The sequence below is a fragment of the uncultured Kordia sp. genome, assembly GCF_947489565.1.
Classification (GTDB): Bacteria; Bacteroidota; Bacteroidia; order Flavobacteriales; family Flavobacteriaceae; genus Kordia.
This window is the reverse complement of sequence record NZ_CANLEA010000030.1, coordinates 1-57671: the sequence shown is the minus strand read 5'-3', so window position 1 is coordinate 57671 and position 57671 is coordinate 1. Positions and strand designations below refer to the sequence as shown.

The 57671-nt window shown below is 34.1% G+C and carries 58 protein-coding genes (1 of these 58 running past the window's edge); 36 read left to right on the top strand and 22 right to left on the bottom strand.

The features are described from left to right. The 3 genes from Q0845_RS25855 to Q0845_RS25845 all read left to right on the top strand — a co-directional run. On the top strand, nt 1–869 hold the 3' portion of the coding sequence (locus tag Q0845_RS25855) for a peptidylprolyl isomerase (protein WP_298520342.1). It extends 352 nt beyond the left edge of the window; 869 of the gene's 1221 nt are visible here — the last part of the coding sequence; its start codon lies off the left edge, out of view; it ends in the stop codon at nt 867–869. Between the two features lie 173 nt (nt 870–1042). Continuing rightward, the gene (locus Q0845_RS25850) at nt 1043–1285 is read left to right on the top strand and encodes a class I lanthipeptide (RefSeq protein ID WP_298520340.1); all 243 of its coding nucleotides are present in this window, start codon (nt 1043–1045) and stop codon (nt 1283–1285) included. Between the two features lie 149 nt (nt 1286–1434). Further along, nucleotides 1435–1656, top strand: coding sequence for a hypothetical protein (locus tag Q0845_RS25845; protein WP_298520338.1), 222 nt, complete (start codon nt 1435–1437; stop codon nt 1654–1656). A gap of 86 nt (nt 1657–1742) precedes the next feature. On the opposite strand, the gene Q0845_RS25840 is transcribed toward Q0845_RS25845, so the two are convergent. Next, a complete protein-coding gene (locus Q0845_RS25840; RefSeq protein ID WP_298520335.1) occupies nt 1743–3206 on the bottom strand; it encodes an aminoacyl-histidine dipeptidase in 1464 nt (487 codons plus the stop codon). Nucleotides 3207–3400: 194 nt separating this feature from the next. Between Q0845_RS25840 and Q0845_RS25835 the strand changes: the two genes are divergently transcribed. The 5 genes from Q0845_RS25835 to Q0845_RS25815 all read left to right on the top strand — a co-directional run bounded on the left by Q0845_RS25835 (nt 3401) and on the right by Q0845_RS25815 (nt 10437). Further along, nucleotides 3401–4477: a DUF3810 domain-containing protein gene (locus Q0845_RS25835; protein ID WP_298520333.1), complete on the top strand. Its 1077-nt coding sequence runs from the start codon at nt 3401–3403 to the stop codon at nt 4475–4477. 273 nt (nt 4478–4750) lie between these two features. Continuing rightward, entirely contained in the window at nt 4751–5542 is a 792-nt protein-coding gene (locus Q0845_RS25830; RefSeq protein ID WP_298520330.1) for a hypothetical protein, read from the top strand. Nucleotides 5543–5689: 147 nt separating this feature from the next. Next, nucleotides 5690–8665: an amidohydrolase family protein gene (locus Q0845_RS25825; RefSeq protein WP_298520327.1), complete on the top strand. Its 2976-nt coding sequence runs from the start codon at nt 5690–5692 to the stop codon at nt 8663–8665. Nucleotides 8666–8677: 12 nt separating this feature from the next. Then, entirely contained in the window at nt 8678–9973 is a 1296-nt protein-coding gene (locus Q0845_RS25820; protein ID WP_298520324.1) for an amidohydrolase family protein, read from the top strand. Between the two features lie 50 nt (nt 9974–10023). Then, on the top strand, nt 10024–10437 hold the full coding sequence (locus Q0845_RS25815; RefSeq protein WP_298520321.1) for a hypothetical protein: 414 nt from the start codon (nt 10024–10026) through the stop codon (nt 10435–10437). 98 nt (nt 10438–10535) lie between these two features. Here the strand turns inward: Q0845_RS25815 and Q0845_RS25810 are convergent, their stop codons facing one another. Together Q0845_RS25810 and Q0845_RS25805 are read right to left on the bottom strand one after the other, a co-directional pair. Beyond that, nucleotides 10536–11342, bottom strand: a complete 807-nt coding sequence (locus Q0845_RS25810) for a DUF6503 family protein (protein WP_298520319.1) — start codon at nt 11340–11342, stop codon at nt 10536–10538. 100 nt (nt 11343–11442) lie between these two features. Beyond that, nucleotides 11443–11943, bottom strand: a complete 501-nt coding sequence (locus Q0845_RS25805) for a hypothetical protein (RefSeq protein ID WP_298520316.1) — start codon at nt 11941–11943, stop codon at nt 11443–11445. A 109-nt stretch (nt 11944–12052) separates the two neighbouring features. On the opposite strand from Q0845_RS25805, the gene Q0845_RS25800 reads away from it, so the two are divergent. Beyond that, nucleotides 12053–12859, top strand: coding sequence for an RNA methyltransferase (locus Q0845_RS25800; RefSeq protein WP_298520314.1), 807 nt, complete (start codon nt 12053–12055; stop codon nt 12857–12859). A gap of 98 nt (nt 12860–12957) precedes the next feature. Beyond that, the gene (locus tag Q0845_RS25795; protein WP_298520311.1) at nt 12958–15174 is read left to right on the top strand and encodes a RelA/SpoT family protein; all 2217 of its coding nucleotides are present in this window, start codon (nt 12958–12960) and stop codon (nt 15172–15174) included. 120 nt (nt 15175–15294) lie between these two features. On the opposite strand, the gene Q0845_RS25790 is transcribed toward Q0845_RS25795, so the two are convergent. Next, on the bottom strand, nt 15295–15513 hold the full coding sequence (locus tag Q0845_RS25790) for a hypothetical protein (RefSeq protein WP_298520308.1): 219 nt from the start codon (nt 15511–15513) through the stop codon (nt 15295–15297). 37 nt (nt 15514–15550) lie between these two features. After that, the gene (locus tag Q0845_RS25785; protein ID WP_298520305.1) at nt 15551–15790 is read right to left on the bottom strand and encodes a class I lanthipeptide; all 240 of its coding nucleotides are present in this window, start codon (nt 15788–15790) and stop codon (nt 15551–15553) included. 405 nt (nt 15791–16195) lie between these two features. On the opposite strand from Q0845_RS25785, the gene Q0845_RS25780 reads away from it, so the two are divergent. The 9 genes from Q0845_RS25780 (at nt 16196) to Q0845_RS25740 (ending at nt 23910) form a co-directional block, all read left to right on the top strand. After that, nucleotides 16196–16648: a Fur family transcriptional regulator gene (locus Q0845_RS25780; RefSeq protein ID WP_298520302.1), complete on the top strand. Its 453-nt coding sequence runs from the start codon at nt 16196–16198 to the stop codon at nt 16646–16648. Between the two features lie 34 nt (nt 16649–16682). Beyond that, nucleotides 16683–17954: an adenylosuccinate synthase gene (locus tag Q0845_RS25775; RefSeq protein WP_298520300.1), complete on the top strand. Its 1272-nt coding sequence runs from the start codon at nt 16683–16685 to the stop codon at nt 17952–17954. A 125-nt stretch (nt 17955–18079) separates the two neighbouring features. After that, nucleotides 18080–18379, top strand: a complete 300-nt coding sequence (locus tag Q0845_RS25770; RefSeq protein WP_298520297.1) for a hypothetical protein — start codon at nt 18080–18082, stop codon at nt 18377–18379. 3 nt (nt 18380–18382) lie between these two features. Beyond that, nucleotides 18383–20245, top strand: a complete 1863-nt coding sequence (mutL, locus tag Q0845_RS25765) for a DNA mismatch repair endonuclease MutL (protein ID WP_298520294.1) — start codon at nt 18383–18385, stop codon at nt 20243–20245. 3 nt (nt 20246–20248) lie between these two features. Then, nucleotides 20249–21040 carry a rhomboid family intramembrane serine protease gene (locus Q0845_RS25760; protein WP_298520292.1) on the top strand — a complete coding sequence of 264 codons (792 nt, stop codon included), beginning with the start codon at nt 20249–20251 and terminating at the stop codon, nt 21038–21040. Beyond that, nucleotides 21040–21936 carry a rhomboid family intramembrane serine protease gene (locus Q0845_RS25755; protein WP_298520289.1) on the top strand — a complete coding sequence of 299 codons (897 nt, stop codon included), beginning with the start codon at nt 21040–21042 and terminating at the stop codon, nt 21934–21936. The genes Q0845_RS25760 and Q0845_RS25755 overlap by 1 nt, the downstream gene beginning before the upstream one ends. Nucleotides 21937–21939: 3 nt before the next feature. Then, nucleotides 21940–22977, top strand: coding sequence for an endonuclease/exonuclease/phosphatase family protein (locus Q0845_RS25750; RefSeq protein ID WP_298520286.1), 1038 nt, complete (start codon nt 21940–21942; stop codon nt 22975–22977). 211 nt (nt 22978–23188) lie between these two features. Beyond that, a complete protein-coding gene (locus tag Q0845_RS25745; protein ID WP_298520283.1) occupies nt 23189–23404 on the top strand; it encodes a hypothetical protein in 216 nt (71 codons plus the stop codon). A 299-nt stretch (nt 23405–23703) separates the two neighbouring features. Further along, a complete protein-coding gene (locus tag Q0845_RS25740) occupies nt 23704–23910 on the top strand; it encodes a hypothetical protein (protein WP_298520280.1) in 207 nt (68 codons plus the stop codon). Between the two features lie 27 nt (nt 23911–23937). Here the strand turns inward: Q0845_RS25740 and Q0845_RS25735 are convergent, their stop codons facing one another. The 9 genes from Q0845_RS25735 to Q0845_RS25695 all read right to left on the bottom strand — a co-directional run bounded on the left by Q0845_RS25735 (nt 23938) and on the right by Q0845_RS25695 (nt 33256). Beyond that, entirely contained in the window at nt 23938–24258 is a 321-nt protein-coding gene (locus Q0845_RS25735; RefSeq protein WP_298520277.1) for a DUF6122 family protein, read from the bottom strand. Then, nucleotides 24258–24878 (bottom strand): WbqC family protein, encoded by a 621-nt coding sequence (locus Q0845_RS25730; RefSeq protein WP_298520274.1) that lies wholly within the window; start codon nt 24876–24878, stop codon nt 24258–24260. The genes Q0845_RS25735 and Q0845_RS25730 overlap by 1 nt, the downstream gene beginning before the upstream one ends. A gap of 117 nt (nt 24879–24995) precedes the next feature. After that, nucleotides 24996–25364, bottom strand: a complete 369-nt coding sequence (locus tag Q0845_RS25725) for a four helix bundle protein (protein WP_298520270.1) — start codon at nt 25362–25364, stop codon at nt 24996–24998. A gap of 167 nt (nt 25365–25531) precedes the next feature. Beyond that, on the bottom strand, nt 25532–27112 hold the full coding sequence (gene lepB, locus Q0845_RS25720; RefSeq protein ID WP_298520267.1) for a signal peptidase I: 1581 nt from the start codon (nt 27110–27112) through the stop codon (nt 25532–25534). Between the two features lie 89 nt (nt 27113–27201). Next, the gene (gene dapB, locus Q0845_RS25715; protein ID WP_298520264.1) at nt 27202–27903 is read right to left on the bottom strand and encodes a 4-hydroxy-tetrahydrodipicolinate reductase; all 702 of its coding nucleotides are present in this window, start codon (nt 27901–27903) and stop codon (nt 27202–27204) included. Between the two features lie 29 nt (nt 27904–27932). Next, entirely contained in the window at nt 27933–28574 is a 642-nt protein-coding gene (locus tag Q0845_RS25710) for a DUF5683 domain-containing protein (protein ID WP_298520261.1), read from the bottom strand. After that, nucleotides 28564–29469 (bottom strand): ParB/RepB/Spo0J family partition protein, encoded by a 906-nt coding sequence (locus Q0845_RS25705; RefSeq protein ID WP_298520258.1) that lies wholly within the window; start codon nt 29467–29469, stop codon nt 28564–28566. The genes Q0845_RS25710 and Q0845_RS25705 overlap by 11 nt, the downstream gene beginning before the upstream one ends. Nucleotides 29470–29474: 5 nt before the next feature. After that, nucleotides 29475–30245 carry an AAA family ATPase gene (locus tag Q0845_RS25700; RefSeq protein WP_298520255.1) on the bottom strand — a complete coding sequence of 257 codons (771 nt, stop codon included), beginning with the start codon at nt 30243–30245 and terminating at the stop codon, nt 29475–29477. A 161-nt stretch (nt 30246–30406) separates the two neighbouring features. Further along, nucleotides 30407–33256 carry a pitrilysin family protein gene (locus Q0845_RS25695; protein ID WP_298520252.1) on the bottom strand — a complete coding sequence of 950 codons (2850 nt, stop codon included), beginning with the start codon at nt 33254–33256 and terminating at the stop codon, nt 30407–30409. Between the two features lie 276 nt (nt 33257–33532). On the opposite strand from Q0845_RS25695, the gene Q0845_RS25690 reads away from it, so the two are divergent. From Q0845_RS25690 to Q0845_RS25650, 9 genes are all read left to right on the top strand, one after another. After that, the gene (locus Q0845_RS25690; protein ID WP_298520249.1) at nt 33533–35287 is read left to right on the top strand and encodes an OstA-like protein; all 1755 of its coding nucleotides are present in this window, start codon (nt 33533–33535) and stop codon (nt 35285–35287) included. Between the two features lie 97 nt (nt 35288–35384). After that, nucleotides 35385–35912: an STM3941 family protein gene (locus tag Q0845_RS25685; RefSeq protein WP_298520246.1), complete on the top strand. Its 528-nt coding sequence runs from the start codon at nt 35385–35387 to the stop codon at nt 35910–35912. 68 nt (nt 35913–35980) lie between these two features. After that, nucleotides 35981–36790, top strand: a complete 810-nt coding sequence (locus tag Q0845_RS25680; RefSeq protein ID WP_298520243.1) for a hypothetical protein — start codon at nt 35981–35983, stop codon at nt 36788–36790. A gap of 201 nt (nt 36791–36991) precedes the next feature. Continuing rightward, nucleotides 36992–38173 carry an aspartate aminotransferase family protein gene (locus Q0845_RS25675; protein ID WP_298520240.1) on the top strand — a complete coding sequence of 394 codons (1182 nt, stop codon included), beginning with the start codon at nt 36992–36994 and terminating at the stop codon, nt 38171–38173. A 199-nt stretch (nt 38174–38372) separates the two neighbouring features. Next, complete coding sequence (locus Q0845_RS25670; RefSeq protein ID WP_298520238.1) at nt 38373–39773, top strand: tetratricopeptide repeat protein; 1401 nt, start codon at nt 38373–38375, stop codon at nt 39771–39773. Nucleotides 39774–39852: 79 nt separating this feature from the next. Further along, nucleotides 39853–40800 carry a DUF368 domain-containing protein gene (locus Q0845_RS25665; RefSeq protein WP_298520235.1) on the top strand — a complete coding sequence of 316 codons (948 nt, stop codon included), beginning with the start codon at nt 39853–39855 and terminating at the stop codon, nt 40798–40800. A gap of 16 nt (nt 40801–40816) precedes the next feature. After that, complete coding sequence (locus Q0845_RS25660) at nt 40817–41833, top strand: DUF368 domain-containing protein (RefSeq protein ID WP_298520233.1); 1017 nt, start codon at nt 40817–40819, stop codon at nt 41831–41833. Continuing rightward, nucleotides 41808–42569 (top strand): shikimate dehydrogenase, encoded by a 762-nt coding sequence (locus tag Q0845_RS25655; protein ID WP_298520229.1) that lies wholly within the window; start codon nt 41808–41810, stop codon nt 42567–42569. Before Q0845_RS25660 ends, Q0845_RS25655 begins: the two co-directional genes overlap by 26 nt. A 120-nt stretch (nt 42570–42689) precedes the next feature. After that, complete coding sequence (locus Q0845_RS25650) at nt 42690–44807, top strand: DUF349 domain-containing protein (RefSeq protein WP_298520226.1); 2118 nt, start codon at nt 42690–42692, stop codon at nt 44805–44807. A gap of 255 nt (nt 44808–45062) precedes the next feature. Here the strand turns inward: Q0845_RS25650 and mazG are convergent, their stop codons facing one another. Further along, a complete protein-coding gene (mazG, locus tag Q0845_RS25645) occupies nt 45063–45836 on the bottom strand; it encodes a nucleoside triphosphate pyrophosphohydrolase (protein WP_298520223.1) in 774 nt (257 codons plus the stop codon). 113 nt (nt 45837–45949) lie between these two features. On the opposite strand from mazG, the gene Q0845_RS25640 reads away from it, so the two are divergent. Beyond that, nucleotides 45950–46393, top strand: coding sequence for a DUF1572 family protein (locus Q0845_RS25640; RefSeq protein WP_298520220.1), 444 nt, complete (start codon nt 45950–45952; stop codon nt 46391–46393). A gap of 165 nt (nt 46394–46558) precedes the next feature. Next, complete coding sequence (locus Q0845_RS25635; protein WP_298520217.1) at nt 46559–47047, top strand: hypothetical protein; 489 nt, start codon at nt 46559–46561, stop codon at nt 47045–47047. 75 nt (nt 47048–47122) lie between these two features. Here the strand turns inward: Q0845_RS25635 and Q0845_RS25630 are convergent, their stop codons facing one another. The 4 genes from Q0845_RS25630 to Q0845_RS25615 form a co-directional block, all read right to left on the bottom strand. Next, nucleotides 47123–47536 carry a DUF5606 domain-containing protein gene (locus Q0845_RS25630; protein WP_298520214.1) on the bottom strand — a complete coding sequence of 138 codons (414 nt, stop codon included), beginning with the start codon at nt 47534–47536 and terminating at the stop codon, nt 47123–47125. Nucleotides 47537–47667: 131 nt separating this feature from the next. Next, complete coding sequence (gene def / locus Q0845_RS25625; protein ID WP_298520211.1) at nt 47668–48258, bottom strand: peptide deformylase; 591 nt, start codon at nt 48256–48258, stop codon at nt 47668–47670. Nucleotides 48259–48265: 7 nt separating this feature from the next. Beyond that, nucleotides 48266–48673, bottom strand: coding sequence for a Holliday junction resolvase RuvX (gene ruvX / locus Q0845_RS25620; protein ID WP_298520208.1), 408 nt, complete (start codon nt 48671–48673; stop codon nt 48266–48268). Between the two features lie 200 nt (nt 48674–48873). Further along, a complete protein-coding gene (locus tag Q0845_RS25615; RefSeq protein WP_298520205.1) occupies nt 48874–49077 on the bottom strand; it encodes a hypothetical protein in 204 nt (67 codons plus the stop codon). A gap of 288 nt (nt 49078–49365) precedes the next feature. Here Q0845_RS25615 and Q0845_RS25610 point away from each other — a divergent pair, with 288 nt between their 5' ends. From Q0845_RS25610 to Q0845_RS25600, 3 genes are all read left to right on the top strand, one after another. Next, on the top strand, nt 49366–50532 hold the full coding sequence (locus Q0845_RS25610; protein WP_298520202.1) for an acyltransferase family protein: 1167 nt from the start codon (nt 49366–49368) through the stop codon (nt 50530–50532). A gap of 77 nt (nt 50533–50609) precedes the next feature. After that, nucleotides 50610–51131: a TetR/AcrR family transcriptional regulator gene (locus Q0845_RS25605; RefSeq protein WP_298520199.1), complete on the top strand. Its 522-nt coding sequence runs from the start codon at nt 50610–50612 to the stop codon at nt 51129–51131. Nucleotides 51132–51183: 52 nt separating this feature from the next. Then, complete coding sequence (locus Q0845_RS25600; RefSeq protein WP_298520196.1) at nt 51184–51963, top strand: SDR family oxidoreductase; 780 nt, start codon at nt 51184–51186, stop codon at nt 51961–51963. Between the two features lie 133 nt (nt 51964–52096). On the opposite strand, the gene Q0845_RS25595 is transcribed toward Q0845_RS25600, so the two are convergent. Next, on the bottom strand, nt 52097–52291 hold the full coding sequence (locus Q0845_RS25595; protein ID WP_298520194.1) for a class I lanthipeptide: 195 nt from the start codon (nt 52289–52291) through the stop codon (nt 52097–52099). Between the two features lie 418 nt (nt 52292–52709). Here Q0845_RS25595 and Q0845_RS25590 point away from each other — a divergent pair, with 418 nt between their 5' ends. Continuing rightward, nucleotides 52710–53525 carry a 2,3,4,5-tetrahydropyridine-2,6-dicarboxylate N-succinyltransferase gene (locus tag Q0845_RS25590; RefSeq protein WP_298520191.1) on the top strand — a complete coding sequence of 272 codons (816 nt, stop codon included), beginning with the start codon at nt 52710–52712 and terminating at the stop codon, nt 53523–53525. A gap of 275 nt (nt 53526–53800) precedes the next feature. Here the strand turns inward: Q0845_RS25590 and Q0845_RS25585 are convergent, their stop codons facing one another. Together Q0845_RS25585 and Q0845_RS25580 are read right to left on the bottom strand one after the other, a co-directional pair. Continuing rightward, entirely contained in the window at nt 53801–53986 is a 186-nt protein-coding gene (locus Q0845_RS25585; protein ID WP_298520188.1) for a hypothetical protein, read from the bottom strand. A gap of 119 nt (nt 53987–54105) precedes the next feature. Then, nucleotides 54106–54867, bottom strand: coding sequence for a lipopolysaccharide kinase InaA family protein (locus Q0845_RS25580; RefSeq protein WP_298520186.1), 762 nt, complete (start codon nt 54865–54867; stop codon nt 54106–54108). Nucleotides 54868–55022: 155 nt separating this feature from the next. Between Q0845_RS25580 and Q0845_RS25575 the strand changes: the two genes are divergently transcribed. Together Q0845_RS25575 and Q0845_RS25570 are read left to right on the top strand one after the other, a co-directional pair. After that, a complete protein-coding gene (locus Q0845_RS25575; RefSeq protein ID WP_298520184.1) occupies nt 55023–56087 on the top strand; it encodes a glycosyltransferase family 9 protein in 1065 nt (354 codons plus the stop codon). Between the two features lies 1 nt (nt 56088). Next, complete coding sequence (locus Q0845_RS25570) at nt 56089–56658, top strand: trans-aconitate 2-methyltransferase (RefSeq protein ID WP_298520182.1); 570 nt, start codon at nt 56089–56091, stop codon at nt 56656–56658. Nucleotides 56659–57671: the final 1013 nt, after the last annotated feature.

Sequence of the window (57671 nt, the reverse complement as noted above, 5' to 3'; positions counted from 1 at the left end):
ATAAAGATTTAAAACATGACAAGCCAGGAGTTTTATCGATGGCAAATTCTGGTGGAACTGGTACTAATGGAAGTCAGTTTTTCATTACAGAAGTTCCTTATCCAAGTTTAGATCCAGTAGATCTTAATGGAGGTCCAAAGCCATGTAACAGACCACGTGTAAGCTGTCATTCTGTTTTTGGTCAACTCATAAAAGGAATCGAAGTTCAAGATAGTATTTCAAATGTTGCGGTTGATCCAAATAGCAAAAAACCTTATGAAGATGTTATCATGAACGAAGTAAATATTATTCGTGTAGGTGCAGATGCAAAAGCATTTGACGCTGTAAAAATATTTACAGAAGATGAGTCAAAACTTCCTGCAAAGTATCAGCAGTTTGCAAAAGATACGCAAGATGCATACGAAGCAAAGGCAAAAGCTCAAGCGCAAGGAGCCATTGCAAAGTTTAAAGAAGAGAATAAAGATTTAGGAGAATTGTATGAATCACCTACAGGAATGGTAATGGTAACAACTGAACCAAGTGCCTCTGGTGTAAAACCAACTTCTTCAGATACCGTAATGATCAACTGTGCTGGTTATTTAGAAAATGGTAAATTATTTTATACAAATATTAAAAGTGTTGCTGAAACTGGAGGAATTTTCAGTGAAGCTGCTGAAGCACAAGGCGCTTATAATCCTTTTCCTAGTATCTATAATACAAGTGCGCGATTGGTTCCTGCTTTTAGAGAAGCTGTATTGCGTATGAAAGTTGGAGAAAAGGCAAAAGTATTGGTTCCTTCTTATTTAGGATATGGATCAAGAGCTAATGGACCAATTCCTGCAAATTCAAACTTAATTTTTGATGTAGAAATTGTAGAAATTCAGAAATAAATAAACAAAACATATACATTAGAAAGCTCTTCTCTTTGGGAAGAGCTTTTTTTATACTCTTATTCCAAACCGTACTAATTTTCAGGAAAAACACGGTATCAATTACGTATTTCAACGCTACTCTATACTCTTGTTTATTGTGATATTTGGGCAAAACCAAAAAACCATATATCATGAAAAAACAACATTTTTCTTTAAAACTTCGCAAACAGAAAATCGCGAAACTTTCTGATGAGCAATTACACGGAGGACTTATCCGCTTTACATTAGTTCACACGAATTGCTTAACAATACAGATAAACTGTAAATCCTTATTAATTGCCTGCGATCCTTTACCAACACTACCTTCAGGATGCGGACCCTGTCCAACAACACACACACAAACAACAAATCAACCTACATTTATAACTTGCTAAACAGATGTTCACATGTTGATTAAAGCCTCTTTTCATTGAAAAGGGGCTTTTTCACAGGGAAAAACACGGGTCTTATTTTATTTATTTTCCTGTTTTGAGAATTCGTGACCTGAAAGATATTTGCAATGAAACAAAAAATTATATTTCAGATGAAAAAACAGATCAAAACACTACAATTACAAAAACAAACTATCTCTGCTTTAAGAGCTAATCTATTACATGGTGGCGCTCCAACAACAATGAGTGTAAACACCTTTGCTTCTGGTTGTCAAAGTCAATTGCCTTGTCAACCAGTTCCACAAGATCCGCGTCCGATTGAAGACACTTCTCGTGTACTTCCTTGTACAACAGACGATTGGAATAAGAACTAGCAAAATATCATTGCTTGAATGATGTTAAAAACAAAAAGCCGTTTCAAATAGTTTTGAAACGGCCTTTGTACATGTTTTTGTATGAATTATTTTTTTGGAATATTCTTTAAAATCTCCAACACATAGTTCCAATATTTTTGTGACGAAGAAATGCTTGCACGTTCGTCTGGTGAATGTGCTCCACGAATGTTAGGTCCAAAACTAATCATTTCCATCTCTGGATAGTTTGTTCCTAAAATTCCACATTCCAATCCTGCATGACAAGCGGCTACATGTGGTTCTTCTCCGTTATTTAATTCTTTATATAAATTGACCATAACTGGCAAAATAGATGCATTCATGTTTGGTGCCCATCCTGGATACGAACCTGAAAATTCTACTTCGCAACCAGAAAGTTCAAAAGTTGCTCTTAGTTTTGTGGCTAAGTCCATTTTTCCACTTTCTACAGAAGAACGTGTCAAACAACCAACTTTAATCTCACCATCTTTTACAATAACGCGCGCAATATTGTTTGAGGTTTCTACTAAATCTTCAATATCTGGACTCATACGGAATACACCATTGTGTGCTGCATATAAAGAACGTGTCAATCCTTCTTGCACACCTAATTCCATAACTCCAGAAGGTGTTTCAGTTGCAGTGCACTCAATTTCTAACTCTTCTTCTATGCTTGCAAATTCTTTTTTGATCGTGTTGATTTGCGTTTGCATTTCAAATTCAAAAGCTTCTTGATGTACTTTATCAATGACCACGGTTGAAACACTTTCTCTTGGAATGGCATTTCGTAAACTTCCTCCATTAATTTCTGCAATGCGCAATCCGAAGTTTTCAAAACCATCAAATAACAAGCGGTTCATTAACACGTTGGCGTTTCCAAAACCTTTGTGAATGTCCATTCCGCTATGTCCTCCTTGCAATCCACTTATTTCGATCGTGTAGGCTACTACATTTTCAGGTGTTTCTTCTACTACATACGAGCGTGTTGCGGTAACATCAATTCCTCCTGCACAACCAATTCCGATTTCATCATCTTCTTCTGTATCTAGGTTTAATAAAATTTCTCCTTCTAGCAATCCGCCTTTCAATCCCATCGCACCTGTCATTCCGGTTTCTTCATCGATTGTAAACAGTGCTTCAATTGCAGGATGTGCAATATCATTACTTTCCAAAATTGCCATGATGGTCGCAACTCCAAGTCCGTTATCGGCTCCTAAAGTCGTTCCTTTTGCTTTTACCCAATCGCCATCAATAAACATTTCAATTCCTTGTGTATCAAAGTCAAATACTGTATCCGAGTTTTTTTGGTGTACCATATCTAAATGCGATTGCATTACAATGGCTTTGCGATCTTCCATTCCTGCAGTTGCTGGTTTTTTAACGATCACATTTCCAACTTCGTCTACAAAAGTTTCTAGTCCTAAATCTTCTCCAAATTTCTTCATAAAAGCAATCACACGTTCTTCTTTTTTAGAAGGTCTTGGGACCGCGTTTAAATCTGCAAATTTATTCCAAAGTGCATTTGGTTCTAAAGTTCTTATTTCTTGACTCATTCTATTTTTTTTATGAATTGAATAATTGTCCACAAAGTTAATTTTTTGACAATAAAATCGATTGTTTTTTATGAAATACCTTTCAAATTTGTCAAAATCATGACAAAAATATCACCTCAACGTAGCAATAGTGATTTAGTTTTTTTACATTAGCTACATATCATGTTCCCGAATGGAGTTCAAATGTATTGCTTATGACCAAGAGAACAAAAATTTTAATTGCCTTATCTTTTCCCCTTCAATTCTTTCTTATTAAGATACTTGGCAATTATCCAGAATTTGTTGAAACCTATTACAGTAACGGATTGTATCCGTATATATCAAAACTTTTCAGAATTGTTTTTGGATGGATTCCGTTTTCAATCGGCGACATTTTTTATACGATCGCTGGTATTTTAATCATTCGATATATTTATAAAAACTACCGTTTGGTTCGCAAAGAATACAAGCGTATTTTGATAGATATTTACATTACAATTACCGTCGTGTACTTTGCCTTTCACCTTTTGTGGGGAATGAATTATTATCGATTGCCTTTGTACAAATCATTGGAACTCGATAGAAAGTATACTACAGAAGAGCTTGTAAGTTTTACCGAAAGAGTCATCGCGAAAGCAAATGCTGTTCAGTTTCAAATTACACAAAACGACACTGTAAAAGTGGAAGTTCCGTATACTACAAATGAAATTTTTGAGAAAACGATGAACGGATACGAAAATTTTAGCGCAAAAGAACCTAAGTTTATATTTACCAATCAGAGTTTAAAGACTTCTATTTATAGTGGATTTTTAACGATTATGGGATTCAGCGGTTACATCAATCCGTTTACCAACGAAGCACAAATTAATTATAAAATTCCAGTGTATAAATTTCCAGTAACCGCAAGTCACGAAAAAGCACATCAGATTGGATATTCAGCGGAAAACGAAGCTAATTTTATTGGCTGTATGACTGCTTTATACAATGATGATATTTATTTTCAATACGGCGCCTACAACTTTATGACTTGGCATTGTTTGAAAGAAGTACACAACAGAGATAAAGAAGAATACGAACGCTTAAAAGCAACTTTAAATCCTGGAATTCAAAAAAATTATGATGAAGTCCGTGAGTTTTGGAATTCACACAAAAATCCATTAAAACCATTATTCAAATTTACCTTTGATCAGTTTTTAAAAGCAAACAATCAATCGAAAGGAATTTTAAGCTACAGTTATGTGGTTTCTTTACTGGTAAATTATGATAAAAAAAATGCCATTATCCCCCAATAATGGCATTTTCAACACACAACTAAATGGGTTTAGTATATCTCGATATATACCCTTCTACTCCATTGTTACGTTCATATTTCAGGTCATTAGTTATAACCTTCCCTGTTATAACAAAAGTATTTAGCATATGTGACATGTATATTTGTTAAAAATTAATCTCTTGTTACGTTTATGCTCCCAAATTGTAAACTGGATAAGCTTATCGTAAAGTTTGATTCGTAATTTCTTAACCTAAGACACGAAAACAGAAAGAAAAGCGTTAATTTTAGTACGATGAACCGATTTCTATACTTAATATTACTTTGCCTTGGAGTTTCTTGCACAAAGGCTCCTAAAAAAACAGCAGCGACGACTGAAACGTCAAAAAAGAAAGTTACTGAGACTTTGGAAGTAGCAGAAACAACTCCTAAAAACACTCTCGATTCTATTGCATTAGGTATCAATTTTAAACCCAAAGGAAATTACAATTCCATCAAACAAACCGTAAAGAGTGATCGTGCTTATTTCGCAAGAATGTTGCAACAAAACAAAGAAAAAGCCATCGACTCTGCTGGTAATTATTTGTATCATAAGCTTCTAAATGAAATTGTACCGCATTGGTATGGCACACCTTGGGATTTTAATGGACATACCGACATTCCTAACGATGGAGAAATTGCTTGCGGTTATTTCGTTTCAACTACACTTAGACATTTAAACTTTCGACTCAATCGTTTCAAAATGGCACAGCAAGGCGGTTTGAATGAAGCCATTACGCTTCAACCCAAAAACGAATTGAAAATCTATCGAAATATTTCACAAGATCAACTCAAAGCTAAACTCAATAAAGTATATACTGACGGATTGTATTTTGTGGGATTGAGCAATCATGTTGGCTATGTTTTAATTAAAAATAAAGAACTTTACTTTTTACATTCAAGCTATTACGACGATAAAGTGATGATTGAAAAAGCGGCAACTTCTCCCTGTTTTCAGAGTGATATTTTTGTTTTTGCTGAAATTACTACCAACCGACAACTCATTCAAAAATGGATTCAACATACAGCGATTCCAATTCATCAATAATAAATCTTACAAGGAGCTTCAAGATCAATACGGGAAACCCGTACAAATGCTGACAAAAACGTTAAAAAAATCTTAATACACGATACAAAGTATATTCTAGCCTTATCTTTAAGTTTTTAACTAATCAATCAAACCTAAAGTAAAGCAATGAGAAAATCGTATTTGCTGCTGTTACTTCTTTTCTGTAGCCTTTCTGCCGTTGCGCAGGAATACTTTCCCAAAAACGATGGCGTCAAAACAGAAAGTCACACCATAACAGCATTCACCAATGCAAAAATTTATGTCACGCCCACACAAGTGATCGAAAATGGAACACTCATCATACAAGATGGAAAAGTTGTTCAAACCGGAACAAACATTTCTATTCCTAAAGATGCTACAGTTGTAGACTTAACAGGAAAAAGTGTATATCCTTCGTTTATTGATCCTTATTCTGACTTTGGATTACCAAAACCTAAAAGAAGTTTTGGTGGAAGAAGAAGTCCGCAGTATGATGCAGAACGAAAAGGATATTACTGGAATGATCATATTCGACCAGACATCAATCCTATTGAAAAATTTGCGTTCGATAATAAGAAAGCGACTAGTTTATTAAAAGCTGGTTTTGGAACTGTAAACACACATTTACAAGATGGAATTGTTCGCGGAAACGGAATGTTAGTCGCACTCAACACCAAAGCAGATAATAGTACTCGTATCTTAGACAATCGTTCTGCACAATATTTATCGTATCAAAAAAGCAATGCTTCCAGACAATCGTATCCAACTTCATTAATGGGAAGTATGGCACTAATTCGTCAAATGTACCACGATGCAGATTGGTACTCGAAAGGAAATGCCGAACGAACAGATTTGGCTTTGGAAGCTTTATTAGCTAATAAAAATTTAGTACAAATCTTTCATTCTGGAAACAAACACAACAGTATCAAAACTGATGCTATTGGTGACGAATTTGGAATTCAATATGTAATGGTTGGCGATGGAACTGAGTATGAAAACATCAACGCTATGAAAGCGACGAATGCTTCGTTTATCATTCCTATCAACTTCCCGAAAGCCTATGATGTATCAGATCCGTATGCGGCTGGTGTTGTAGAATTGGAAGCGATGAAACATTGGAATCAAGCACCATCAAACCCAAAAGCGTTGGCAGACAAAGGAATTACCTTTAGTTTTACGATGCATAATGTAAAATCTGGAAACGAATTCAAAGCAAATATTCAAAAAGCTATTAAATACGGTTTGGATAAAACCAAAGCATTGGAAGCATTAACTACGATTCCAGCACGTATTTTAAAGCAAGAAGACAAAGTTGGAACACTTCAAAACGGACGTCAAGCAAACTTTTTAATTACATCTGGAGATATTTTTGAGAAGAAAACAGTGATCTATGAAAACTGGGTTCAAGGAAATCAGAATGTATTTAAAGACAAAGCACATAAAGACATTCGCGGAAAATATACATTTAATGTTGCTGGAAACATGTACGATGTCAACATTGCAGGTTCTCCAGAGAAACTAAAAGCAACCGTAATGAAAGATTCGATGAAGTTAGGTTCAAAGATTTCTTTTAAAAACGATTGGTTGCAACTACAATTTACAACACCTGATACTACAAAAACAGAATTTATTCGTTTGACAGCTCCTGTTAGAAATGCTACTTATTTCTCTGGAAAAGCGTTATTAGCAAACGGTTCTGAATCGTCATTCAATGCTACTCAAAAAGAAGTTAAAAAAGCAGGCGAGAAAAAAGGTGGAAAGAAAGACTCAAAAATGGAAGCGCCAAAAGTGCTCCCAATTTCTTATCCAAATGGAGCTTATGGTTTGGCTAGCGTTCCACAACAAGAAACGGTATTATTTAAAAATGCAACGGTTTGGACCAATGAAAGTGATGGAATTCTTCAAAATACAGATGTTCTTGTAAAAGATGGTAAAATTGCCCGTATTGGGAAAAACCTCAGCGATCGTAGTGCAAGAGTTATTGATGCTACCGGAAAACATTTGACTTCTGGAGTGATTGATGAGCATTCACATATTGCTGCTTTTGCGATCAACGAAGCTGGACATAATTCTACAGCCGAAGTGAACATGGAAGATGTGGTAAATCCAGAAGATGTAGATATTTATAGAAACTTAGCTGGTGGAGTTACTACGATTCAACTATTGCACGGTTCAGCAAATCCAATTGGTGGTCGTTCTGCTATTTTGAGTTTAAAATGGGGACGATCCGCAGATGATATGATTTTTAAAGGTGCTGACGGATTTATCAAGTTTGCCTTAGGTGAAAATGTAAAGCAAAGTAATTGGGGCGATACTGAAACTACACGTTTCCCACAAACACGTATGGGAGTTGAGCAAGTTTTTACAGATTATTTTCAACGTGCTAAAGAATACGAAGCCAAGAAAAAAAGCGGAAAGTATCGTTATGATATTGAGATGGAAACAATTTTAGAAATCCTCAATAAAAAACGTTTTGTGTCATGTCACTCATATGTACAAAGTGAAATCAATATGTTGATGAAAGTGGCTGATAAGTTTGGTTTCAATATCAATACATTCACACATATTTTAGAAGGTTATAAAGTGGCTGACAAGATGAAAGAACACGGAGTTGGAGGTTCTACCTTCTCTGATTGGTGGGCCTACAAATATGAAGTAAATGATGCCATTCCATATAACGGAGCTATCATGCACAGTCAAGGTGTTGTGGTAGCGTTTAATTCTGATGATGGCGAAATGTCTCGTAGATTGAACCAAGAAGCTGCAAAAGCGGTTAAATATGGTGGTGTTTCTGAAGAAGATGCTTGGAAGTTTGTTACTTTAAATCCTGCTAAATTATTACATATCGACGATAAAGTTGGAAGTGTAAAAACTGGGAAACAAGCAGATTTAGTTTTATGGACAGATCATCCAATGTCAATTTACGCAAAAGCGCAAACTACCATGATTGAAGGTACTGTTTATTTTGATTTAGAACGTGATCAGCAATTACGTCGCGATATTCAAAACCAACGTAATGAGTTGATGAATATGATGCTTTTAGAGAAAAATAAAGGCATGAAAACGCAACCTGCTAAGAAGAAAGATAAAGTACATCATCACTGTGATACTGTTGAATTTTAAATCGTAACTGACATGAAAAAATATATTTATAAATACATAGTATGTGTAGCTGTTTTGTTCGGTACGTTCAGTTATGCACAGCAAACACCTGCATCTAAGCAATCACAAGCCATTTCAATTGTTGGTGCTACGGCACATATTGGAAACGGACAAGTTATTGAAAATGCCATTATTGTGTTTGAAGGTGGTAAAATTACAAACATAGGAACTTCTCAAATAACAACTAAAGGAAGGGTTATTGACGCGAAAGGAAAACATGTATATCCTGGATTTATTTCGCCAAATTCGACACTTGGTTTAGTCGAAGTTGATGCCGTACGTGCTACACGAGATCAAAACGAAACAGGTAGTTTCAATCCGCACATTCGCAGTTTGATTGCCTATAATTCAGAATCGAAAGTTGTGGAAAGCTGTAGACCAAACGGTATTTTAGTAGCACAGATTACGCCACGTGGCGGACGTGTTTCTGGAACTTCGTCTGTAGTGCAACTCGATGCTTGGAATTGGGAAGATGCGGCTGTAAAAGCAGATGACGGAATTCATATCAATTGGCCAAACAACTTTACGCGCGGTCGTTGGTGGCTTGGCGAACCAAGAGGTTTGCGTCCAAACAACAATTATGCAAAACAAGTACAAGAAATTCAAACTGTATTTAACGATGCAAAAAGTTACCTAAGCGGAGCAAGAAGTCCGAAAAACTTGCCTTATGAAGCTATGGATGGACTTATGAAAGGAACACAAAGCTTATTTGTACATGTGAATACTGAAAAAGGAATTATAGATGCAATTGATTTTGGAAAGCAGAATAATATGAAAATTGTCATTGTTGGCGGTTATCATGCCCATAAAGTTGCGACAACATTGCGTCAAAATAAAGTGCCGGTTTTATTACATAGAACACATTCTGTTCCACAAACAGACGATGAAGATTACGATATGTCTTATAAGAAAGCAAAAATCCTTACAGATGCTGGTGTTTTAGTAGGTTTGGAAAACAGTGGACAGATGGAACGTATGAATACGCGTAACTTGCCATTTTTAGCAGGAACTGTAGCTGCACACGGTTTAGACAAAGAAAAAGCTTTGCAGTTAATTACGTCTAATACGGCCAAAATTCTTGGAATTGATACACGCTTAGGAACGCTGGAAACAGGAAAAGATGCTACTTTATTTATCAGTGAAGGTGACGCCTTAGATATGCGCGGAAACATCTTAACACATGCGTTTATTGAAGGACGTGAATTGAGTTTGGAAACACACCAAACAAAATTATGGAAGCGTTATATGAAAAAATACGACGGAAAATAGTAACTTTATAGAACAACATGCTACTTATGTAAGTATAAAAGATGAATGTTATGAAAACAATACAAAAATTTGCTTTAGGAATTATGCTACTTGCTGCATTGCAAGTTTCTGCTCAGGACACCAATACTACTGAGATTACAGAAGAAAATGCGGTCATTGAAAACTTTCAATTGCCAACATTTTCAGAATTGTCAAATGATATTGCTGCTGAGTATTCTGATATTCGTGAACGTTTACCAAACTTATCAAACATTGGAGAACATGTAAAAAAAGGAATTCGAAGAGGTTTATTTGATCAAAATAGTGTCGCTGCTGCATTTCAAAATGTAATTTCAGAACATTCTATTTTGCCAAATATTACAACAAAACGTTTTCAATTACGCAATAGCTTAAATCAAATCATGTTCAATGGATTTGATGCTACGCAATTACACTTAGGCGGCGCGTATAAAAATGGACAATAAAAAGTTACTACATACATAAAATAAAAAATCCTCTTCAGCACGAAGAGGATTTTTTTTGGGGGATCATTTTTCTTTTTCAATATTTTTTTGATCATCCTTTATTTAGGAACGACAACTCCATCTTCAGGTCGTTCATATATACTATTCTTCATAGCTTCATTACTCAAACTCACGTTTGCAAATGTCACTGAATTTCTTGGTTCCGCTACTTTTCCTTCCTCATTAGTTTTAAACCACGTCAAAACCTTTGGAAGTACAACTCCGTTTATTTTTTGCCAATCTCCGTAACGAATATAGCTTACTCTATCACTTGGTTTTCCTGTAGAATACGTAACTGTATATCCTAACCATTCCATTTGATAGGTTTCCGGATTGTAATAAATAAAGTAGTTATCTTCTGGTGAATCACCTACATTTTCTCCATACGAAATTTTATATCCTGGATACAAAATTCCTTCGTATTCCAAACTTTCAGCTTTCGTATATGTAATTCCATCATCACCTAATACAAAAGGCATTGCATAGAAATAAAAATATAAATTGTGATAAAAACGTGCGTTGCTTCTAAAAGCAGTAGAATCTTTTTGTGATAACCAAACATCTTTTCCATCATAACCTATGGTAAAGTTTTTTCCTTCCAAACGTGTTTTTCGTGATGGTAACTCGGTAATATGTTTTTCATTATGATCTTTCTTCACAATTTCATACACCAATGTTTGTGCAGCATTCCAGGTTTCAATTCCACCATGTGCATCAAATACTCTCTGTAATTTATCAGGATATGTTTTTTTGACAACTTTTGTTTCTTTTGTTGCTGTCTTATCAGAAGATGTTTCTTTTTTCTGAGTGTTGTTACAAGCTACTATCAAGACTAAACCTAACAGTGCTAACGTAATTTTTTTCATTCGTCAGTTTGTTTTATTTTGTCTTGAGTCGAAGCTTTTACAGAATCATTACAGAATTATTTGATTGTTTTAAAAAATATTGATTCAAGCAGTTAAAACCCTAGAATTTTGATTTGATAAATTTTTCAAGTTTCCCTTTCTTCTTGCGTCTCATCAACTTTTCAATATCTGGTTGTTTTCCAAGCGCATCTTTATTCTTCTTGTAAAATTCAATCGTATGTTCTACTCCTGCTACTGCACCAGCTATTTTATCTTTTGAATAATTATTTTCCAAACTATATTTTGTCCATCCAGCCAAAAAAGTCATCAAACAATCTGCACATTCCATAGGCACAATTCCAGACACCAATTCTATAGATACTGTTGGACTACCTGTTAACCATTGTATTAAAAATGCATTGACTTTTTTTCGCTTTTCAGGATTTTCAGTTAAAGATGTATTTTGCAGCCAAGCAATACTTTCCAAAACAAGCGGTTCCATTTTGGTATAATCTTCTGCTTTTTCAAGTTTTACATTTTCTGGAATTTTAATGTCTTGCGCTGTAACAACTGCGCTCGTAAATAAGAATAGTACTAAAACGGTTTTAATTGTATTTTTCATAATGGTTTTAAATTAATTTCCTTAAATCTACAGGAAATGAACCCAAAAACAAAGCAATCAAAATACTTTTTAAGTTTCTACTCAAAAATCTCTTTCCTATATTTGCAGCATGTACAAACAGATTTCCAGCACGCAAAATTCTACCATCAAATACATACTACAACTTCAAGAAAAATCGCGAAGTCGTAGAAAAGAAGGGAAATTTGTACTTGAAGGTTTCCGTGAATTGACGCTTGCGCTAGAAGGAAACTATAGCATTGAAACCATATTCTTTTATCCTGAGATTTGTTCCCACGAAAGTGTTGAAACATTAGTAAAGAAAGTTACAAATACGCCTGATTGTATTGAAATTTCCAAAGAAGTGTATCAAAAAATTGCCTATCGCACGAGTACTGAAGGTGTGTTGGCAATTGTAAAAACGAAAGAACATTCGCTAGATACAATTTCTTTTCACAATACAAATCCGCTGATTTTAGTTGCAGAAGCTCCTGAAAAACCTGGGAATATTGGCGCTTTGCTCCGTACTGCCGATGCTGCAAATATTGATGCGGTGTTTATTGCCAATCCTAAAACCGATTTGTACAATCCTAATATTGTGCGTTCGAGTGTGGGTTGTGTATTTACCACGCAAGTTGCTACCGGAAGTACTGCGGAAATCATTTCTTATCTGCAAGAAAAACAAATTGGTATTTATTGTGCGGCGTTGACAGCTTCAGAAAACTATCATATTCAAGACTTTGAAAGAGCAACTGCTGTAGTCGTAGGCACAGAAGCTACAGGTTTGAGTGATGAATGGTTGAACAATTCTACACAAAACATCATCATTCCGATGCAAGGAAAAATTGATTCCATGAATGTATCTGTCGCAGCTGCTATCATTCTTTTTGAAGCCAAACGTCAGCGAGATTTTAGATAGAAACTTATAGAAAGTCTAAACTCTTATTCGCGAACTTTTTCCTGTAAATTCAGTAAACATTTTTGCTTCTTACATTTCTTTATACTATTTTTAATTATATGACAGAAATTGAGATTGAAAAGGAAAATGCTGCTATTGCGAAACAATACAAAGAATTGTTGCGCATCAGTTATCAAGTACTAACTACGGAAGACAAGAAAATCATCCGTAAGGCATTTGATGTAGCTGTAGATGCGCATAAAGATCAACGAAGAAAAAGTGGAGAAGCCTATATTTTTCATCCGATTGCTGTAGCTAAAATTGTAGCTTCTGAAATTGGAATGGACGCCACTTCTATTGCTTCTGCCCTTTTGCATGATGTCGTTGAAGATTCTGAAGATTACACTCTGGAAGACATTGAACGTGTGTTTGGTGTTACAGTTGCCCGAATTGTGGATGGACTGACTAAAATTTCACATCTTAAAAAAGACAAAGATGTTTCACTGCAAGCGGAAAATTTCCGTAAAATGCTGTTGACCATTAATGATGATGTTCGTGTAATTATTATCAAAATTGCCGATCGATTGCACAATATGCAGACAATGGACTCCATGCCTGCGCACAAACAAGTCAAAATTGCTTCCGAAACCTTATATATTTATGCGCCATTGGCACATCGTATTGGATTGTATAATATTAAAACTGAGTTGGAAGATTTAGGTTTAAAATATACGGAACCAGAGGTTTTTAAGGATATTGAAAATAAAATTGAAGAAAGTAAAGAGCAACAACAACAATATATTGACAACTTTTCTTCTATCATAAAAAATTCTTTAGACAAAGAGGATTTTGAATACAAGATTAAAGGACGTTTTAAATCTATTTTTTCTATCCGAAGAAAAATGGTGAAACAAGGTGTGACTTTTGATGAAGTGTACGACAAATTTGCCATGAGAATTATCTATGATACCGAAAATTTAGATAACGAAAAATTCCTTGCTTGGAAAATATACTCTATTGTAACCGATCACTTTAGACCGAATCCTGTGCGTTTGCGCGATTGGATCTCTTCCCCAAAATCAACAGGTTATGAAGCTTTACACATTACAGTGATGGGACCTGAAGGCCGTTGGGTTGAAGTACAAATTCGTTCGCATCGTATGCATGAAATTGCTGAAAAAGGATATGCAGCACATTTTAAATACAAACAAGGCGATCAAAAAGAACAAGGATTGGAACCTTGGCTGAATAGACTACAGGAAGCGCTTGAAAATCAGGAAGCAAATGCAGTGGATTTTGTAGAAGAATTCAAGTTGAATTTATACGCAAAAGAGATTTTCGTCTTTACGCCTACTGGAGATTTGAAATCTTTACCAAAAGGAGCCACGCCTTTAGATTTTGCATTTAGTATTCACACACAAGTTGGATATCATACACGTGGTGCCAAAGTGAATGGAAAATTAGTGCCGCTAAGTCATGAATTAAAAAGTGGTGATCAGGTAGAAATTATTACCTCAGACAAATCGAAACCCAATGCGAACTGGTTGGATTATGCAACTACTTCCAGAGCGCGTTCTAAAATAAAATCTTCTTTACGAGAAGAAAAGAAAGAAATTGCCGAAGACGGAAAAGAAATTTTACGTCGAAAGTTAAAGCAATTAAAAATCTCACTCGACGAGAAATCCATCAACGAAATGGTAAGTCACTTTAAGCTCAAAACAAGTTTAGACTTGTTTTACAGAGTTGGAATTGGCACCATTGACAATCAGAAATTAAAAGAATTTGCTGCCCAACGTAGCAATAGTATTTTCAAATTCTTCAAAAATAAAATTCGCCGCGGACCTTCTATTCCTGCTGAAGAAATCAATCAGCCAGAAGTTTCCAATCGTTATGATGTATTGGTTTTTGGAAAAGAAGAAGAAAAGCTCAATTATAAATTATCTAATTGTTGCAATCCGATTCCGGGTGATCCAGTTTTTGGCTTTGTAACCGTTAATGAAGGTATCAAAGTACATAAAAAGGATTGTCCAAATGCTGTGAGTTTACAAGCAAATTATGCGTATCGAATCATGAATGCTAAGTGGATTGACTCTTCTCAAGAAGAATTCACTGCCATGCTTGAATTTACAGGAATTGACAATATGGGATTGGTCAATGAAGTGACTAAAATCATTTCCAACAACATGCACGTAAACATTAGAAACATTAGTTTTGACACCAATGATGGTATTTTTACGGGACGCATTATGGTGATTGTAAAAAACAATACCATTTTAAAACGCTTGATTACCAATTTGAAGAAAATTAATGGAATTGAAAAAGTGACGCGCGCCTAAAACTTCTATCGATACACATCTTTATAAAAGCAAAAAAGCTGCCAAACACATTGTTTTCTGTGCAGACAGCTTTTCCTTCAATATAACTAGTAATAATATTGAGATGATTTTTATTCAAAATTAGCACTCATCGCACTTTTCTGGGCAAGTCAATGAGCAATAACACGTAGCAATAATGGTACATGCATCATGTGCTGTTCGTTTGGTTTTTCTTGTTTTAATAGGTTCTGTTGGCACTTCACTTGGCACTTCTGTTCCTCCTTGTAGATTGAATGTTTCCAAACTGGAAATTATCTTTTTACCTAATTTTAATCTTGGGTTGAATTCCTTTTTTTTCATTTCTCAAGTTTTTATAAATGATAAATACTACTATAGATTAACACTGTTCTGTATTGCAATTTGTATCTACCTCTGTGGTCGTTGGACAATGCATACTACAATGACAAGTTGCTATAATGGTACAAGCTCTGTAATTTGTTTTAATCGTTTTAATAGTTTTGATAATGGTTGTCACAGGAATTGGAATATCCGTTCCTCCTTGAAGCAAGCTTGCATCTAAATTTGAAATTACTTTTTTGTGTAACTGTAATTTTTGTTTAAAATCTTTTTTCTTCATAATGTGATGGTATTTTAGGTTTGATTATATCTATAGTTGATTATATTTTGATGCAAAAAATTGGGAAGCATTTCGTGAGCAATTCACCAATACTTCTTCTTATGGAAGAATCTGAAAAGTTAACAAGCAATTTTTTCATTACATATAAACCATACATATCCTCAGTTTGCATCAAAAAAGACACAAACTACAGTACAGTTTTATATGTATTTCAGGAGAACACACATTTCTGATAATCAGAAACATACTCATTAAAATTACATTTTTTTAAACGAAAAAACAAACAAAATCAAATAAGAAGCTGGAAAATTGATCAATCTTAACATCGCTGTTAATATCCCGATGCGAATATGTGCCTTCATTTCAAAAAATAAGTGTAAATTTGCTTTTTAATCTTCAGCCAAGATGCAACAAAACACGGAGGAAAATAATCAGGAAATTGTCAAAAACGTTTTTACAAAGTTTTTGGAAGATAACGGACATCGAAAAACTCCTGAACGTTTCGCAATTCTACAAGAAATCTACGAAAACGAAGAACACTTCGATATAGAATCGCTATACATTAAAATGAAAAATAAAAACTACCGTGTTAGTAGAGCTACGCTGTACAACACGATAGAACTTTTATTGGACAGCAATTTGGTGCGTAAACATCAATTTGGTCAAAATCAAGCACATTATGAAAAGTCTTATTTTGACAAACAACACGATCATGTTATTCTAACAGATTCAGGTGAAGTGATGGAGTTCTGTGACCCAAGAATTCAAATTATTAAAAAAACCATTGAGGAAATTTTTGATATTGAAATTCACAATCACTCACTATATTTCTACGCAACTAAGAAGAATAAAGACTAAAAAACACAACAACACACTAACTTAATTCAATATAATGGCAGTAGATTTACTACTCGGACTTCAATGGGGAGACGAAGGCAAAGGAAAAATTGTTGACGTACTTACCGCTAACTACGATATTATTGCACGTTTTCAAGGTGGACCAAATGCTGGGCATACTTTAGAGTTTGATGGCATCAAACATGTATTGCGTACCATTCCATCTGGAATTTTTCACGAAACCGCAACCAATGTAATTGGTAATGGCGTTGTGATTGATCCTGTCGTGTTTAAGAAAGAATTAGATGGCTTAGCTAAATTTGACATCGATATTCATAAGAAATTAATCATTTCAAGAAAAGCACACTTAATTTTACCAACACATCGTTTGCTAGATGCAGCTTCAGAAGCAGCAAAAGGAAAAGCGAAAATTGGTTCTACACTTAAAGGAATTGGTCCAACATATATGGACAAAACTGGTAGAAATGGTATTCGTGTTGGTGACTTGGAACTAGATAATTGGAAAGAAAAGTATCGTGCTTTGACAAACAAGCATGAAGCAATGATCAATTTCTATAACGTAGATGTTCAATACGATTTACAGGAATTGGAAGATGAATTCTTTGCAGCAGTAAAAGTTTTAAAAACATTACAATTTATTGATAGCGAAGAATATTTACACCAAGCACAGAAAAGTGGAAAAACCATTTTAGCTGAAGGTGCACAAGGTTCTTTGTTAGATATTGACTTTGGAACATATCCGTTTGTTACTTCGTCTACAACAACCGCAGCTGGTGCTTGTACAGGTTTAGGAGTGGCTCCAAACAAAATAAAAGACGTTTTCGGAATCTTCAAAGCATACACCACACGTGTAGGTTCTGGTCCTTTTCCAACAGAGCTATTCGACGACGTTGGTTCTGACATGGCACGTATTGGACATGAATTTGGTGCTGTAACTGGGCGACCAAGACGTTGTGGATGGCTTGATTTAGTTGCTTTAAAATATACCGCGCAAGTCAATGGTGTTACGCAATTAATGATGATGAAAGGTGACGTACTTTCTGGTTTTAAAACCTTAAAAGTATGTACGGCTTACAAATACAAGGGAGAAACTATTTCGCATCTTCCATACAATATTGAACCAGAAAATATTGAACCAATATATACCGATTTTAAAGGTTGGAAAGAAGATTTGACACAAATGACAGATCCTTCTCAATTCCCTAAAGAGCTCAATGATTATATTGATTTCTTGGAAAAAGAATTGGAAATTCCTATCAAAATTGTTTCGGTTGGTCCAGACAGGACACAAACAATTCATAGATAATAAAAAGGCTTCCATAATGGAAGCCTTTTTATTTTACAAAGAATCTTGCCATTGTTAACATTTTTTATAGGTTTAGGAATGGTTTTTGTTTAGTTTTTCGGTAACTTTGATATAATTCTACGCCTATGTCTTTTGGAAGAAAAATTTTTAATTTAAGAAAAAATAAACGTTTCAATTATACGCCTCGTTATTACGATGGCAAAGAAACTGGAAATGTATATCATATCGAATCAAGATTTGTGAAACACAGAGATGGTTTGAATTCAAATGATTACGGAGGACATTGGAGAGAAGCTCGACAAGCCAGTAGACATCGAGGAAATCGTGAAGTTTCTCAACGTTTGATTATTATCATCGCTATACTTGTATTGATTTTCTTGTATTTTATTGACTTTGATCTATCAATATTTACTAGAGGAAAATAATACATGGCAGACATAATAAGGCTTTTACCAGATCATGTTGCAAACCAAATTGCAGCAGGAGAAGTTGTGCAACGACCCGCATCTGTGGTAAAAGAGTTACTTGAAAATGCAATTGATGCAACGGCGACCGAAATCAAACTGATTGTTAAAGAAGCTGGAAAAACACTAATACACGTTATTGATAATGGATTTGGAATGAGCGAAACTGATGCGCGACTTTCCTTTGAGCGTCATGCTACATCTAAAATTCAAGCAGCAGAAGATTTATTTAATTTATGTACGAAAGGCTTTCGTGGAGAAGCACTCGCTTCTATTGCCGCTATTGCACACGTAGAATTACAAACGAAAAAAGAAGCTTCAGAACTTGGCACACGCATTAAAATTGAAGGCAGTAAGTTAATCACACAAGAAGTGATTACTACACCAACAGGAACTTCGATTGCAGTTAAAAATCTGTTTTATAATATTCCGGCTCGACGCAACTTTTTAAAGTCTGATGCCGTAGAATTACGCCATATTATTGATGAGTTTCAACGTGTTGCCTTGGCGCATTCTGATATTAAGTTTGTATTATATCATAACGGAAACGAACTCTTCAATCTTCCAAAAAGCAATATCAGACAGCGAATTGTCAATATTTTGGGAGGAAAAACGAATGAAAAGTTGGTTCCGATTCAAGAAGATACCGACATTGTAAAAATTAATGGTTTTGTAGGCAAACCAGAATTTGCGAAGAAAAGTAGAAACGAACAATTTTTCTTTGTCAATAACCGATTTATCAAAAGTCCGTACTTACATCATGCAATAACGGCAGCGTTTGAAGGTTTATTAAAAGAAAAGATGCAACCGAGTTATTTTATTTATCTCGAAGTAAATCCTGAAACGATTGATATTAATATTCATCCGACAAAAACTGAGATTAAGTTTGATGATGAACATTCGCTCTATGCCATGTTGCGTGCTACGGTAAAACATAGTTTGGGACAATTTAATATTGCGCCTGTGCTCGATTTTGAACGTGATGCGAATTTGGATACGCCGTACGATTACAAAAACAAACAAGCAGCAATTCCAAATATTCAGGTAGATCGTAGTTTCAATCCGTTCGCAGACGAAAAGAAAATATCTGGAAATACCTCAACGGCGCCACGATATACGAATTATAAAAAAGAATCGACAGAAGGTTGGGAAAGTTTGTATGTTGGATTGGAATCAAAGTCCAATGCATCACCGTTTTCAACCGAAAATATTGAATTTGAGTCAGAAGCTATGACTAGTTCTTTGTTTACAAATGAAGAACCGCGTGAAACACTGACGTATCAATTGCATAGAAAATACCTTGTAAGTTCTATCAAATCCGGAATTGTTATTATTGATCAACACAGAGCACATCAACGTGTATTGTACGAACAATTATTACGCAATATTACCGTAAGTGATGCTGTAAGTCAGCAATTATTATTTCCTGTGAAATTTACTTTTTCTTCAAGTGAAATTGCACTTTTAAGAGAAGTAAAAGACAGTTTAGAAAATATTGGCTTTATGTTTAGTGACATCACGGATGATACCATTGAACTTTCTGGAATTCCATCTAACATTTCTGAAAGTGAATTGCAGATTATCATCGAACAAATGCTCAATGATTTTCAAGGAGAAATTCCCGATACAGGTTTCAGTCAAACTGATGTATTGGTAAAATCATTAGCCAAAAGCATGGCCATTCGCACAGGAAAAAAACTGGAAGTCGAAGAGCAACAAGCTTTGGTAAACAACTTATTCGCTTGCAAAGAACCAAGCGTTTCACCTTTTCAAAAAACCATATTCATCACCTTAAGCGTAGATGATTTAGATAAAAAATTTATATAGATTATGATACGCATCACAGATACCGTAAAACATTTAATCATAATCAATGTCATTCTATGGATAACGACATTAGTTTTGGCCGAAAGAGGCATTGATTTAGTGAAACTACTTGCGTTACATTTTCCAGGAAATCCAGATTTTAAATTCTGGCAGCCAATTACGAGTATGTTTATGCATTCTACAGAAAGTCCTACGCACCTTTTATTTAATATGCTTGGTTTGTGGATGTTTGGCTCTGCGTTGGAAATGCGTTGGGGAAAAATGAAATTTTTAAGTTTCTATATGATTGCTGGCGTTGGAGCGGGTTTAATACACACTTTAGTGAATTATTATCATGTGCATACAGCGCAAGATTTATTATTACAAAGCGGACTGAATCCAGCAGATATCAGCGAGTTATTCCAACCATCTTTGGAAAGCTTTTATAACAATTTGAATCGTGGTTTCTTTAACGGCCACAGCATTATAAATCCGCAAGCAGTATTCGATAATGGTGCATCATTTTATATTCCTGCACTCGGAGCTTCTGGAGCTTTGTATGGTATATTGGTCGCTTTTGGAATGCTATATCCAAATACAGAACTTATGTTGCTATTTCTTCCAATCCCAATCAAAGCAAAATACTTTATCCCAGGATTGTTATTGCTAGATTTTATAGGAGGAATTTCGGGAGGTATTAGTTTATTTGGAGCAGGAAAAATTGCACACTTTGCACATTTAGGCGGTGCTCTGTTTGGCTTTTTGTTAATGTTATATTTTAAGAAAACTGAGTTTAATAAAAATCGTTGGAATTAATGGATACGAAAACACGTTTATTGATGATGTATCGTGGATTTAACACCGCGGAGAGATTGATTGCAATTAATATTACCATTTTTACCATTATGGTATTATTCAACGCTATTTTTCGTTCATTTAATGGATATACGCCATTATTTTTCTACGAATATTTTGCCATTCCGAAGGATTTAGGAGAATTAATTATAAAACCATGGACAATAGTTACTTATGCATTTATACATGGTGACTTTTGGCATTTAATATTCAATTGTATTGGATTGTACTTTACAGGAAAAATCTTTTATAATTTCTTTACAGATAAGCAATTCATCACAGTATATGCATACGGAATATTTGCTGGTGCTATTTTATTTTTAATCGCTTATAATCTACTGCCTCCTTATGCAGATAAGCCAGCTATATTAATGGGTGCATCCGCAGCTTTACTCGCTATTTTAGCAGCAGGTGCAACATATGCTCCAAATTTAATTGTCAATCTTTTCGGAGTATTGCCTGTTAAATATTGGGTTTTGGCAATTTTATTAGTCATTTCTTATATCGCTGCCATTGGACAAGGTTCTAATGTTGGTGGACATTTTGCACATATTGGTGGCGTCATTATTGGATATATTTTTGTAAAACAATTGCAAAAAGGCAACGATATTGGGATTCGTTTTGAACGTTTTTGGGATCGTTTAACAGCTTATTTTACACCAAAAAAGAAATCTCCTTTAAAAACAGTATACAGAAAACAACAAAATAAACGTTCTACTAGTAGTACAACTTCGCAATCTGCTTCTGAAAAGCAACGAAAAGTAGATGCAATTTTAGATAAAATTAGTAAGTCTGGTTATGAAAGTCTGACTAAAGCAGAAAAAGACTTTTTGTTTAAAGCCGGAAAGGAAAATTAATGTATGAGCGATAAAAAGAAGAAAAGATTACGAATATTAAGTAGAGTTGTCTTCTTCTTAAATATAGTGTTTGCTGCACTATTGCTTCTATCGTACACATTACCATACGCTGTTCCTAAAAGCTTCCCTACACTTTCTGTACTGAGTTTATTGGTTCCCGTTTTTATCATTATCAACTTTATTTTTATGCTTTTTTGGATATTAAGTGTCCGAAAGCAATTTCTGTTATCATTTATCGTGTTGATTTTGGGATATTCACATGTTTTTTCCATGTATCAGTTTTCGAGCTACCCAACAAAAGCTTCAGAGAATTCACTCTCTGTGATGAGTTATAATGTGCGTTTATTCAATATTTATAATTGGATAAAAAAATCGAATGTAGATAAAAAGATTGTTGATTTGGTACATTCAACTTCGCCAAAAATTATTGCGTTTCAAGAGTTTCATCAAAATCAAAAAGAAGCATTTAATTTCTATCCGTATCAGCATGTTGTTTTGAGAGGAAAGAAGAAAAAAGTAGGACAAGCTATTTTCTCTAAGGTTCCTATCATACACAAAGGTTCCATTGAGTTTCCCAATACTTCCAACAATGCCATTTATATAGATATCGTTCAAAATAACGATACCATTCGCATATATAATTTGCATTTACAATCTTTACGAATTGATCATAAAAACGAAGAGTTGTCGCAGAAAAACTCAGAACGCTTGCTAAAACGGATGGCAACTGCTTTTAAAATGCAGCAATCGCAAGCAGAATTGTTTGAAATGAATCGTAAAAACTGCAAGTATAAGACTATCATTTTAGGTGATTTCAACAATACACAATTCTCGCATGTGTACAAAAAGATTAAAGGCGACATGAAAGATGCTTTTTCTGAAGCTGGTTCTGGTTTTGGTAAAACATGGGAATTCCCGTATTTCCCATTACGAATTGATTTTATTTTGACAGATCCTTCGTTTACGATTAACGCTTTTAAAACCTTCACAGAACACTACTCCGATCATTTTCCTATTTATAGTGTGATTTCTTTGGATTAGGTTTTTTTTGGGTCTTGGGTCTTGGGTCTTGGGTCTTGGGTCTTGGCAAAAAACTCATTTATATTTACAAATTTCTCTATAAGTAAATATCATACAAAAAAACAACATTTTGACCAGTAAAAGTACAAGAGTAATACTTTATCGGCGTTGACTTTATCACTACAACTATTTCATTCATTTGGGTTATTAACAATTTTAAAACCAAAATGTTATGAAAAAAAGAAACTCTAGATTATTAGCACTTAACAAGAAATCAATTTCAAATTTAAAGAGCATACAGGCTGTCGGTGGTTTTAGTAAAAAATGTTATCATACTATGAAACTGGAATGCAATACAAAAATTTGCCATTCTGATGCTTATCAAGATTGTACAGTCACGCAAGCACTTTGTGTAACAGAACCTAGATTCTGTGGAATAATAATTTAAAAAAAAACGGACTTCGGTTCGTTTTTCGCTTTTTTAATATATTCATGTATTGTTATTGAATATGCATTATAGACTTAATTCCATGAACCAATCGTCTACTAAATTCATAAACAACTTCCATACTTATACTAAGATATAATTCTCGTAGTTTCCTGAATTTCAAATTTTCATTCAGTTGATGTTTGACTTACGAAAAAGAGGCAATGTCACCTTCATTTTATAAATCAAAGGTTTTATTTATTGTTTTCATTTTTTTACCATCATACCTTAGTGTCAACATTAATTTTAAAACCATGATTATGAAGAAAAGAAATCTGAATTCATTACGACTAAAAAAAGAACGTATTTCTAATTTTAACAACACACAAATTGGAGGTAGAATCAAAACGTTTGGTTGCACGTATACACTGGAAAGTATCTGTAAATCACAACTCTGTCCAACAGAACCCAATTGTCAAATTTCGGCACGACTTAGTAATACTGATGTTGTATTCTGTGGATTTTGAAAATAAAAAGTGGTAAAATTTTGTAAATCAATATCCTAAAGCCATCATCCAACAGTCTGCGGAATCAGCTAATATATGAAGCAATAATCCAATACCTAAAACGCGCGTTTTGGTAAAAAATAACATTCCTGCGTAGACAGCAATTGCATAATATGTGTGCAATGGATGAAAATTGATACTACAGCGATTGGGATCAAAAATGGGCATTGCTAATAAATGATCAAGATCAATAAGCATGCAAAGTAGAAAAACAAGATATACTGTTTTCCACTTTTTTCGGTAGAAATATAAAGCCAGAATAAGTGGAAATACAAAATGCAATCCGTAATGAATACAAAATCGCAACATTATTGAATGGTTTGTTGTTCTAAGTATGTCAAAGCATTGGTGCCTTCATTGAAGAGCAAATCTAAGATACTTAAGTTTGGAATAAAGCCAAATTTAGAATCAAAGACTTGTGTATACGAGTCAAATCCATAATCAGGTTCTTTTTTAACGTTAACCAGTTTTCTAGAATCTTGTTTATTGGAAACAATCGGCTCGTATGCTGTAGTTTGAGACGTTTTGATATCGAGTTGCAAACAATCATTAATCACTTGAATTGTATCAAAATTCAGATCGATTAAATGTGTATATCGCTTTTCAAACAAAGGTTTTAGCTCATCTTCGTAATATTCAAAATAAGGAGACGTTCGATACGCACTTTCTAAAGATCGCCAATGCAAACGTTGCCAAGGCGTTTCATTTGCTATTTCAATGTCTTTATATTTTTGATGTTTATCTTTTTTAGAATGTCGCACAGGAACATTGAGCATCAACTTTCCATTCGCGCCATAAATGTAGGTACGATTGCGATAGGTTTGTTTCTGGAAATTATCTTCCATTTCATAAACCAAGTCTTCAGCTTTAGCAAATGCAACGTAATGCGCAATGCTTGGAAAATATGTTGGATGTATTAAGGTGCTCACTCTTGTGTGGGTTTGTTTTTTGTTTTTTTGTTGATTTGTCTTTTTGTTGATCTGTTGATTTGTGTCTTTGTTGATTCGTCAATTTGTTGTGCTGACACTTAGCTTATTAAAGTGTTTTCATTGATTGCTTATTTGATATTTACGTAAAGCGTTTAATTTATTAGTAATACTTTCTAATTGCTTTCGTAAGTCCTGATATTGTTTTTGTGTGATGAAATCTAATTCGTGTGAAATTATTAATTGATTCACTACTTCTACCGCAGAACTGAATGCAATAATCATAAAACGCGCTTTGTCTTTATGTGTATTTCTTGAAACACCTTCTGCTATATTAGAACACACAGAAATTGAAGCTCTTCTTAATTGAGATATGAGTCCAAATTTCTCGTTTTCAGGAAACTTCTGAGTGATTTTATAAATGTTTTTCGTTAATTCTTTTGATTCAATCCAAACTTGAAGCTTCTCAAAACCATACACATATTTCATTTGATAAACATATCAACAAAAATATAGAATTGCAAATAGATTTCATAAGCGTGGAATTTCACATATAAGCGCTCTAAAAAACAACATTCACACACAAAACAAATTCACAAAAAGACAAATCAACAATTTGTAGACAAAAGTCAATTTTTTATATCAATGGCACTATACTACTTAGCCGCAGTTTTCTTACGTTTTCTAAAATAATTAAACCCAAACCAAACAGCCAATAAAATCAAGAAATATCTGAAATAAGAAACAGGTTCTCCATTGCCGCTAACTGTTGTAAATAAACGATCCCAACGAATTTTATTAAAGATACCTTTGGCATTGTTATCCCAACTAAACCATACAAAAGTAGGTTTTCCTAGGACATGATCAAACGGAACAAATCCCCAACTTCTAGAGTCTTGTGAGTTTCCTCGGTTGTCTCCCATCATCCAGTAATAATCTTGCTTAAATGTATACGATGTAATGACTTTACCATCAATTTTAATCTGATTATCCTCTACAGTAATGTTATTACCTTCATATTCTCCAATCGCTCTTTTGTACAAGGGAATGTTATCCATATTTAGCTCAATTGTCATTCCACGAGCTGGAATTTGAAGAGGTCCAAATTCATAATTATTCCAATTATATTTTTTTGAATGCGGAAAAATACTAGCATCTCTATACCCTTTAGGCAACGTACCTTTTTCAATAAAAGCGATACTATTATTATTTTTTAAACGCTGATAAGCTTGCTCTGTCGCTGAAGGAAAACTTAAAGTGTCTCTGTTAATTTTTGGATCATTCCAATAAGAAACTCCATCTGTAATTCCGTAGGTATTTAAAACTTCATCAGCAAGTATGCTATTATCTTTTGGAATGAATTTATAGCTAAACTGTAATTTAGTTCGATCTGGCAATACATTTTTCTTTCCATCTATATATACATAACCTTCGCGTACTTCCAACTTATCGCCTGGCAATCCTACACAACGTTTTACATAGTTGGAACGCTTATCCAAAGGTTTATAAAGTGTTTTACTATTTGGATTATCAATGATTGACAAAGTATCTGCTGGCCAATTGAACACCACAATATCATTACGCTCAATTCCTTCAAAACCTGGCAATCTGTAGTATGGTAATTGTGGTTCTTTTAGATATGATTTCAGACCTGTAAACGGAACTGCATCATGTACCATTGGCAATGCTACAGATGTCATTGGTGTTCTTGCTCCGTAATGTATTTTACTTACGAATAAGAAATCGCCCACTAATAATGTTTTTTCTAATGACGACGTTGGAATCACAAAAGGTTGCATTACATACGTATGAACCAACGTAGCTGCTACTACCGCAAATAATATGGAAGCAACCCATTCTCCTAAGGAAGAACGCGGTTTTAAGCTTCTTTCATATACATATTCTACATCCAACATGTAGTTTACATAGTAAATATACAATCCTAAAGTAAGTACAACTAATACCGTTTCTGTACGATCGGTACGTCCAAAAGCACGAATGGTTTCTACCCAAATCACAGGGAATACAATCAACTGTACAATTGGAATGAATAATAAGATTACCCAATACCATTCTTTTGGTCGATTGATGATTCGCATTAAAATAAAAGCATTGTAAATTGGCACAGCAGCTTCCCAAGCTTTTCTACCTGCTTTTACGTATAATTTCCATGTTCCTAAAAAATGTATTACTTGAACGATTAGGAAAAATATCAAAAATCCTTGCGTAAACGTCATTTGTTGTTTATTTAGTGATTCAGCTTTACTGCGAATCTCGTTGGTTATTTACAAATATATATTCCTCCATGGAATATACTTTATATTTATTAAATGTTTAACACGTCTTTCATGCTATAAACACCTGTCTTTCCTTGAATCCACTCGGCAGCAACGACAGCTCCTAAAGCAAAACCTTGTCGGTTGTGCGCTTCGTGTTTTATAGAAATGGTATCAATAGCAGATGTGTATGTAATTTCGTGTGTTCCTGGTACGTCTGGAATTCGTTTGGCAACAATTGGAATTTCAGTATCGCTTTCTGCCTTGTCCAGTTTCCAATCGTTGTAATTTGTGTGTTGCATGATACCTTCTGCCAGTGTAATTGCGGTTCCGCTTGGAGCATCTAGTTTTTTGGTGTGATGAATTTCTTCAACATTGACACTATAATCTTCTAGTTGAGACATCATTTTTGCTAAATACGCATTCATCTCAAAGAAAATATTGACACCTAAACTAAAGTTAGACGCGTAAATAAAAGCTCCTTTTTCAGCTTCACACAGTTTTACAACCTCATCGTATTTTTCTAACCAACCTGTAGTTCCTGAAATGACAGGAATTTGGTGTTTCATACAATGCGTAATATTCTCAAAAGCCGCAGACGGAATGCTGAAATCGATAGCGACATCTACCTCAGTAAAGTCATACGAAGCAATGTCTTGAGAAATTTTATGGATAATGACATGATTTCGGTCAAGTGCAATTTTTTCAATCTCCTTCCCCATTCTACCATATCCTAGTAAGGCAATATTCATACGAATTCAGTTTTGAAGTGTGTCGGTGATTAAAATTTAAAATTGAGCGTCAATCCTAAGTTACGATTAAAATCTATATCGTTTTGATCAATATGCGGACGCACTGATAAATCGTCACTTACGTTAAATTGAAGCAAGTGTGCGTCTACATTGGCATCCACAATATTTAATACATAGGCAACTACCGTAAGGAGTAATGATAAATCACGATTTCGTTGATAGAATTCTTGCGCATCTATCAATGCATCATTGTCCGTTACAATGTTTTGAAATTCGTCATCATTAAAACCTGCCAAACGTCTTTTGTACGCGCGTCTGTAGCGATTGTAGTTTTTATTATTGTCTACATAGAAATAAATTCCTGTTCCTAATGCAGCATATACAAGCGGAATTTTCCAGTATTTTTTATTGTAAGCTTGTCCTAAACCTGGCAATATTGCTGAGTAAAAAGCTGCTTTGGATGGTGATAATGGATTGATCGCTTTCTTTTCTTCTACCACTACTGCATTCTCTACTTTTAAAGCAGATTCCTCTTTTTTAGTGTCTGTGGATTCTTTTACTTTTTCTGCTTTCTCTTCTTTTTTTGTCTCTTCTTTTTCTTTTTGCTGAGACCAAGAGAGTTGGCAAGCAAAGCACACAAAACACAGCGCTATTATGATTCTATTTCCCACCTTTGAGTAATTTTTTAATTCGAGAAAAGTCTGCCTCAGAATGGAATGGAATGGTAATTTTCCCTTTTCCATTTTTCCCAACTTTCACATCTACTTTATGTCCAAAATATTCTGAAAAGTCTCGAACTCCTTTTTTAATAAATTTCGGAATCTCTTCTATTTCAGTTTCTGGCGCATCAATAGTTTTGTCTTTCTTGTAATTTTTTACCAAGGCTTCTGTATCACGTACAGAAAGCGATTTGGAAACAATCAATTCATAAATTTCCAATTGATCGTTGGTATCTTCAATATTCACTAAGGCGCGTCCGTGTCCCATACTTAGGAAACCATCACGCATTCCTGTTTGAATGATTGGATCTAATTTTAATAAGCGTAAATAATTGGCAATCGTAGAACGTTTTTTTCCAACACGTTGACTCATTTGCTCTTGTGTCAAGCTGATTTCATCAATCAATCGTTGGTATGAAAGTGCAATTTCTATCGGATCTAAATCGGCACGTTGAATATTTTCAACCAAGGCCATTTCTAGTGATTCCTGATCGTTCGCAATACGCACATATGCAGGAATTGTTTCCAGTCCGATGAGTTTTGACGCTCTAAAACGACGTTCTCCAGAAACCAATTGGTATTTTTCAAAACCTAATTTACGAACTGTAATTGGTTGTATTACACCTAATTCTTGAATGGAAGATGCTAATTCACGAAGTGCTTCTTCGTTAAAATACGTTCGCGGTTGAAACGGATTCACTTCAATAGTTTTCAGTGATAACTCTACAATATTACCAACAACTTTATCTGCATTTTTGTCTGAAACTGATGTAATATCGTTTTCAGGATCTTTTAACAATGCGGATAATCCTCTTCCTAATGCTTGTTTTTTTGTTGCCTTCGCCATAAATCTTATTTACCACTGTTTTTCTTTATCACTTCGTGCGCTAAGTTCAAATAGTTGGTTGCTCCTTTACTACTTGCATCATAGTTTATAATGCTTTCTCCATAACTTGGCGCTTCACTCAATCGGACATTTCGTTGAATGATGGTTGTAAATACCATATCATTGAAATGCTTTTGTACTTCTTCTACCACTTGGTTTGATAATCGCAAACGAGAATCATACATCGTGAGTAGCAATCCTTCAATATCTAATGCCGGATTGTGTATTTTTTGTACACTTTTTATCGTGTTTAATAACTTTCCTAAACCTTCTAACGCAAAGTATTCACATTGTATCGGAATCATTACGGCGTCTGCTGCTGTTAAAGCATTTAAGGTTAATAACCCTAAAGATGGCGCACAATCAATCAAAATATAATCGTATTGATCTTTGATTGGAGCAATTGCTTTACGCAACATATATTCGCGTCTGTCTTTGTCTACCAATTCAATTTCAATTGCCACCAAATCAATATGTGCTGGAATTATACTCAAGTTTGGTGAACTTGTTTCCATCACTACATCAGCTGCGCTTACGGTATGTTCTAGTAACTGATAGGTACCTTTTTCAACACTTTCCACATCAATACCCAACCCAGAAGTTGCGTTCGCCTGTGGATCTGCATCGATTAGTAATACTTTCTTTTCCAGTACACCTAATGATGCTGCTAAATTTACGGAAGTCGTCGTTTTTCCAACGCCTCCTTTTTGATTTGCAATAGCAATTATTTTGCCCATGGTTAGTTTGAGGATTTTAAGCGATAAAAATACAATTATTATTGAGTTAATGAAATGAAAATTATTAACAAACGTGATAATGTTTCGTTAAATCTCAATTAAAATTAGGCACAAAAAAACCGCTTAGAACTATCTAAGCGGTTTCATCGTTGTATATACGTTTATTTTTCAGGATTGTGGATTCCCAAAATATAGTCTTTTGTTAAATATTTCTTGGCGATATTTTGAATGTCTTTTGCCGTAATTTCATTGACAGAATCTTCAAATTTTAAAATTCTGTTGGCATCTCTTTTAATATAATCTGTAGTGTCTAAGTAACGTAACCAGAATCTATTTTTCTTTACTTGCTCTTTGTTTTCCAACAATGCAGCTTCTTTTACTTTGCTTACATCTTTGTCGGTTGGACCGTTATCAATGATTGCTTGTAATTCTGCCAATGCAGCATCTTTCAATTTATCTACGTTTTCTGGACCACATGGGAACGAAATTCGCATGTTAAACCATCCGTATGGATGTGAACGCATACTTCCAGCTGCGCTTGCTCCGTAAACTCCACCTTCTTCTTCACGTAATTTTTCAATGAGTTTGATGCTTAATATTTCTCCCAAAAACTGCATTGCTCTCGCATCTTTGCTGTTATATTCAGCTTCTCCGTTGAAGATAATTTGCACTGAACTTTTAGGATCTTTTCCTTTTTCTACAATTTTTGTATGCTTTCCTGTCAATGGTCGGAACGAAGAGTATTTTGGTTGCTCATTTGAGTTTTTCCCTGGCAAGCTAGCCAAATACTTTTCAGCATATTCTTGTAGTTTTTTCTCGTCTACATTTCCAACAAAATAGAAATTAAAGTCACCTGCATCTGCAAAACGCTCTTGATATTTTTCGTATGCCAAGTCATAATCGCTCGCATCCATCATTTCTGGCGTTGGGAATCCTTGGTATCTTGGATTTTTTCCATTCATAAATTTCCCCATCTGAAATTGAAAGTAGAATTGCGGACTTTTCATGATATTCGTTAAAAATCCTTTCTGTTTTGTTAAGTATGAATTGTATGCTTTTTGATCTTTATTCAACTTTGTAAAGAACAAATGTGTCATTTGGAATAACGTTTCTAAGTCTTTAGGCGTAGTGCTACCTCTGAACCCTTCTCTGTAAGCTCCGATATACGGATTTACTCTTGCAATTTTCCCAGACATCATTTTACGAATGTCTATATTAGAAAATCCATTGACTCCAGCTTCTGACAATCCGCCATTTGCAAAACCAATTGCTTTGTAATCTTCATCACTGTATAAAGATGTTCCACCTAAGCTGTATGCAGAAAATAAAATTTCATCATTTTTAAAATCTGTCTTTTTATACACTACTCTTGCACCATTGCTCAAAGTCATTGTAGTGACTCCAATAGCAGGATTTGTACTTTTATTAATTACTTTTCCTGGATCTGGCAACTCAGAAATTAATTCATTTCCAACAGCTTTGTCTTCATAAGGCTTGATATCTTTGGTTTTTACAGATTTTAAAACCTCTAACACTTGTGCTTCTGTAATTTTTGGAGCATCTTCTTTTTCGGGCCCTGTTAATACAATTACCGTATTGGTATCTCTTAAGTATTGATTGATGACAATATTAATTTCTCCTAAAGTTACTGTTGGCAATTGCTCTTTGAAGAAATCAAAAGTCCATTCCATACTTGGAATTGGGCTACCTGATAAAAAGTTTCTTACATATTGTCCCACAATACGCGCAGATTCTCTTTTGTCTCTATCTTTATAAGCTCTTTCAAGATTTGCCATTAAGCTTTTCTTAGCTCTTTCAAATTCTCCTTTTCCAAATCCATATTTGCGTACACGCTCGTTTTCTTCTAACAAAGCTGTTAAAGCTGTTAGCTGTCCATCGGCTGCCGTCATTGCTGTAGATTGGTATGCTTCTTTGGTTCTTGCCCAAGTTCCACCGTGATAACTAGATCCAAATACAAATGGAGGATTTTCAGATTCTGTCAACTCACTCAAACGATTATTGATCATTTGTGAAAATAAATTCTGAACAATCTGCTTTCTGTAATCTTCTGTAGTTTTCACCTTTTCAGGAACTCCTAAGTCTTTAAATAATACCTGCACTCTTGCAAACGATGCTTCTTTGTCTGTTTCAATCGCAATTAACGTTTCATCATGATTTTTTACATCATGCGTAACTCTCGGTTTTGGATTTACAGCGGCAGGAATTTTTCCGAAGTGTGATTTTATTTTTTCTTCTAATACTTTTACATCCACATCTCCAACAGCGATTACTGCCATTAAATCTGGACGATACCAATCTTTGTAAAAACGACGTAAACTTTCATATTTAAATGTTTCTAAAACTTCTTTTTTACCAATTGGCAAGCGTTTCGCATATTTAGAACCGTACATAATTTTAGGTAAGTACTTTTGCAACATACGCTCGTCTGCACCTTTTCCTAGACGATATTCTTCTAAAACAACACCTCTTTCATTATCAATTTCTTCATCTGTCAATAATGCATTGTGCGCCCAATCTTCTATGATTTGAAATCCTTTTTCAAGTTTTTCTGGATCATCACTCGGAATTGGCAAGATATATACCGTTTCATCAAAACTTGTATAGGCATTTAAGTGTGCCCCAAATTTCACACCAATACTTTGTAGGTAATCTACAAGTTCGTTTTTCTTAAAGTTTTTTGTTCCGTTGAAGTTCATATGCTCCATAAAATGCGCCAATCCTAACTGGTCTTCATCTTCTAGAATAGAACCTGCATTCACGACCAAACGCAATTCAACTTTGTTTTCCGGCTTTCCATTATTTCTAATATAATAGGTAAGTCCGTTAGACAATTTTCCAATTTTCACATTTGGATCTGTTGGAATTTCCGTAAGCATTTCCTGAATTTGTGAAGTATTAGGAACACTTTGTTGTGACTGAGCAACAGCTTGTTGCAAACCACCAATACCAAAAAGGAATGAACATCCTAATAAGTAAATATATTTTTTCATGATTAGTGTTTTGATTATTTAATTCTGTTAAATATATAGGATAATGTTACATTTTAGTATGTTGCTTGTTGAAATTTAACATTAAATTATGAGGTTTTCTACTTGATTCTTAATGCATGACTTGCTTTGTGTTAATCTAAAGTCTCCGAAGTTAAAAATTCACAATTTTTGAATTTTGCTCATAAAAAAGTTTATTTTTGAGCGATTTTTTAACAGTTGTATGCTGTAACGTCTACTTAAAAGATGTTTTCTTAAGTACAACTATGGATTGCTTTTATGAAGAAATTATTCGTCTTACTTTTTTTAGCACAAATCGCGTTTTCTCAAAACAAGAAAGCTCCAGGTGAAAAAACGGTCATCAAAATCGTATATGGAGGAAACTTGAATGTGAATGAAGAAAAATTCCCTGGTGCAAAAATATTTTCTAAAACCGAAACTGGTCAAGTGCGTTTTGAGCATGAAGGTATGGATATGTGGTGTGACAGAGCTGTGTTGTTTCAAGATCGAAATTGGGTAAAAGCCTATGGAAATGTCTTTATTCAACAAGGTGATTCTTTAGAAATGTCCAGCGAATACATCGAATATGACGGAAATGAAAAGTTAGCTGTTTCGAAGCGAAATGTCCGATTGCAAAATCCAGATATGACCTTATCAACAGATACTTTGTATTTTGATAGAAACAAACAAGAAGCGTATTTCAACACCAAAGGAATTGTAAAAGATAGCGCTTCTACCCTTACGAGTATCGAAGGACGGTATTTTATGCAAAAGAACAAATATCAGTTCTTAAAAGATGTACAAATTGACAATCCTGAATACACCGTAAATTCTGCACAACTCGATTATTATACCGATTCCAAACACGCATACATGTATGGTCCATCTACCATCAAAGGGAAAGAGTATACGATATTTTGCAAGCGTGGATTTTACAATACGGTTTCGGAAAGAGGTTATTTTGTAAAAGAATCACGTATTGATTACGACAACAGAATCATTAATGGAGATAGTTTGTATTTTGAAAAAAATAACGAATTTGCTTCTGCCACCAACAATATTAAAATTACAGACACCATTAATAAAATGATCTTAAAAGGTCATTATGGAGAAGTTTTTAAAGCCAAAGATTCCGCTTTTATTACCAAACGTGCGGTTGCCATTAGTTTGGTTGAAGAAGATTCTATGTACATTCACGGAGATCGCTTGGTAGTAACTGGACCTCAACAAAATAGAATTATTCGTGCTTATAAAAATGTAAAGTTTTTTAAAACGGATATGAGCGGAAAGTGTGATTCACTATTTGCAGATAACAAATCGGGAGTTACAAAACTCTTACGCAATCCTGTAATGTGGAATGGAGATAGTCAAATGACTGGCGATACTATTTTCTTAATTTCGAATGTAAAAACAGAAAAACTAGATTCTTTAAAAGTGATCAACAATGCGTTTATTGTGCAGAAAGATACGCTTGGCGAAAACAATTACAATCAAGTAAAAGGACAAAATTTATACGGAAAATTCAAAGACAACAAATTGTATGAAGTCGATGTGATCAAAAACACGGAAGTCATCTATTTTATGTACAATGATAAAAGTGAATTCATCGGAATTAATAAAACTATTTGTAGCGCCATCAATCTGACTTTAAACAACAATCAAATAGAAGATATTACCTTCTTTACACGTCCTGATGGTGTCATTTATCCAGATGCCGATTTGCCTAAAAACGCGCGTAAACTTCGTGGTTTTATTTGGCGCGGTGACGAACGTATGTATTCTAAAGATGATATTTTTGATGAAGACGATAACAATCTCGTATTGCCTGTAATTCGTGGATTAAACAATCCTATTGATCCGTTGGAAGAAGAAAATCCTGAAAAAGAAGTCTTCAAATCTACCATAAAAACACTTCCGCCAGACAAGGCAAAAAAGAAAAAAATGCTGGAACAGAAAAAAGCATTGGAGAAGAAAAAAATGACAGTACAACCAACTTCTAAAAAGAAAGTAAAAGAGATTGAAGAAAAGGAATAATTTCACTTTTCACAGCTCTTATACAAAAAAAATAGTTCCAAAAACATGTAACATATCTAGCATAGTTTGAGTCTAAAAATGTAAAGAAAACTCAACTATGAACAATCCGATAGAAATTCCACAAAGCAAGAAAAAGATAATCTTACTCATTTTAGGAAGTCTCGTTTTTGTGGTATTGGGCGCTTGCCTGTACTTTGAAATTATTCCTAATAACGATCGCATGAACGCATCATTTATTAAAATTGTAGGTATTGTTTCTATGGTGTTTTTTGGATTGACACTTGCTATTGGAATCAAACGGATAGTACACACAAAACTAGGGCTCATCATCAACGAAAAAGGCATCATGGACAATTCCACAGCTACAAGTGTTGGGTTTATTCCTTGGCGAGACATTACAGGTGTGCAACCTATTAAAGTTGCTTCTACAAACTTTCTGATCATACATGTAAAAAATCCGCAAAACTATATTGACAAAGGAAAAAACATGCTTGTCAAACAAAGTTTAAAATACAATCTTAACAATCATGGCTCACCCATTGCTATTGGATCTACGACACTTTCTATGAAGTTTAATACCATCGGAAAATTAGTCAACGAAGCTTTTGAAAAACGTACAAGCTAATTTATCTGACAACTATATTATCAGTTGTTTTTACTTTTCTTACTTTTAAATCAAATTCTAACAAAATCATGAAGGTCATTCAAAAAATAACTCCATTTTGTATATTAATATTACTCATTAGTTGTAGCAGTCCTGAGCGAAAAGGACTTTCTACAGTGAATAGGTCTTATATTGCCGATGCTGCTAATTATTCTTGTGAAGATGAGATCAAATATCTATCTCAAGGAATGATTATAGCACTAGAGAACCTTTCTTTGGATGCGATATACACGAAAGCAACTTCACAACTAGATCATGTATTAGGAAATGAATTCATATCAACAAGTCAAAAGCAGGAAATCAAAGAAAAACTTACAGAAAGTTATTTCACACTAGAAAAGAAGATTCAAGATAAAACAATCATGATAGGTTCTAACAATTTATGGGAAATCAAAAATCCTAAGGAATTCTTTAAAAACAATACAATCTATCCAAGAGATCTTAATTGGCAAAAAATGATTACATGCAATTTTTTTGAACCATTGACTTTTGAAAAAACAATTGGAAAATGGACTATAAAACAAACGATTGTTCCTTGTGTAGGGCCTAATTGGAGTGAGACAGGTCAATTCAAAAAAGTCGAAAAAATAAACAATGAAACAAATATATATGCTGAATTCCAATATCAATTAGAACTTAATATCATAATACATCTTACCGTTACAAATACCGAAAACTCTAAACAAGAATATTATACAACTACCTTGTCTGATAAACCTAAAGGATATACAATTTCAAATTTAAGTACTCGTTATGCTTTGGAGGGCATTGAAGTTCCGAATCCTTCAAACAACGAACATCGAAAAATCAAGGTGATGTCAACAATAACAACAAAATAATTACATTCGACTTTACTGTTAAACTATCTGTTTAGAAGTAAATCTTGAAAAGTATGCATATTCATTTTTTAACTCATATATGATGAGTTCTCACTTTTAAATGACTTATGTTGCAAACACAGAAACTCCATATAAAAATCCGCAATCAACAGCAATTAACTTCGTATCTTTGCCAACAGGATTTTGAAGGAGATTATACGTATGAAAGAAGATTTTTTTACATATCAAGCACAAACAACGCCGCATCCGTTAGCGATGGAAATATCGCATGCAGATGGATGTTATATTTACGACACCAATCAAAAGAAATATTTAGATTTTGTGGCTGGTGTTTCGGCTTGTAGTTTGGGACATAAACATCCAAGAGTTGTCAATGCAATCAAAGATCAGTTAGATCAATATTTGCATGTCATGGTGTATGGAGAATATGTGCAAAAATCAGCAGTTGAATTAACTAAATTATTAGCAACACATTTACCCAATCCGTTAGAAAAAACATACTTAACAAATTCTGGAACCGAAGCTATTGAAGGTGCTATGAAGCTTGCCAAACGTTTCACAGGACGTTCTGAACTCATTGCAGCCAAACATGCGTATCATGGAAATACACAAGGCGCGATGAGCGTTATGGGATTTGAAGAACGCAAAAGTGCTTTCAGACCTTTGTTGCCCGATGTACATTTTATTGAATTTAACAATGAAGCGGATTTAGAAAAAATCACTACAAAAACTGCAGGTGTTGTTTTAGAAACCATTCAAGGTGGCGCAGGATTTATTGTGCCAAAGAATGATTATTTAAAAAAAGTAAAACAACGTTGCTCAGCAGTTGGTGCATTGTTAATTTTGGATGAAATTCAACCTGGATTTGGGCGTACTGGAACCTTATTTGGATTTCAAAATTATGACGTTGTGCCCGATATTGTGGTCATGGGAAAAGGCATGGGCGGCGGAATGCCTGTTGGTGCGTTTACCGCTTCCGCTGAAATGATGGATTCTCTATACGATCAGCCGAAGTTAGGACATATTACAACCTTTGGTGGACATCCAGTTATTGCAGCTGCAAGTTTAGCTACGTTGCAAGAGATCACAGAAAGTAATTTAATGGCGCAAACGCTTGAAAAAGAAGCTTTATTTAGAGCACTGTTACAGCATGAATATATTGAGGAAATTCGCGGAAAAGGACTCATGTTATCACTCATTATGAAAAGTGGTGACATTGCCAACCAAGTTATTTTAGAATCATTGGAAAAAGGATTGATTCTATTCTGGCTACTTTTTGAGCCCAAAGCCGTGCGAATTACGCCGCCATTAACAATATCTGAAGCAGAAATTAGAGAAGGTTGCGAAATAATTATGAAAGTTTTACGAAAAATTAAAGACTAAATACACAACCTTAGCGTTAGTATAATCTACGCAACCTACAATCTCCTAAAACAACCGACTAAAAATCAAACCATTGACAAACAATGTAACAATTGTAGTTGTTGATTACTTTGTTGAAAACAATTGGCGTAACGCTAACAAATCAACACTTACATCGACTACATTTAATGTAATAGAAATCTAAAAGCACGTATTGCCTATGCTATTTAGCTCTAATGAAGATCAAAATTTTGCACTTTCGAAATTTGAATCGATGTTAAAAACAAACAACGTATTCTTTTTTGACTCCGCTGAATTCGAAGATATCACACATCACTATTTAGATGCCGGAAAGGTTGCTTTAGCAAAAAAAGCAATCAAAATTGGCCTAGAACAACATCCAAGTTCCGTAAACTTAAAACTTATGGAAATTGAACTGATGGTGTTTGAGAATAAACTAGATGATGCCGAAAAACAGTTGAATGTGCTTTACACGTTAGAGCCATCAAATGCAGAAATTTATATTCAAAAAGCAAATATTTATTCCAAAAGAGATGAACATTACAAAGCCATTGAACTCTTAAAAATGGCGCTAGAATACAGTAGTGATCTAGCAGATGTAAATTCTTTAATTGGAATGGAATACCTTTTTATTGACGATTTTAAAGAAGCAAAACGTCATTTTATGAAGTGTATTGAGTTAGATGTTGACGATTATTCTTCGCTATACAACATTATCTATTGTTTTGAATTTTTAGAAGATATTGATGGTGCTATTAGCTACTTAAACGGATATATTGATAAAAATCCATACTCAGAAGTTGCGTGGCATCAATTGGGAAAACAGTACTACACAAAAAAATTATTCCCAGAAGCTTTGGCTGCTTTTGATTTTGCAATCATTGCAGACGATCGCTTTATTGGCGCGTATTTAGAAAAAGGAAAAGTGCTGGAAAAACTAGGACAATACAACGAAGCGATTCTTAATTATGAAATAACGCTCAAATTGGACGATCCTACTTCTTTTGCCTATTTGCGCATGGGAAAATGTCATGAAAAATTAGGCAACAACGATTTAGCCGTAAAATTCTATTACAAAACGGTACATGAAGATCCATTGTTAGATAAAGGCTGGACAGCCATTACAGATTTTTACATGCGACAAGAAAATTATCAAAAAGCATTGTATTACATCAATAAAGCCATCAATATTGACACCGAAAATGTTTCGTATTGGAAGCGAAGTGCCGAAATTCATCGTGCGTTACAATTGTATGAAGAAGCAGATATTGCCTATCAAAAAACCGTAGAACTAGGAAACTACGAATTGTCTACATGGATTGCTTGGGCAGATATTTTAAAACTTTTGGGCGAATATAGCAACAGTACACATGTACTTTTACAAGCATTGGAATTTTATCCTGACAATTCTAAAATTGAATATCGATTGGCTGGAGTCTATTTCATTCTTAGTGAGCAAAGCAAAGGTACATTCCACTTAAAAAATGCCTTGCGAAATAACTTTAATGAACACTTATTATTTCAAAAATTATTTCCTAATGTAGTCATGAGAGTGTCGGTAAAAAATATTATTTCAGAATTTAAAAAACCGTACACATAATTCCATACTTTTGCGTGTAGCGTTCATAATGAAAACTGTATGAACTCATCAATTAAAAAAACGTATAATCTAGCTACACATGAATAGAAATCTATTCGATTATTTGATCATCACTTTCAAAGGATTAGCCATGGGCGCGGCAGACGTAGTTCCAGGAGTTTCTGGAGGAACTATTGCTTTTATCTCTGGAATTTACGAAGAACTTATTAATTCTATCAATAATGTCAATTTCGGATTGATCAAAACGTTTCGAAAAGAAGGTCTTAAAGCAGCATGGAAACAACTCAACGGAAACTTTCTAGTTGCCTTACTACTCGGAATCGGAATTAGTATTTTATCCTTAGCGAAACTTATCAAATCCTTGTTGAATAGCGAACCAATTTTATTATGGTCGTTTTTCTTCGGATTGGTCATTGCAAGTATTATATTCATTGGAAAACAAATAGAAAAGTGGGATTGGAAAGCCATTCTTGGTTTTGCTTTGGCAGCAGGAGTTGCCTACTATATTACCACTTTGCCACGCGGTACCGAAAGTGTGGAAGCTACTTGGTTTTTATTTGTAGCAGGTGCATTGGCTATCTGCGCCATGATTCTTCCTGGAATCTCAGGAGCTTTTATTTTAGTGCTTTTGGGCGCGTATGAACCTGTACTTTCTGCCATAAACAATAGAGACATCAAACTAATTGCCATTTTTGCTGCTGGTGCTATCATAGGTTTACTCCTATTTTCAAAACTACTAAAATGGTTATTTAGCAATTATAAAAACCTAACCTTTGCTATTTTAACAGGCTTTATTTTAGGGTCTTTAAACAAAATTTGGCCTTGGAAAGTCATTACAGGAACTCGAATTGATTCGCATGGAGAAGAGGTAAATGTGTATGGAAAAAGCATTTTACCAAACACTTTTGAAAACCTTGGTCATGGAGAATCTAAACTTTTATTCGCCATCGGGTTGATGGTTGCTGGATTTTTAACGATCTTCATCATGGAAAAACTCGCCACAGGAAAAGATAAAAAAGACGTTTAACACCGCAAAAAACTGCATGGAAAACACACGAACGCTCAAAGACAAAATCCTTCTTATCATAAAAGGGTTGGCAATGGGCGCGGCAAACAAGGTTCCAGGTGTTTCTGGTGGAGTGGTTGCTTTCGTAGCTGGTTTTTATGAAGAGTTTATTTTTTCGCTACAGCGGATTAATGGAAAAGCGTTTAAATTTCTTTTTAACGGACGTTTCAAGAGTTTTGTACAATACATTAACGGACGCTTTTTAGGATTACTCATTCTTGGAATGTTGATCAGTTATTTTAGCGTTTCACAAATCTTAGATTACTTCATTCAGCATTACAAACTCTATGTTTGGTCTGCTTTTTTTGGGATGATTCTTGGTTCAATTTATTACATTGGAAAAGATTTTAAACATTGGAATCGGAGAACAATCATCAGTCTACTTATTGGAGCTGGAATTGGAATCGCAATCAGTTTGATGAATCCTGCAATGGAAAATGATCATTTAGGATTTGTCTTTATTTGTGGAATTATCAGTGTTTCCGGAATGACCTTACCCGGACTTTCAGGTTCTTTCATCCTAATATTACTAGGAAACTATGTATTATTGTTAGTAGATTCTGTCAATGCATTATATAATACCATTGCAGAAATGGTTCAAGGAAACTTTGAATTCCTCAGTAATCCAGAACGTGTTCGTGACTTAAAAGTTTTAGGTGTATTTACAGCAGGTTCGGCGGTTGGTTTGGTAACTTTATCACATCTATTAAATTATGTTTTAAAAAATTTCAAACACATTACAACTGCTGTCATTATAGGATTTATTTCAGGTTCACTTGGCGTAGTTTGGCCTTGGAAAGAAGAAATTTATAAAATGGACGAAGTAGGCAATAAACTACTGGACTCCAACGGACGCGAAATTATTGAAAACTACAAACGTTTTTCGCCTGATTTTACTTTAAGCGAAACGTGGATTGCTTTATTTTTTATCCTTTTCGGAATTATAATAGTATTAGCTTTAGATTGGTATGGAAGACGAACTAAAAAGATATAACTCACTTTTCGGATTGCTTGGGAAGCATATTAACTATTCATTTTCTAGAGGTTATTTCTCTAGGAAATTTAAAAACCTGCAACTCAATGATCATTTTTATACGAATTTTGACATTCCAGCGATTGACGATTTCCCAAAGATTCTAAAGGAAAACAACAATATTAAAGGAATGAATGTCACAATTCCGTACAAAGAAGCCGTTATTCCATACTTAGATACATTGCAGAAAAAAGCCAAAAAAATTGGTGCTGTAAATACGATAAAAGTGCTGGAGGATGGTTCATTAAAAGGATACAATACCGATTGTTACGGTTTTAAAAAATCGCTCAAACCTCATTTAAAAAAACATCATAAAAAAGCATTAATTCTTGGAACTGGCGGCGCATCAAAAGCTATTGCCTTTGTTTTTGAAGAATTAAATATTGAATATAAATATGTTTCGCGAAAGCCAAAAAATGACAAATCGATTTCCTATCAAGATTTAAGCGAAAAAATCATGAAATCGCATTCGGTCATCGTGAATTGCACGCCATTAGGAACATTCCCGAAAATTGAAGATTGCCCAGACATTCCATACAAATATGTTTCTAAAGATTTTTTACTCTTCGATTTAATTTACAATCCATCAGAAACTACTTTTTTAAAGCTTGGACGCTTGCAAGGTGCGCAAATTGTAAACGGCTATAAAATGCTAGAATATCAGGCAGAAAAAGCTTGGAAAATCTGGAATTCGTAAAAAATATCACAAATTTTACTGCAATTATAGCAGTTTCTCATCTGTAAAACTTTGTCGTTTTGTTTCTTGTTAGTATATTCGGTACTTTAAAGCGTGAAAAAGAACCCAAACATTTATAAGATGTTAGAAGAAAAAGATGATAACCTGCAAGATGCAGAAGGAAATTTAGAAGATCAGTCAACTCCTGATCCTACGGAAGAAACTACAGAAGAACCAGAAGTAAAAGCTACGGAAGAAGTTGAAACTGAAATTGAAGTCGAAATTGAAACCTCAGCAGAAGTTGAAACTGAAACGTTAGAAGAAGTTGAAACTGAAGTTGAAGTCGAAACTGAAACATCAGAAGAAGTTGAAACTGAAGTTGAAGTTGAAACTGAAACGTTAGAAGAAGTTGAAGCTGAAACTACAGTAGAAACCGAAGCAAAAACTACGGAAGAAGCTGAACAAACCATTGAAGAACATCAAGAAGCTGTTAATGAAGTACACGATAGTGTTGCAGAAGATGCCGAAGATGAAAGTGCCAATGTTCGTCATGAAATTCCTGTGCTAGATTATCATTCAATGTCCAAAGAAGCCTTAGTGGATGAATTGGAAAAATTGGTCAAAAATGAAAGAGTTCAAGCAATAAAGGAACATGTAGATGGAATTAAATCTGAGTTCAACCAAAAGTTCAGTGAAGTTTTAGAACAACGCAAAGAGGAATTTTTAGCAGAAGGCGGAAACATCATCGATTTCCATTTTTCATTACCTATCAAAGGAAGATTCAATGTTGCTTACAACGAATATCGTAGCAAACGCAACGAATACTATAAAAATTTAGAGAAAGATTTACACTCAAATTTAGAACGCCGTTTAGCCATTATTGAAGAGTTAAAAGGTTTGTTGAATGTTGAAGAAAACATCAATACAACCTACAAACATTTCAAACAAATTCAAGAAGACTGGCGCAATGCAGGTTCTATTCCAAAAACGCAATACAACAATGTTTGGCGTACGTATCACCATCACATTGAACGTTTTTACGACTTTTTACACTTAAATAGAGATCTTCGTGATTTAGATTTTAAGCGTAATTATGAAGAGAAACAAAAGATTGTAGCACGTGCCGAAGAACTCGCACAAGAAGAAAATATCATTCATGCTTTTCGCGAATTGCAAAATTTACACAGACTTTGGAAAGAAGATGTTGGACCTGTTGCAAAAGACTTGCGTGAAGAAATCTGGAATCGATTCAGTGCTGCAACGAAAGTAATTCACGATAGACGTCAAGAATATTTCAAAAATATAGATCAGGTTTACGAGCAAAATTTAGTCATCAAAGAAGAAATTATTGCTAAAATTAAAGAAGTATCTGCTGGGAAATACAATGTTCACAATCAGTGGCAAAATAAAATCAAAGAGATTGAAAAGCTACGTGAATCCTTCTTCAATGCAGGGAAGGTTCCTTTAAAAGTAAATGAAGAAACGTGGGCAAAATTTAAACAAGCAGTTCGTGAGTTTAATGCTAACAAAAATGCATTCTACAAATCTTTAAAGAAAGAACAGCAAGATAATTTATCCAAAAAAATGGCGTTGATCGAACTAGCAGAATCGTTAAAAGAAAGTGACGATTGGGCAAGTGTGACGCCACAAATGAAGAAAGTACAAGCCGATTGGAAGAAGATTGGACATGTGCCAAAGAAAATCTCTGATAAGATTTGGAAGCAATTTAAAAACGCTTGTAATCACTATTTTGATCGTTTACACGAGCAGAAAAATGCAGCTAGTGCTGAAGAAAATGAAGCTTTAGAGAAAAAAGAAGCATTCTTAGCCAATGTGGAATCTTTGGAGTTATCAGGCGATACGAAAGTAGATATTGATGTTATAAAAGCTAAAATTGCCGATTGGAAAGCAATTGGTAGAGTTCCTTATAACAAAAAGAACATCGACAATAAATTCAATAAAGTTATTGACGGATTGTTTAATCAGTTGAATATTGACAAACAAGAATCTGAGTTGATCAAATACACCAATCGTTTGGAGAATTTGGATCAAGGAAAAATCAATTCGGAACGTATTTTTATTCGTAGAAAAATTGATGAAATCACAGCAGAAATGCGTCAGTTAGAAAACAACTTGCAATTCTTTTCAAATTCATCATCAAACAGTCCAATGCTGAAAAAAGTACATCAAGATATTGAGAAGCACAAAAGAGCTTTGGAAACTTGGAAAGCTAAATTAAAGCAGTTGCGATCGCTTTAATTTGAGAATTGAGATTTCAGTATTGAGAAGTTTCAAATATCGTATTTCGACTCCGCTCAATGCTCGAGTTTTAAAACATAAAAAAGCCGTTTCAATTTGAAACGGCTTTTCTGTATCAGAAATAATATTCTATAATTCGTCACTGCGAGACACGTGTGTCGTGGCAGTCTTTTTCTTCAAAGAAGAATTAGTTATTATTTGGAAAAGATTACTTCGTCATGCTTCCTCGTAATGACGTATCACGCACTTTTACATTTAGAGCTTCTTAGCTTCTTCCCAAAAAACATCCATCTCTGCAAGTGTCATATCTGAAAGTTTCTTGTTAAGTCCAGCTGCTTTTTGCTCTAAATATTGAAAGCGTTTGATGAATTTCTTATTCGTACGTTCCAGTGCATTTTCAGGATCAATCTTTAAAAAGCGTGCATAATTGATCATGGAGAACATAACATCACCAAACTCAGATTCCATTGCTTGCTCATCACCTTTAGCAACTTCCTCTTGGAATTCAGAAAGTTCTTCTTGTAACTTTTCCCAAACCTGCGCTGGTTCTTCCCAATCAAAGCCAACACCTGCAACTTTATCTTGAATACGATTTGCTTTCACTAAAGCCGGCAAACTCTTTGGAACACCTTCCAAAACAGATTTCTTGCCTTCTTTTAGCTTTAAATTCTCCCAATTGCGTTTTACATCTTCTTCATCATTTACCTCAACATCGCCGTAAATATGTGGATGACGATTGATGAGTTTTTCACAAATTCCATTGGCAACATCCGCAATATCAAAATCTTTTGTTTCGCTGCCAATTTTCGCATAAAACACAATATGCAAGAGTAAATCGCCCAATTCCTTTTTCACTTCATCCAAATCATTTTCGAGGATTGCATCGCCCAATTCATAGGTTTCTTCAATCGTTAAATGACGGAGACTTTGCAAGGTTTGTTTTCGATCCCACGGACACTGCTCACGCAATTCATCCATAATGGTTAACAAACGGTCAAAGGCTTCTAATTGTGCTTTTCTGGAGTTCATAAGTTGTCATCTATAAGAATGGCAAAGCTAGTCATTTTAGAAACATTCTACGCTATTTTTCATTGGAGAAGGCAGACAATAATCGTATTTTTAATTCACTAAAACTACACTTCATGAAAACTTCTATCATAAGAATATTTGACCGAGAAATTGACCGACTTGCTTCAGAAATTGAACAATACAAAGACGAAACTATACTGTGGAAAGTCACAGAAAATATTTCCAATTGCGCAGGAAACTTGTGTTTACACCTTATTGGAAACCTAAATCATTTTATTGGTAGACATATGGGAAATACTGATTATGTTCGTCAACGCGAAGCGGAATTTAATACGAAAGATGTTCCGAAAGCTACGTTGCTTGCAGAAATTGTTGATGTAAAGGAAATCGTATTAACCGCTTTACAAAACTTTCCTGAAGATCGTTTACAAGAAAATTATCCTATTGAAAAAGATGGTGTCATTCCTTCGTATGAATTGATGTTGCTGCACTTACTTTGGCATTTGAGTTATCATGTGGGACAAATTAATTATCATCGAAGGTTATTAGATAGTTAGACTTCCTAGATTGTTAGACATGTTAGACTCATATTATCAAAATGTTCATACTGAGTCTATCAAAGTATGGCACGCTTTATGCCTACACAACTATAAATAACGTACGGATTCGCAATAATGCTCAAAACTATTCCGTATTTTTGAAATAACAAACTTATAATTACAATGAAAAAAACACTAATCGCACTATGTATGCTGTTTGTAGCTACGTTTACAGTGCAAGCACAAGAAGATGAAGCTGAAAAGCAAGCATTAGCTATGGAAATGGCTAGTATTGAGTTGAATATGGAAGTGGACACAGAGTTGTTCCAGAAAATGTCTACAAACATGTACGTATCTCAAACTCCACAAGTGATGATAATGGGAATGGTAGTTCCTGAAACTTACGAAAATGCCAAAACAAAACTTGAAGGAAACTTACCGCCAGAATTTAAAGTTTCTGATAAAGGGGAAAAAACGATGAATGGCGTAAAAGTAGTTTTCTTAAAAGGCACAAGCGATAGTCCACAAGGTGTTATTGACTGTGTTGTATATTGCACAAAGCGTGATGCAGAAACATGTACTATGTTTATGGGAATGTCTGAAGTAGGTGTTGACCAGAAGTATGTAGATGCTATCAACAAGGCAGCAAATTCAGTTATAAAAAAGAAGTAACCTTTTTATATACAAAACAAAAAAATCCAGCAATTGCTGGATTTTTTTTATGACTAAACTTTGGGTAACTATATGTTATTCTTCTTCAGATGAAGCTTCTGCTGTAAAATCTGTGATTCCTTTTGAATGCAATAAATTATACCACTGAATTACCTTTTTAATATCACTTGGATATACACGATCTTCATCGTAATCTGGTAATACTTCTGAGAAGTAATTTGTTAATACCGTCTTAGATTCTTTATGATTTATTGAAGTTGCAGCTCCGTTTTCTTTTTGTTTTACTTTTTCTAAAACATCACCTAAAGGAATTTCTTCCGTGTATGTATAGATGGCAATTTCAGATAGTAAACTTACATTATGACGCAGACTTACCGAGATTTTTTTACCATCAGATAAAGATTCTGCCACAAAACCATTACGCGTTTGTGTTTTCAATTCATAAAGTCCTGGCTTTCCAGAAATAGCTAATATTTTTTCTAAACTCATATTATATTTTTTCTACTAAGGATGGCAAATATACAGATTGTAGGTATTCCATCACTTTTTTTAACGTTATTTTTAGTGAATCTTAATTTTGATAAATTACAAACAATCATCAAAATTGCAGGCTGAATTAACTAGCGCATTTTCTTTGCATCTGGGAAACGCATTTTGTAATCTACTTTAATGCGTCCACGCGAAATATTTGTCAATCGTCCTTTTAATAAACGTCTTTTTAGAGCAGATAGTTTATCGGTAAATAAAATTCCTTCAATATGATCGTATTCGTGCTGAATTACACGTGCAGCCAAACCGTCAAATTCTTCTACATGCTTCTCAAAATTTTCATCATAATATTCAATCTTGATACTTTCTGGACGAAAAACATCTTCACGAACATCTGGAATACTCAAACAACCTTCGTTAAAAACCCAAGGTTCTCCATCACGCTCTAAAATTTTAGCGTTAATGAATACCTTTTTCATTCCTTCTAGTTGTTTCCTTTGAGCTTCGTCTAACTCTTCATCGTCAGCAAATCCAGTGGCATCTACCATAAATAAACGGATTGGAAGTCCAATTTGTGGAGCTGCCAGTCCAACACCATAAGCGTTGTACATGGTTTCAAACATATTTTCAAGCAAGGTATCTAAATTAGGATACTCTGGCGTAATATCTTTCGCTACTTTTCGTAATATAGGATCGCCAAAAGCGACAATTGGTAATATCATATTTGTACTATTTGTATAGATAAGATTGCAATATAATAGTTGCACTTATTTCATCTATTAAACTTTTATTTTGACGTTGTTTCTTTTTCAATCCGCTATCAATCATGGTTTGAAACGCCATTTTTGAAGTAAAACGCTCGTCAATACGTTTTATCGGGATTGTTGGAATGGCTTTGGTTAACAAACGAACAAACTCTTTGATCAACACTTCACTTTCGGAAGCTTCATTGTTCATTTGTTTGGGTTCACCTACCAAAAACAATTCCACATTTTCTTTGGCAACATATTCTTTTAAAAAATTGATTAAATCGTGCGTACGAACAGTCGTTAAACCTGAGGCAATCAATTGCATCTCATCGGTAACAGCAATTCCCGTTCGTTTCTTCCCATAATCAATCGCTAGAATACGCGCCATGTAAATTTTTGGCAAAAATAAGCTTTATATTTCAATGTGTATAAAAATTAGTAGAATTATTGCTCTAAGGATGGAAAACTGAATTGTAAAGCATGAAAAAATTGAAGAATTGACACATCAAATTGATGGTCTTTAGAAAAGTTATTAAAAAGTTGCAACTTAAATACAAACTGCAACTTTTTAATAGTAGCTATCTTTGACTACATATCAACACAAAGTTGATCATCTACAAGTGAAATTAAAACATCACAAACGTCACCTTCGGTACAAGTAACAGTTGGGCAAAACCAGCAAGATAAACAAGTTAATATAGAAGGTCCTGTTCCGCCTTTTATAGCACCGCTATCTAAGTTAGAAATTGATTGTTTTTTTAGATTTAAATTTTTAAGATTCTTTTTTTTCATGACTAATAGTTTTAAGTTACTTCTAAAGTAGGAATTAACAGATTTATAAATAAGACAATAACACTTTCATTCACGCCATTATTCTCTGTAAAATACTATTTTTCAATCCGTTAAATCATTAGAAACCTAGCAAGAAATAATCACAAAATTGATTGAAATCATTTGAATTAAATACATTTTGTATATTTCAAAAATTTCTGACCTAAACTCACAAATTCTTTACCTATTTTTCGCGATTTTTGCAGATAACAAATATTCTGCACATTTATAAAACATTAAAAAGCTTCTTTGAAAACACAACGCATACATTCTTTCGATTCTTTACGCGCCATCATGATGATGCTTGGTTTGGTATTGCACTCGGCATTGACCTATAATGTAACGAATCATGGAAATGTTTGGGTGATAAAAGATACAGCTTCTACCAATATTGCCACCGACTTTTTAGTGTTGATGATTCATTCGTTTCGCATGCCCATCTTTTTCCTAATTGCAGGTTTTTTTGGCGCTATGCTTTTTTATGAGCGAAGTCCCAAAAAAATGATCAAAAATAGAATCGCTAGAATTGTATTTCCGTTTATTGTTTTTTTGATCATCCTCGCTCCTATCGTACAGTTTTCATTTGATTATGCCAGCCAAACATTTCAAGGCAATGAACACGCCTTGACAAATACCTTAGCGCCTTTTTCAGAATTCAACTTTTACATTCCAAAAAGTACGTCGCACTTATGGTTTTTGTATTATTTGATCTACGCAACAGCATTTGCTTGCATCCTAGCGTTTATGGCCCAGAAAACGCCAAAGCTATCACAAAAGATTAAAACTATTGGAAGTTGGATTTTCCAAAGACCGCTAGCACGCATTCTTGCCTTTTCAGGAATGACATTTGTGATTTTGACCTTTTTAAAAACACCAATGGTTGCGTCTTCTACTTCGCTTACACCAGATGTTGCCACGTTCTTATATTATACATCATTCTACCTTATCGGATGGATATTGTATACTTCCAAACAACATTTACACACACTTATAAAATATGATTGGCTCACTGTAATTACAGCTATTTTACTAGTGATGACACAAGGTATTCTCATTGAATTCGCAGATTTAGATTTAAAACCAAATAGCAATTCTCCAATCTTAATCACATTAAGCTCCTTAACCGTTTGGCTTTTTATTTTTGGAATTACAGGATTGTTTATTCGCTACGGAAGCAAACATTCTAAGCGAATGCGCTATATTTCTGATGCTTCATATTGGGTATATTTAATTCATTTGCCACTGACAGCTCTATTTCCAATTCTCTTATGGAACGTACCACTTGATGGAATTTCAAAATTTTTATTGGTTACCACTGCAACTACCATTATCTGTTTTGTTACGTATCATTACTGTGTTCGTAGCACGTTTATTGGTAAGTTTTTGAATGGACGAACCTATCCTAGAAAGAATTAAACTAAGTTTAACAATCCAAAATTTGGCTGTTGCAAAAACTTAATCTACTTTTGTGAGTGATTGCTCACTATTACAGAATGACTGATAAACAAGAAAAAATACTGCAAGCTGCACTCGAATTATTCTCTAATGAAGGATATAATGCTACTTCTACAAGTAAGATTGGGAAAAAAGCTGGTGTTTCTGAAGGATTGATATTCAGACATTTTACGAATAAGCAAGGACTATTGAACGCAATTATTAAAGATGCTGAATCACGAATTGCAGCAGTGATCATGCCAATTATTGTTGAAACAGATCCAACAACTGTATTGAAAAAAGCAATTGAACTTCCGTTTAGTGTCAAGGAAAGTGAATTTGATTTTTGGCGTTTGCAGTTTAAACTGAAATGGGAAGTCGCGTATAACAATCCGCAAAAAATGCAGCCGTTAATTGACAAACTGACTACTGCTTTTGAAGCGTTACACTACGAAAATCCAAACTTAGAAGCTGTTTTATTGAATCAGATTATAGAAAGTATTTCGTCTGAAATTTTAAAAGGAAATTTAAAACAACAAGAGGCGTACAAATCATTTTTATTACTCAAATACAAACTCTAAAAAAAATTTAATTATAAAAAAAGTAAGTACTCACTAATAAAACTACGAAAGAATGAAAAAAATAGCATTAATCACTGGCGCAAGTAGCGGAATAGGAAAAGAATTTGCAAAGATTCATGCAGAGAAAGGTGGCGATTTAGTCATTATTGCACGAAGTGAAGACAAACTAAAAGCACTGAAAACTGAACTTGAAACAGCGCATAAGATACATGTTACCGTAATTGCAAAAGATTTAACAGATCCAAAAGCACCGCAAGAAATTTATAATGAAGTAACAGCTGCCAATATAAAAGTTGATTACCTTATTAACAATGCAGGTTTTGGTGGTTTGGGACGTTTTGATCAACGTGATTTGCAAACCGACTTGAATATGATTCAACTGAATATTAGCGCACTAACAGCATTGTCACACCATTTTCTACAAGATTTTGTAGCGCGCAATGAAGGAAAAATTCTGAATGTATCTTCTACGGCGAGTTTCTTACCTGGTCCGTTGCAAGCGGTATATTATGCTACAAAAGCTTATGTAACCTTTTTTAGCAATGCAATTGCGGAAGAATTACACGATACCAATGTTTCCGTAACCAATTTAATGCCTGGCGCTACTGCCACCGAATTTGGCTCCGTTTCAGGAATGGATAAAACAAATCTTTTTGATAAAACGGCTAGTGCCAGAAGCGTTGCCGAAGATGGATATAACGCAATGTTGAAAGGTGATTTGGATGTTATTTCTGGATTGACATCTTCTCAAAAGTTTATGATGAAAATGTTGCCGTTTATGTCTAAAAAAGCAATTTTGAAACGCGTTAGAAAGATGCAAACCGTTTCATAAGCTTTTAAGTAGGTAATTGATATAAAGAAAGAGACCATCTAGAAAGTTATTTAAAACGTCGTTCTGAACTTGATTCCGTTTGACGAAATTTTAACTTTTTAACCAGTCTCTTTTCTTTATGTCTTTAAGTTTCCTAACGAATGTCTAAAGGATCTTCTGTTCTGATGATATCACATACAACTCCTTCTGTACACGTAAGAGATGGACATGATATAATTGACCAACAAACACCTGTAGGAACAATAGTTCCTCCTTTTATTTCATCACTATTTAGTTTTGAAATAGATTTTTTGTTTAAGTTCAGGTTTTTAATACTTTTTTTCTTCATGATATAAAATTTAATGGTTAAACTTTCAAATTATATAAAGTTTAAAACAATGCTCATAATTGATTTTATCATCTTAAAAATTACACAACCAATTTACTTAGATGGCAACTGTCAAAACTGACATTTTAACTGACAAAAAAACATATCTAACTGAAAATCAAAATCTTAAAAAATAGAAATACAAAATCGCCTTTTGAATACAAATTTCTTCTAAAATCAATAGAATCTGTTACATCTGTAAATTTTAAGCACATATTCTCTCGGAAGATTTTATATTTACGCTTTGAAACTGTGCGAAGGATAGAAACGACATCCTTTTTGGGGCATTGAGTATTATCGAAATGAACCAAAAAGATATAGTGGATAGCCTGTTAACGTACCCAAAAAATTATACAAAAGCTACAAAATTTATAAAAACATGATCGCATTAAAAGAAGCTATAGAAAATGCTTGGGATAACCGAGAATTATTAAAGAATGAAGACACACAAGCTGTTATTCGTAAGGTAATTGATTTATTGGATGTTGGAGAATTGCGCGTTGCAGAACCAACTGCAGATGGTTGGCAAGTGAATGAATGGGTAAAAAAAGCGGTAGTGTTGTATTTCCCTATTCAGAAAATGGAAACTTTGGAAGCTGGGATTTTTGAATTTCACGACAAAATTCCTTTGAAACGCGGTTATAAGGAAAAAGGAATTCGTGTAGTTCCACATGCTATTGCACGTCACGGAGCGTATGTTTCTAAAGGTGTAATTATGATGCCAAGTTATGTAAATATTGGCGCCTATGTTGATGAAGGAACCATGGTTGATACTTGGGCAACTGTTGGAAGTTGTGCACAAATTGGGAAGAATGTACACTTGTCTGGCGGTGTTGGAATTGGTGGCGTGTTAGAACCATTGCAAGCAGCTCCTGTTATTATTGAAGATAATGCGTTTATAGGATCGAGATGTATTGTTGTGGAAGGTGTTCGTGTAGAAACAGAAGCTGTTTTAGGTGCGAATGTAGTACTGACTGCTTCAACCAAGATTATAGATATCACGGGAGACGAACCTTTGGAAATGAAAGGACGCGTTCCGGCAAGATCGGTTGTGATTCCAGGTAGTTATACGAAAAAATTCCCTGCTGGAGATTACCAAGTTCCTTGTGCTTTAATTATTGGAAAACGTAAAGAAAGTACTAATAAAAAGACTTCTTTAAACGATGCTTTGCGTGAGCATGATGTAGCTGTTTAGACTTGTTAGACTTGCGCTGCTCTTAGACTAACTTAGATGCGCTTTGCTTTTAGACTTTTTGATCAAAGTATGCTGAGCGAAGTCAAAGTATAGACTTGTTACATAATAAAATATAAAAAGCGAACTAAAATTTTTTAGTTCGCTTTTTTTGAAACTTTCGCAATGACGTTTCATAGTATTTCTCGATACAAACTTGCTTTGCAAATCTACTCGAAGTTGACGTTTAAAGAATATTGAATTTTAAACGTAATCATATCAAAGAAACTATGTGATGACTAGCACCAATCACAAACTGATTGATACGTTCCTGGAACGCCTGAAGGATCATCACAAACCAATCTTGATAAACTAACAGTACAAATCCATGTAAGTCCTGGAATTCCTCCTTTTACTTGTGAATTGTCCAAACCTGAAATTGACCTCTTATTCAATTTCAAATTTTTAAGATTTCGTTTTTTCATATTATAAAATTTAAATTAATACTACTTTTAAGTACCTAATATGAATAACTGTTACCCGAAAATATATAAGTTTATGTAGATTTTGTGATATTGTAGAAAGCAAACTCAATACTTATATCTTACTTCTTTTTCTTCAGATATTTCTTCTTTAAATATTTTTTACGATTGATTTTTCGCTTGAAGGCTTGACTGTGTTTGAGTAATACATCTTGTACTTCGTGCAATTCTTTGTTGGCAAGTTTGGCATAGCGTTTACTAATGATGTGAATCATTAATTTAGACAACCATAAACGCTTGAGGTTTTCCATACGCTTGTCTAAATCCATCGATTCAAAGCGCATTCGGTTTAAATCGATTAAATAAAAATTGTATTGTTTTCCATCTTGAACGATCAAGGTATTTCCCGGAGAATGATCTAGAAAATTGACATTATTTTCATGTAACTGAAAGCAGAATTCAGCAAACTGTTCTAAAATGAATCTTCTATTTTCAAACAACGGATCGTGAATTAACGCTCGGAAGTCAAAATCATAGTCAATATGTGCACTGACATAGTAACTTTCTTTTAAACCGAAAGCTGAATGATTTTCTATATATGCAATTGGAAACGGAGTTTTGATTCCGAATGACAATAGCTTTTCAGCATATTCAAACGAGCGTTTTGCTTTAGATGGCCGTATGAATTTGTATACGAAACTATTGAAGGTTTTTGGGATACGAAACGATTTAATATTAATCTTTTCATCCTTTAAGTCAAAGGACTTAATTACATTTCGTTCCCCTTGGGTTACATATTCTCCTTGCGTTTCAAATCCGCTAATAAAAGCCAAAATCATTTCTTTCTGATCTTGATAATCTGGATGAATATGTACCTTTTGCATAGTTCGAGGATATTTTTCAAAGATAGCTGAAATGAATAGAAATAAAATATTTTTTTAATTTTTAGACTTGAAAAATCAAATACATGAAGTGAAATTTTAATAACAGCCGAAAAAATAATACTTTGCACGTATTGCCTAGATCAATAGCAAAATCAATGAAAAAAATATTAATTATACAGAACAAACGTATTGGAGATGTCTTGATAAGTTCTGTGATTGCCAATAATATTAAAAAAATATTCCCCGAAAGTCGTGTTGATTTTATGGCGTATGATTTTACCAATGGCGTTATTGAATATAACCCAAATATTGATACAATCATTCCCATCAATGAAAAGGAACTGAAAAAGATTCCGAATCTGATTAAAATGATTCGCAACATACGAAAAGAGAAATACGATATCATTTTTGATCCGTATTCAAAATTGCAAAGTCGTTTGATTTGTTATTTTTCAAAAGCGGAATATCGGATTGGAAACAAACGAAAGCATAAAAAATTACCGCTTCGTTTCTACTCGCATCCGATTAATTTATTGGATGAAAAAACACAGATTTGCGGAAAAGCTATTGAAGACAGAATCAACTTGATTACCAGCGTTTTTCCCTTAGAAAATCCTGATTTTGAACCAAAAATTACACTGAAAGAAAGTGAAAAAAAGTATTCAAAATTAGATGCTTATAAAAAACCGGTGTTGATGTTGGGTATTTTAGGAAGTACGCCGCAAAAATCAATGCCTTATGAATATATTGCTGAAATTGTAGATTATATTACGTCCAAACATAACGTTCATATTTTATTCAATTATGCACCAAAACAAAAAGCCGAAGCAGACAAAATTTATGCGCTTTGTCAAAACAAAGAAAGTATCATTTTAGATATTTATGAAGATAGTATTCGCGGTTTTGTGCGACTGATGTATGCATGTGACTTAATGGTGGCCAATGAAGGCGGAATTGTACATATTGCCAAAGCCTTGAACAAACCAACGTTTACTATATTTTCACCGTATGTAAATAAAGATCATTGGGCGAGTTTTGAAGATGGAAAACAACATGAATCTATTCATTTATTAGAAGAGAAGCCAGATTTATTTGATACATTTACTTTTGAAGAGCGTAAGAAAATTGAAGAAAATCCGCATGATTTATACAAACAATTAACACCAGAAATGATTATTCCGAAGCTAGAAAAATTCTTAGCTTTACATTTAAAAAAATAGCATGAATCTACTTGATAAATTTCATAATTGGCGCAGAAAACTTCGCTGGAATAAACAATATCGCAAAGGACGTTGGGACAATTTACGCAATCCGATTGAAGCAGAACGCTACAATACTATTATTAATTTTATCAAATCTCATGGAACATCGCAACCGAGTATTCTCGATTTAGGAGCTGGCGAAGGTGTCTTGAATGAATATATAGATCCAGAAATTTTCAGTTATTTCTTGGGAATGGATTTTTCGGCGGTTTCTATTGAAAAAGCAAAAACTAGAAATTTTCCGAAAGCAGAATTCGTTACTGCTGATATTCACAATTATACGCCCAATCAAAAGTTTGATGTTATTATTTTTAATGAAGCTTTTTATTATGTACACGAATCGGAGAAGCAAAATGTACTCGATAGAATGCTAGCCCATTTAACAGAAGGCGGAATTTTAATTGTTTCTATTTACCGTGAAGGTGTTGGTTGCTGGGAATATTTTGACAAACTCAAGCAACTCGATTTTACAACCGTAAAAACTAATGAAGAGAAAACTTATTGGAAGATTGGTGTTTATAAATTATAAATGTAAAAGGTTAAATTTTAAATGTTGAATTAATATCAAATTATACTTTTGTAAATCTATAAACTATCTATTTTTTTTGACAATTTGTTAATTTGTTAATTTGACTGTTGCTTATTAGTTAGTATTTGTGTAAATCTATCAAACGTCACTTCGAGTGATTTTCGGAAGAAAATTGTATCGAGAAGTACTGTGAAAATCATTCCTTTGAAACGTCCTTACGAGGAAGTATAACAAAGTTGAGATTGTAAAGGTTAAATGTTGAATTAATATCAAACTATACTTTTGTAAATCTATAAACTATGTCTTTCTTTTTGACGATTTGTTAATTTGTTAATTTGACTGTTACTTATTAGTTAGTATTTGTTTAAATCTATCAAACGTCACTTCGAGTGATTTTCGAAAGAAAATTGTATCGAGAAGTACTATGAAAATCATTCCTTTGAAACGTCATTACGAGCAAGTATAACAAAGTTGAGATTGTAAAGGTTAAATGTTGAATTAATATCAAATTATACTTTTGTAAACCTATAAACTGTCTATTTTCTTTTTGACGATTTGTTAATTTGTTAATTTGACTGTTGCTTATTAGTTAGCATATGTTTAAATCTATCAAACGTCACTTCGAGTGATTTTCGGAAGAAAATTGTATCGAGAAGTACTGTGAAAATCATTCCTTTGAAACGTCCTTACGAGGAAGTATAACAAAAAGCATTTTGAAATATATTATTAGCTTCCAAAGTATTCTAATTGACATTTGAAACTTCTAAATACTAACATCTCACTACTCATTACTACTTGGAAGATTGGTACTTATAAATTTTAAATGTAAAGTGTTTTGTTTCGTGTTTGAAACTCTATTTTTTCGAAGTACTTCTCGATACAACAAATCGGAGATTTGCCACTCGAAGTGACGTTTGGAGATGTTTAAGAAGACACGCGAAGCGATCAAAAAGCGAAGCGATCAAAAAGCGAAGCGATCAAAAAGCAAAGCGATCAAAAAGCAAAGCGATCAA

Coding starts and splice junctions, on each gene's coding strand:
- Q0845_RS25850 (WP_298520340.1), top strand. CDS start 1,043: ATGAAAAAACAACATTTTTCTTTAAAACTTCGCAAACAGAAAATCGCG.
- Q0845_RS25845 (WP_298520338.1), top strand. CDS start 1,435: ATGAAAAAACAGATCAAAACACTACAATTACAAAAACAAACTATCTCT.
- Q0845_RS25840 (WP_298520335.1), bottom strand. CDS start 3,206: ATGAGTCAAGAAATAAGAACTTTAGAACCAAATGCACTTTGGAATAAA.
- Q0845_RS25835 (WP_298520333.1), top strand. CDS start 3,401: ATGACCAAGAGAACAAAAATTTTAATTGCCTTATCTTTTCCCCTTCAA.
- Q0845_RS25830 (WP_298520330.1), top strand. CDS start 4,751: ATGAACCGATTTCTATACTTAATATTACTTTGCCTTGGAGTTTCTTGC.
- Q0845_RS25825 (WP_298520327.1), top strand. CDS start 5,690: ATGAGAAAATCGTATTTGCTGCTGTTACTTCTTTTCTGTAGCCTTTCT.
- Q0845_RS25820 (WP_298520324.1), top strand. CDS start 8,678: ATGAAAAAATATATTTATAAATACATAGTATGTGTAGCTGTTTTGTTC.
- Q0845_RS25815 (WP_298520321.1), top strand. CDS start 10,024: ATGAAAACAATACAAAAATTTGCTTTAGGAATTATGCTACTTGCTGCA.
- Q0845_RS25810 (WP_298520319.1), bottom strand. CDS start 11,342: ATGAAAAAAATTACGTTAGCACTGTTAGGTTTAGTCTTGATAGTAGCT.
- Q0845_RS25805 (WP_298520316.1), bottom strand. CDS start 11,943: ATGAAAAATACAATTAAAACCGTTTTAGTACTATTCTTATTTACGAGC.
- Q0845_RS25800 (WP_298520314.1), top strand. CDS start 12,053: ATGTACAAACAGATTTCCAGCACGCAAAATTCTACCATCAAATACATA.
- Q0845_RS25795 (WP_298520311.1), top strand. CDS start 12,958: ATGACAGAAATTGAGATTGAAAAGGAAAATGCTGCTATTGCGAAACAA.
- Q0845_RS25790 (WP_298520308.1), bottom strand. CDS start 15,513: ATGAAAAAAAAGGAATTCAACCCAAGATTAAAATTAGGTAAAAAGATA.
- Q0845_RS25785 (WP_298520305.1), bottom strand. CDS start 15,790: ATGAAGAAAAAAGATTTTAAACAAAAATTACAGTTACACAAAAAAGTA.
- Q0845_RS25780 (WP_298520302.1), top strand. CDS start 16,196: ATGCAACAAAACACGGAGGAAAATAATCAGGAAATTGTCAAAAACGTT.
- Q0845_RS25775 (WP_298520300.1), top strand. CDS start 16,683: ATGGCAGTAGATTTACTACTCGGACTTCAATGGGGAGACGAAGGCAAA.
- Q0845_RS25770 (WP_298520297.1), top strand. CDS start 18,080: ATGTCTTTTGGAAGAAAAATTTTTAATTTAAGAAAAAATAAACGTTTC.
- mutL (WP_298520294.1), top strand. CDS start 18,383: ATGGCAGACATAATAAGGCTTTTACCAGATCATGTTGCAAACCAAATT.
- Q0845_RS25760 (WP_298520292.1), top strand. CDS start 20,249: ATGATACGCATCACAGATACCGTAAAACATTTAATCATAATCAATGTC.
- Q0845_RS25755 (WP_298520289.1), top strand. CDS start 21,040: ATGGATACGAAAACACGTTTATTGATGATGTATCGTGGATTTAACACC.
- Q0845_RS25750 (WP_298520286.1), top strand. CDS start 21,940: ATGAGCGATAAAAAGAAGAAAAGATTACGAATATTAAGTAGAGTTGTC.
- Q0845_RS25745 (WP_298520283.1), top strand. CDS start 23,189: ATGAAAAAAAGAAACTCTAGATTATTAGCACTTAACAAGAAATCAATT.
- Q0845_RS25740 (WP_298520280.1), top strand. CDS start 23,704: ATGAAGAAAAGAAATCTGAATTCATTACGACTAAAAAAAGAACGTATT.
- Q0845_RS25735 (WP_298520277.1), bottom strand. CDS start 24,258: ATGTTGCGATTTTGTATTCATTACGGATTGCATTTTGTATTTCCACTT.
- Q0845_RS25725 (WP_298520270.1), bottom strand. CDS start 25,364: ATGAAATATGTGTATGGTTTTGAGAAGCTTCAAGTTTGGATTGAATCA.
- lepB (WP_298520267.1), bottom strand. CDS start 27,112: ATGACGTTTACGCAAGGATTTTTGATATTTTTCCTAATCGTTCAAGTA.
- dapB (WP_298520264.1), bottom strand. CDS start 27,903: ATGAATATTGCCTTACTAGGATATGGTAGAATGGGGAAGGAGATTGAA.
- Q0845_RS25705 (WP_298520258.1), bottom strand. CDS start 29,469: ATGGCGAAGGCAACAAAAAAACAAGCATTAGGAAGAGGATTATCCGCA.
- Q0845_RS25700 (WP_298520255.1), bottom strand. CDS start 30,245: ATGGGCAAAATAATTGCTATTGCAAATCAAAAAGGAGGCGTTGGAAAA.
- Q0845_RS25695 (WP_298520252.1), bottom strand. CDS start 33,256: ATGAAAAAATATATTTACTTATTAGGATGTTCATTCCTTTTTGGTATT.
- Q0845_RS25690 (WP_298520249.1), top strand. CDS start 33,533: ATGAAGAAATTATTCGTCTTACTTTTTTTAGCACAAATCGCGTTTTCT.
- Q0845_RS25685 (WP_298520246.1), top strand. CDS start 35,385: ATGAACAATCCGATAGAAATTCCACAAAGCAAGAAAAAGATAATCTTA.
- Q0845_RS25680 (WP_298520243.1), top strand. CDS start 35,981: ATGAAGGTCATTCAAAAAATAACTCCATTTTGTATATTAATATTACTC.
- Q0845_RS25675 (WP_298520240.1), top strand. CDS start 36,992: ATGAAAGAAGATTTTTTTACATATCAAGCACAAACAACGCCGCATCCG.
- Q0845_RS25670 (WP_298520238.1), top strand. CDS start 38,373: ATGCTATTTAGCTCTAATGAAGATCAAAATTTTGCACTTTCGAAATTT.
- Q0845_RS25665 (WP_298520235.1), top strand. CDS start 39,853: ATGAATAGAAATCTATTCGATTATTTGATCATCACTTTCAAAGGATTA.
- Q0845_RS25660 (WP_298520233.1), top strand. CDS start 40,817: ATGGAAAACACACGAACGCTCAAAGACAAAATCCTTCTTATCATAAAA.
- Q0845_RS25655 (WP_298520229.1), top strand. CDS start 41,808: ATGGAAGACGAACTAAAAAGATATAACTCACTTTTCGGATTGCTTGGG.
- Q0845_RS25650 (WP_298520226.1), top strand. CDS start 42,690: ATGTTAGAAGAAAAAGATGATAACCTGCAAGATGCAGAAGGAAATTTA.
- mazG (WP_298520223.1), bottom strand. CDS start 45,836: ATGAACTCCAGAAAAGCACAATTAGAAGCCTTTGACCGTTTGTTAACC.
- Q0845_RS25640 (WP_298520220.1), top strand. CDS start 45,950: ATGAAAACTTCTATCATAAGAATATTTGACCGAGAAATTGACCGACTT.
- Q0845_RS25635 (WP_298520217.1), top strand. CDS start 46,559: ATGAAAAAAACACTAATCGCACTATGTATGCTGTTTGTAGCTACGTTT.
- Q0845_RS25630 (WP_298520214.1), bottom strand. CDS start 47,536: ATGAGTTTAGAAAAAATATTAGCTATTTCTGGAAAGCCAGGACTTTAT.
- def (WP_298520211.1), bottom strand. CDS start 48,258: ATGATATTACCAATTGTCGCTTTTGGCGATCCTATATTACGAAAAGTA.
- ruvX (WP_298520208.1), bottom strand. CDS start 48,673: ATGGCGCGTATTCTAGCGATTGATTATGGGAAGAAACGAACGGGAATT.
- Q0845_RS25615 (WP_298520205.1), bottom strand. CDS start 49,077: ATGAAAAAAAAGAATCTTAAAAATTTAAATCTAAAAAAACAATCAATT.
- Q0845_RS25605 (WP_298520199.1), top strand. CDS start 50,610: ATGACTGATAAACAAGAAAAAATACTGCAAGCTGCACTCGAATTATTC.
- Q0845_RS25600 (WP_298520196.1), top strand. CDS start 51,184: ATGAAAAAAATAGCATTAATCACTGGCGCAAGTAGCGGAATAGGAAAA.
- Q0845_RS25595 (WP_298520194.1), bottom strand. CDS start 52,291: ATGAAGAAAAAAAGTATTAAAAACCTGAACTTAAACAAAAAATCTATT.
- Q0845_RS25590 (WP_298520191.1), top strand. CDS start 52,710: ATGATCGCATTAAAAGAAGCTATAGAAAATGCTTGGGATAACCGAGAA.
- Q0845_RS25585 (WP_298520188.1), bottom strand. CDS start 53,986: ATGAAAAAACGAAATCTTAAAAATTTGAAATTGAATAAGAGGTCAATT.
- Q0845_RS25580 (WP_298520186.1), bottom strand. CDS start 54,867: ATGCAAAAGGTACATATTCATCCAGATTATCAAGATCAGAAAGAAATG.
- Q0845_RS25575 (WP_298520184.1), top strand. CDS start 55,023: ATGAAAAAAATATTAATTATACAGAACAAACGTATTGGAGATGTCTTG.
- Q0845_RS25570 (WP_298520182.1), top strand. CDS start 56,089: ATGAATCTACTTGATAAATTTCATAATTGGCGCAGAAAACTTCGCTGG.